The organism is uncultured Flavobacterium sp. (assembly GCF_951805225.1).
Lineage (GTDB): Bacteria > Bacteroidota > Bacteroidia > Flavobacteriales > Flavobacteriaceae > Flavobacterium.
In genome coordinates, this window is record NZ_OX638201.1 from 749728 (window position 1) to 807398 (window position 57671).

At 33.0% G+C, this 57671-nt stretch carries 48 protein-coding genes (2 of these 48 only partly in view); 38 read left to right on the forward strand and 10 right to left on the reverse strand.

All coding sequences use genetic code 11. The features are described 5' to 3' along the window. Positions 1–136, reverse strand: the 5' end (the start) of a protein-coding gene (locus tag WN975_RS03300; RefSeq protein ID WP_337965200.1) for an aldose 1-epimerase family protein. It extends 716 nt beyond the left edge of the window; only the first 136 of its 852 coding nucleotides appear in the window; it begins with the start codon at positions 134–136; its stop codon lies beyond the left edge, outside the window. A gap of 186 nt (positions 137–322) precedes the next feature. Between WN975_RS03300 and WN975_RS03305 the strand changes: the two genes are divergently transcribed. The 13 genes from WN975_RS03305 (at position 323) to argH (ending at position 15182) form a co-directional block, all read left to right on the forward strand. After that, the gene (locus tag WN975_RS03305) at positions 323–2590 is read left to right on the forward strand and encodes a M1 family metallopeptidase (protein WP_337965201.1); all 2268 of its coding nucleotides are present in this window, start codon (positions 323–325) and stop codon (positions 2588–2590) included. A 710-nt stretch (positions 2591–3300) separates the two neighbouring features. Next, positions 3301–3942 carry a GNAT family N-acetyltransferase gene (locus tag WN975_RS03310; protein WP_089350989.1) on the forward strand — a complete coding sequence of 214 codons (642 nt, stop codon included), beginning with the start codon at positions 3301–3303 and terminating at the stop codon, positions 3940–3942. Positions 3943–4006: 64 nt separating this feature from the next. Next, positions 4007–5200 (forward strand): argininosuccinate synthase domain-containing protein, encoded by a 1194-nt coding sequence (locus WN975_RS03315; RefSeq protein WP_089481624.1) that lies wholly within the window; start codon positions 4007–4009, stop codon positions 5198–5200. Between the two features lie 28 nt (positions 5201–5228). Further along, the gene (locus WN975_RS03320; RefSeq protein WP_337965202.1) at positions 5229–5633 is read left to right on the forward strand and encodes a hypothetical protein; all 405 of its coding nucleotides are present in this window, start codon (positions 5229–5231) and stop codon (positions 5631–5633) included. 43 nt (positions 5634–5676) lie between these two features. Next, complete coding sequence (gene argC, locus WN975_RS03325) at positions 5677–6654, forward strand: N-acetyl-gamma-glutamyl-phosphate reductase (RefSeq protein WP_337965203.1); 978 nt, start codon at positions 5677–5679, stop codon at positions 6652–6654. 80 nt (positions 6655–6734) lie between these two features. Beyond that, entirely contained in the window at positions 6735–7874 is a 1140-nt protein-coding gene (locus WN975_RS03330; RefSeq protein ID WP_337965204.1) for an aminotransferase class III-fold pyridoxal phosphate-dependent enzyme, read from the forward strand. A 113-nt stretch (positions 7875–7987) separates the two neighbouring features. Next, positions 7988–9181 carry a glutamate-5-semialdehyde dehydrogenase gene (locus WN975_RS03335; RefSeq protein ID WP_337965205.1) on the forward strand — a complete coding sequence of 398 codons (1194 nt, stop codon included), beginning with the start codon at positions 7988–7990 and terminating at the stop codon, positions 9179–9181. Between the two features lie 146 nt (positions 9182–9327). Next, a complete protein-coding gene (gene proB / locus WN975_RS03340) occupies positions 9328–10089 on the forward strand; it encodes a glutamate 5-kinase (RefSeq protein ID WP_337965206.1) in 762 nt (253 codons plus the stop codon). 109 nt (positions 10090–10198) lie between these two features. Continuing rightward, positions 10199–10588, forward strand: a complete 390-nt coding sequence (locus WN975_RS03345; protein WP_337965207.1) for a GxxExxY protein — start codon at positions 10199–10201, stop codon at positions 10586–10588. Positions 10589–10670: 82 nt separating this feature from the next. After that, entirely contained in the window at positions 10671–11621 is a 951-nt protein-coding gene (locus tag WN975_RS03350; RefSeq protein WP_337965208.1) for an N-acetylornithine carbamoyltransferase, read from the forward strand. A 100-nt stretch (positions 11622–11721) separates the two neighbouring features. Next, entirely contained in the window at positions 11722–12498 is a 777-nt protein-coding gene (gene argB / locus WN975_RS03355; protein ID WP_337965209.1) for an acetylglutamate kinase, read from the forward strand. 273 nt (positions 12499–12771) lie between these two features. Further along, positions 12772–13842: a M20 family metallo-hydrolase gene (locus WN975_RS03360; protein ID WP_337965210.1), complete on the forward strand. Its 1071-nt coding sequence runs from the start codon at positions 12772–12774 to the stop codon at positions 13840–13842. A 59-nt stretch (positions 13843–13901) separates the two neighbouring features. Next, entirely contained in the window at positions 13902–15182 is a 1281-nt protein-coding gene (gene argH / locus WN975_RS03365) for an argininosuccinate lyase (protein WP_337965211.1), read from the forward strand. A gap of 70 nt (positions 15183–15252) precedes the next feature. On the opposite strand, the gene WN975_RS03370 is transcribed toward argH, so the two are convergent. Beyond that, complete coding sequence (locus WN975_RS03370) at positions 15253–16566, reverse strand: T9SS type A sorting domain-containing protein (RefSeq protein ID WP_337965212.1); 1314 nt, start codon at positions 16564–16566, stop codon at positions 15253–15255. Between the two features lie 216 nt (positions 16567–16782). Here WN975_RS03370 and WN975_RS03375 point away from each other — a divergent pair, with 216 nt between their 5' ends. Both WN975_RS03375 and WN975_RS03380 read left to right on the forward strand, forming a co-directional pair. Then, positions 16783–17829, forward strand: a complete 1047-nt coding sequence (locus WN975_RS03375) for a DUF2157 domain-containing protein (protein ID WP_337965213.1) — start codon at positions 16783–16785, stop codon at positions 17827–17829. Then, complete coding sequence (locus WN975_RS03380) at positions 17826–18989, forward strand: hypothetical protein (RefSeq protein WP_337965214.1); 1164 nt, start codon at positions 17826–17828, stop codon at positions 18987–18989. The genes WN975_RS03375 and WN975_RS03380 overlap by 4 nt, the downstream gene beginning before the upstream one ends. Before the next feature lie 162 nt (positions 18990–19151). Here the strand turns inward: WN975_RS03380 and ytxJ are convergent, their stop codons facing one another. Beyond that, on the reverse strand, positions 19152–19541 hold the full coding sequence (ytxJ, locus tag WN975_RS03385; RefSeq protein ID WP_337965215.1) for a bacillithiol system redox-active protein YtxJ: 390 nt from the start codon (positions 19539–19541) through the stop codon (positions 19152–19154). Positions 19542–19748: 207 nt separating this feature from the next. On the opposite strand from ytxJ, the gene clpB reads away from it, so the two are divergent. From clpB to WN975_RS03415, 6 genes are all read left to right on the forward strand, one after another. After that, positions 19749–22352 (forward strand): ATP-dependent chaperone ClpB, encoded by a 2604-nt coding sequence (gene clpB, locus WN975_RS03390; RefSeq protein ID WP_337965216.1) that lies wholly within the window; start codon positions 19749–19751, stop codon positions 22350–22352. 459 nt (positions 22353–22811) lie between these two features. Continuing rightward, positions 22812–23702 (forward strand): DUF808 domain-containing protein, encoded by an 891-nt coding sequence (locus tag WN975_RS03395; RefSeq protein WP_337965217.1) that lies wholly within the window; start codon positions 22812–22814, stop codon positions 23700–23702. Positions 23703–24034: 332 nt separating this feature from the next. After that, on the forward strand, positions 24035–24445 hold the full coding sequence (locus WN975_RS03400; RefSeq protein ID WP_337965218.1) for a hypothetical protein: 411 nt from the start codon (positions 24035–24037) through the stop codon (positions 24443–24445). Positions 24446–24855: 410 nt separating this feature from the next. Further along, the gene (locus tag WN975_RS03405) at positions 24856–25239 is read left to right on the forward strand and encodes a DUF6169 family protein (RefSeq protein ID WP_337965219.1); all 384 of its coding nucleotides are present in this window, start codon (positions 24856–24858) and stop codon (positions 25237–25239) included. A gap of 30 nt (positions 25240–25269) precedes the next feature. Then, a complete protein-coding gene (locus WN975_RS03410; RefSeq protein ID WP_337965220.1) occupies positions 25270–25455 on the forward strand; it encodes a hypothetical protein in 186 nt (61 codons plus the stop codon). Positions 25456–25579: 124 nt separating this feature from the next. Beyond that, the gene (locus WN975_RS03415; protein ID WP_337965221.1) at positions 25580–26467 is read left to right on the forward strand and encodes a carbon-nitrogen hydrolase; all 888 of its coding nucleotides are present in this window, start codon (positions 25580–25582) and stop codon (positions 26465–26467) included. A gap of 125 nt (positions 26468–26592) precedes the next feature. Here WN975_RS03415 and WN975_RS03420 read toward each other — a convergent pair whose 3' ends face one another. Then, positions 26593–27858 (reverse strand): OmpA family protein, encoded by a 1266-nt coding sequence (locus WN975_RS03420; protein WP_337965222.1) that lies wholly within the window; start codon positions 27856–27858, stop codon positions 26593–26595. A 204-nt stretch (positions 27859–28062) separates the two neighbouring features. Next, positions 28063–29583 carry a choice-of-anchor I family protein gene (locus WN975_RS03425; protein ID WP_337965223.1) on the reverse strand — a complete coding sequence of 507 codons (1521 nt, stop codon included), beginning with the start codon at positions 29581–29583 and terminating at the stop codon, positions 28063–28065. A gap of 188 nt (positions 29584–29771) precedes the next feature. Here WN975_RS03425 and WN975_RS03430 point away from each other — a divergent pair, with 188 nt between their 5' ends. Then, complete coding sequence (locus WN975_RS03430) at positions 29772–30809, forward strand: agmatine deiminase family protein (protein WP_337965224.1); 1038 nt, start codon at positions 29772–29774, stop codon at positions 30807–30809. Positions 30810–31240: 431 nt separating this feature from the next. Here the strand turns inward: WN975_RS03430 and fahA are convergent, their stop codons facing one another. Then, positions 31241–32524, reverse strand: coding sequence for a fumarylacetoacetase (gene fahA, locus WN975_RS03435; protein ID WP_337965225.1), 1284 nt, complete (start codon positions 32522–32524; stop codon positions 31241–31243). 108 nt (positions 32525–32632) lie between these two features. Between fahA and glyA the strand changes: the two genes are divergently transcribed. From glyA to WN975_RS03460, 5 genes are all read left to right on the forward strand, one after another. After that, positions 32633–33907 (forward strand): serine hydroxymethyltransferase, encoded by a 1275-nt coding sequence (gene glyA, locus WN975_RS03440; protein WP_056251471.1) that lies wholly within the window; start codon positions 32633–32635, stop codon positions 33905–33907. 133 nt (positions 33908–34040) lie between these two features. Next, positions 34041–34634 carry a tRNA-(ms[2]io[6]A)-hydroxylase gene (locus WN975_RS03445; RefSeq protein ID WP_055097892.1) on the forward strand — a complete coding sequence of 198 codons (594 nt, stop codon included), beginning with the start codon at positions 34041–34043 and terminating at the stop codon, positions 34632–34634. Positions 34635–34929: 295 nt separating this feature from the next. Beyond that, the gene (locus WN975_RS03450) at positions 34930–35970 is read left to right on the forward strand and encodes a GMP reductase (protein WP_337965226.1); all 1041 of its coding nucleotides are present in this window, start codon (positions 34930–34932) and stop codon (positions 35968–35970) included. 22 nt (positions 35971–35992) lie between these two features. Further along, positions 35993–36490: a GNAT family N-acetyltransferase gene (locus WN975_RS03455; RefSeq protein WP_337965227.1), complete on the forward strand. Its 498-nt coding sequence runs from the start codon at positions 35993–35995 to the stop codon at positions 36488–36490. A gap of 32 nt (positions 36491–36522) precedes the next feature. After that, entirely contained in the window at positions 36523–37182 is a 660-nt protein-coding gene (locus WN975_RS03460; protein WP_337965228.1) for a hypothetical protein, read from the forward strand. A 74-nt stretch (positions 37183–37256) separates the two neighbouring features. On the opposite strand, the gene WN975_RS03465 is transcribed toward WN975_RS03460, so the two are convergent. Beyond that, positions 37257–37982, reverse strand: coding sequence for a DUF6090 family protein (locus tag WN975_RS03465; protein WP_337965229.1), 726 nt, complete (start codon positions 37980–37982; stop codon positions 37257–37259). A 220-nt stretch (positions 37983–38202) separates the two neighbouring features. On the opposite strand from WN975_RS03465, the gene WN975_RS03470 reads away from it, so the two are divergent. Then, entirely contained in the window at positions 38203–38634 is a 432-nt protein-coding gene (locus tag WN975_RS03470) for a hypothetical protein (RefSeq protein ID WP_337965230.1), read from the forward strand. A gap of 620 nt (positions 38635–39254) precedes the next feature. Here the strand turns inward: WN975_RS03470 and WN975_RS03475 are convergent. Continuing rightward, positions 39255–39833, reverse strand: a complete 579-nt coding sequence (locus WN975_RS03475; protein ID WP_337965231.1) for a pentapeptide repeat-containing protein — start codon at positions 39831–39833, stop codon at positions 39255–39257. Between the two features lie 303 nt (positions 39834–40136). On the opposite strand from WN975_RS03475, the gene aspA reads away from it, so the two are divergent. The 6 genes from aspA (at position 40137) to WN975_RS03505 (ending at position 47440) form a co-directional block, all read left to right on the forward strand. Next, complete coding sequence (gene aspA, locus WN975_RS03480; protein ID WP_337965232.1) at positions 40137–41546, forward strand: aspartate ammonia-lyase; 1410 nt, start codon at positions 40137–40139, stop codon at positions 41544–41546. Between the two features lie 616 nt (positions 41547–42162). Further along, on the forward strand, positions 42163–43431 hold the full coding sequence (locus WN975_RS03485) for a BamA/TamA family outer membrane protein (protein ID WP_337965233.1): 1269 nt from the start codon (positions 42163–42165) through the stop codon (positions 43429–43431). Between the two features lie 134 nt (positions 43432–43565). Continuing rightward, positions 43566–44240 (forward strand): response regulator transcription factor, encoded by a 675-nt coding sequence (locus WN975_RS03490; RefSeq protein ID WP_099711882.1) that lies wholly within the window; start codon positions 43566–43568, stop codon positions 44238–44240. A 1-nt stretch (position 44241) separates the two neighbouring features. Beyond that, positions 44242–45645 (forward strand): HAMP domain-containing sensor histidine kinase, encoded by a 1404-nt coding sequence (locus WN975_RS03495; protein WP_337965234.1) that lies wholly within the window; start codon positions 44242–44244, stop codon positions 45643–45645. A gap of 77 nt (positions 45646–45722) precedes the next feature. Next, the gene (locus WN975_RS03500) at positions 45723–46445 is read left to right on the forward strand and encodes a hypothetical protein (protein WP_337965235.1); all 723 of its coding nucleotides are present in this window, start codon (positions 45723–45725) and stop codon (positions 46443–46445) included. A gap of 47 nt (positions 46446–46492) precedes the next feature. Further along, complete coding sequence (locus tag WN975_RS03505) at positions 46493–47440, forward strand: bestrophin family ion channel (protein WP_337965236.1); 948 nt, start codon at positions 46493–46495, stop codon at positions 47438–47440. 335 nt (positions 47441–47775) lie between these two features. Here WN975_RS03505 and WN975_RS03510 read toward each other — a convergent pair whose 3' ends face one another. Continuing rightward, positions 47776–49194: a PLP-dependent aminotransferase family protein gene (locus tag WN975_RS03510; protein ID WP_337965237.1), complete on the reverse strand. Its 1419-nt coding sequence runs from the start codon at positions 49192–49194 to the stop codon at positions 47776–47778. 107 nt (positions 49195–49301) lie between these two features. On the opposite strand from WN975_RS03510, the gene WN975_RS03515 reads away from it, so the two are divergent. Continuing rightward, a complete protein-coding gene (locus tag WN975_RS03515) occupies positions 49302–50219 on the forward strand; it encodes an EamA family transporter (RefSeq protein ID WP_337965238.1) in 918 nt (305 codons plus the stop codon). A gap of 477 nt (positions 50220–50696) precedes the next feature. Next, complete coding sequence (locus WN975_RS03520; RefSeq protein WP_337965239.1) at positions 50697–52955, forward strand: acyl-CoA dehydrogenase; 2259 nt, start codon at positions 50697–50699, stop codon at positions 52953–52955. 161 nt (positions 52956–53116) lie between these two features. Here WN975_RS03520 and WN975_RS03525 read toward each other — a convergent pair whose 3' ends face one another. After that, a complete protein-coding gene (locus tag WN975_RS03525; RefSeq protein WP_337965240.1) occupies positions 53117–53461 on the reverse strand; it encodes a 5-carboxymethyl-2-hydroxymuconate Delta-isomerase in 345 nt (114 codons plus the stop codon). 215 nt (positions 53462–53676) lie between these two features. On the opposite strand from WN975_RS03525, the gene WN975_RS03530 reads away from it, so the two are divergent. Together WN975_RS03530 and WN975_RS03535 are read left to right on the forward strand one after the other, a co-directional pair. Further along, the gene (locus WN975_RS03530; protein ID WP_337965241.1) at positions 53677–55320 is read left to right on the forward strand and encodes a DUF6377 domain-containing protein; all 1644 of its coding nucleotides are present in this window, start codon (positions 53677–53679) and stop codon (positions 55318–55320) included. Positions 55321–55526: 206 nt separating this feature from the next. Then, a protein-coding gene (locus WN975_RS03535) for a glycoside hydrolase family 3 C-terminal domain-containing protein (protein WP_337965242.1) crosses the window boundary here: on the forward strand, positions 55527–57671 show its 5' portion. The gene runs 72 nt beyond the window's last position; 2145 of the gene's 2217 nt are visible here — the first part of the coding sequence; it begins with the start codon at positions 55527–55529; its stop codon lies off the right edge, out of view.

Sequence of the window (57671 nt, forward strand, 5' to 3'; positions counted from 1 at the left end):
GCGAGTGTTTTCCCCAGAAATCAGGATTACCTTCCCAGATAAATTCTTTATTCTGATTGTTTTTTAATGAAAATAATTCTGCTCCCGCATGTTTAATAGAAGCGCTTATCTGTGAATTTGAAATAGTTGTATTCAATTTTTTGTAGTTGAAGTGAATTAATTTTATAAGGAATGTAAATGTATTTGATAAATTTTATTTTTCTAAGAAAAAGCCTCAAAATATTTTTTTGATAAATTTTTGCTAAAATTAAATTTATCTTTTAGGTTTTCTCTGTAAATAGCTTTTTTTTTCATTAATTTGCTACATAAACAGCTAAAAAATATGAAAAAGCATTCCTTTAAAGGCCTTTTAACCATGGCTTTCTTTGTTGGAATTTCTTCTGTTTGGGCGCAACAAACGCCTGTCGGGACAGCAGTAAATCCAGTTAATAATTATAATTATCATGATGCGTTTGCACCAAATTTTTACACTAAAAATGGTACGCCAACGCGCTCTGCAAGCGGTCAGCCAGGAGTTGAGTATTGGCAAAACAGAGCTGATTATCAGATTACAGCAAAGCTAAACGGAACTACAAACGAAATTATTGGTACAGACGAAGTTACATATACTAATAATAGTCCGGATAAATTGTCATTTGTTTGGATGTATTTAGATCAAAACTTATTCAAAGGAGATTCAAGAGGAAATGCTGTTGTGCCTTTAACAGGAAGTCGTAACGGAGCTCAAGGTCAGGTTTTTGACGGAGGAAATAAGATAAAATCAGTAAAAGTAATTTCTGTTGGAAAGAAAAAGACAGAAGTTGATGCAAAATATGTAATTACAGATACCAGAATGCAAATTTTTCTTCCTGAAGAATTAGCTTCAAAAGGAGGTTCTGTAAAAATCAAAATCGAATTTTCGTTCATCGCTCCTTTTGAAGGATCTGACAGAATGGGAGTTTTAGAAACTAAAAACGGTAAAATTTTCACAATTGCACAATGGTACCCGCGTATGTGTGTGTATGATGATGTAAGAGGTTGGAATACTGCTCCTTATTTAGGTGCTTCTGAGTTTTACTTGGAATACGGAGATTTTGATGTAAAAATTACAACTCCTGCAAATCATTATGTTGTAGGTTCTGGAGAGCTATTAAATGGTGCAGAAGTATTGCCTGCTGAACAATTTAAACGTTACAAAGAAGCTTCTTTAAGCGATAAAACAGTTACGATTCGTTCTGCTTCTGAAGTTGCTGCAACTGCGACTACAAATGCAACGGCTGTAAAAACATGGCATTATCAAATAAAAAATGCACGTGATTTTTCTTGGGCATCATCTCCGGCTTTTATTTTAGATGGAGCCAAAATTAACTTACCAAGTGGTAAAAAAGCATTGGCATTATCAGCTTATCCTGTAGAAAGTGATGGACGTGACGGTTACGGTCGTTCAACTGAATACGTAAAAGCAGCGATTGAAAACTATTCTAAAAGATGGTTTGAATATCCTTATCCTGTAGCAACAAACGTAGCAGGAAATGAAGGTGGAATGGAATATCCTGGAATTGTTTTTTGCGGATGGGAATCTAAAGGAAAAGATTTATGGGGAGTTACAGATCACGAATTTGGACACATTTGGTTTCCTATGATTGTAGGTTCAAACGAGAGATTGTTTGCCTGGATGGATGAAGGTTTTAATACTTTTATAAATTCATTAAGTACTGCCGAATTTAACAAAGGTGAATATAACGATCCGCCATCAGATTTGCACAAAGAAGCGGAGCCTTTTACAAGACCTGATTTAGAAACTATCATGAGTTCTCCTGATAATATGAAGGAAGCAAATATTGGTATGTTATGTTATTTCAAGCCAAGTTCAGGATTAATAATCTTAAGAGAACAAATATTAGGAAAAGAGCGTTTTGATACCGCTTTCCGTACTTATGTAGAGCGTTGGGCTTACAAACATCCACAACCGGATGACTTTTTCAGATCTATGGAAAATGTTGCAGGTGAAGACTTAAGCTGGTTCTGGAGAAGCTGGTATGTTAACAACTGGCGTTTTGACCAAGGTATAAATTCAATTAAATATGTAAAAAACGATCCTTCAAAAGGAGTTGTAATTACAGTTGAAAATTTCGATAAAATGCCAATGCCAATCGTTGTAGATGTTAAAACAAAAAGTGGTAAAGTTTCAAGAGTTACTGTTCCTGTAGAAGTATGGCAACGTAACAATGTTTGGTCATTCAAACATGATTCAACCGAAGAAATTCAAAGCATAACACTTGATCCTGACCATGTTTTTCCTGATAATAATGAGGGAAATAACGTTTGGACAGCCGGAAAAAGTACAATAGAAAAAGATGTAATTTTAGACGGTTATTTAGGAGTATATTCAACAACTAAAGCACCGCTTAAAATTGAATTTACAGAAAAAAACAGCACATTAAATGCTGAGATTACAAACTATCCAAAGTTTTCTGTAACACCGGTAGAGAACGAAAAAGATACATTTGAATCAACTGGAGCTGGATTAAAATTTAAATTTAATGAAGCAAAAACAGGATTTGATATGATAATTTTAGGAAGCGGACAATCGATTCCGTTTACAAAATAAGAATTAGAAATATACAAACTAATATGTTTAAAACCCGATAGTTATTCTGTAACTATCGGGTTTTTGTTTTGTTTAAAGTTACTGTATAGTTGATGTTTTGTCATTTCGACGAAGGAGAAATCACACACGTAAATCGACAAAGATTGGCGAATTTGATTGCGAAGTTTCTAGTGTGATTTCTCCTTCGTCGAAATGACAGACTTTGAGAAAAACCTCTTTGGTAAAATTAAAATCAGCTTTTTATAATTTTAAAATAAAAAAAAGAAAACCTCAGAACCTCAGTATCTCAGAACCTTAGCGCCTTATAAAAAAATAACATTACATTAAAAAAATGTTAGAATTTTAATTTTTTGTTTTGAGAATTAAAAAATAGTGTACTTTTGCACCAATGAATAAAATAAGTTTACATATAACTTCTTTGTCACGGACAAACTCACCTGTAACTTCTCCCGAAGTACGGATACTATCTCTATAGTATTCACAGAGTTTTTCGCCGCGTATTTATTTATATTCATTTTTCATTTTGAAATCAAATAATTTGTCCATTGGACAAACATATCCTAAAAGTATATATTATTTTTTGAATTTTCTTAGTCAAGTTTTTGATTTTGAGGATGTTACTTTTTTTTTGTCTATTTTTATTGGATTGAATTCAGGATTTCAAACTAAACAATACGTTTTAATTTTTAACTCTAACTTCAACTATTGAAATGAAAATCTCTATTGTTGTTACTCAGGAAGAACACTTCAAATTCGCACAGGAAATTTGCGATACAATAGAATCATCTGCCTTATTAAGAGGTACAGGGATTGCTAAAAGAACTCCTGAATACATTCAGAAAAAAATGTCGAGCGGTGATGCAATGATTGCTTTAGCAGATGGAAAATTTGCAGGTTTTTGTTATATCGAAAGTTGGCAACACGGCAAGTTCGTGGCGCATTCTGGCTTAATTGTACATCCGGATTATAGAAGTTTGGGCTTGGCAAAAAAGATCAAATCAAAGGTTTTTGACTATTCTCTAAAAAGATATCCAGACGCTAAAATATTTGGAATTACGACCGGTTTGGCTGTAATGAAAATCAACTCTGATCTTGGTTACAAACCCGTGCCTTTCTCTGAACTTACAACAGATCCAAGTTTCTGGTCTGGCTGTAAAACCTGTACCAATTATGAAATTTTAAAAAGCAAAGAAAACAAAATGTGTCTTTGCACCGGAATGTTATACGACCCAAAAGAAAAACAAAAAGATCCGCCAAGACATCCTTTTAACGAAGCCGTTTTAAGCAGATTAAAGAAAATAAAACAAGCTTTATTCTTAAATAAACTATTGTCGTTTATCTTTTTAACCTAAGAATAAATTAAAAAAGAAATCTCAAACTTGCTACATACGAAAGTATTAGCCTAAATTATAAAAAATGAAAAAAGTTGTATTAGCTTATAGTGGAGGATTAGATACCTCGTATTGTTTGAAATATTTAAAAAATGAAAAAGGATACGAAGTTCACACCGTACTTGTAGATACAGGAGGATTTGATGCTGAAGAATTATCAGCAATTGAAAAAAGAGCTTACGAATTAGGAAGCGCACAACACGCCAACTTAACTATCATTGATAAATATTATGATAAAGCTATAAAATATTTGATTTTTGGAAACGTATTAAAAAACAATACATATCCATTATCAGTAAGTGCAGAACGTGTTTTCCAAGCAATTGAAGCTATAAAATATGCTAAAAAAGTTGGAGCAAGCGCAATTGCACACGGAAGTACAGGCGCAGGAAATGATCAGATTCGTTTTGATTTAATTTTCCAAACCATCGCTCCGGAAATTGAAATTATTACACCAATTAGAGATTTAAAACTTTCAAGACAAGAAGAAGTAGATTATTTGGCCCAAAACGGAGTACATTATTCTTGGGAAAAAGCACAATATTCTATCAATAAAGGACTTTGGGGAACAAGCGTTGGAGGAAAAGAAACTTTAACTTCAAGTCAACCGTTACCAAGTGAAGCATATCCGTCTCAATTGCAAAAAGAAGGAGAAGAAAAAGTGACTTTGCATTTTGAACAAGGAGAATTAGTAGCATTAAATGGTAAAAAAGATGCTCCGGAAAATAATATTGTAAAACTTGAAAAACTGGCAAATGCTTACGCAATTGGTAGAGATATTCACGTTGGAGATACAATTATAGGAATCAAAGGAAGAGTTGGTTTTGAAGCTGCGGCGCCATTAATCATTATTAAAGCGCACCATTTATTAGAGAAACATACACTTGGTAAATGGCAACAATACTGGAAAGAACAATTAGGAAACTGGTACGGAATGTTATTTCACGAAGGTCAGTTTTTAGATCCTGTAATGAGAAATATTGAAACTTTCTTGCAAGACACACAAAAAACAGTAAACGGAACCGTAACGGTTTCATTAAAACCATATCATTTTTCGCTTGACGGAATCGAATCTAAAAACGATTTGATGAACACAGGTTTTGGTCAATACGGAGAAATGAACAATGCATGGACATCTGACGATGCAAAAGGATTTATCAAAATTCTTGGAAATGCACAAAATATATTTTCATCAGTAAACCATTTAACTCATGATTAAGCGTGATGAATTATTCAAAAATAAATTTATGAAGACGAAAGTATTTTTTTTAATTCCATTACTTCTAATTTTTTTTGGATGTTCAAGTGATAATAATGATGTGACGGCTGAAAAAGAAAATCTGAAAGCTGTCTCTCATGAAGTTTTATTGTTCGAATATATACCTGAAACAGGTAATAATTCACATAGGCTTAGATATAATATAAAATATACGAACCCTAACAATGTTGCTATAAAAGGATTTTCTAACATTACGATGGATTATGATGGATTAATATTAACTCCTATCAAAAAACTTCCACCTTATATCGAAATTGATGCAAATTCTAGCTTTACAGAAAGTTTTGATGTTGAAGAGGCTTTTGATATTAATATAGGAAAGGTAAATTCAATAAAACTGGTATCTATTAAATTTACTATTGTTAAAAATTAAAAAAAAGAATAAGGGGTATTTTGAAATCTAAAAAACTAAAAGCATGATTAATGTTGGAATAATTGGTGGTTCGGGCTACACAGCTGGAGAACTTATCAGAATCTTGATGTATCATCCCAATGTAAACATCGATTTTGTTTACAGCACGACCAATTCTGGTAAACCGCTTTCTGTGGCGCACCACGATTTGATGGGAGATATTGAAATGAATTTTACTGATGTTGTAAATCCTGACGTAAATGTGGTTTTTTTATGTTTAGGTCACGGAAAATCTATTTCATTTTTGGAAGAAAACAAGTTTGCAAGTCATACCAAAATCATTGATTTAGGAAATGATTTTAGATTAACTAAAGATGCTAATTTCGAAGGAAAAGAATTCATTTATGGTTTACCCGAATTGAATAAAACTGAAATTAAAAAAGCAAATTTTATCGCAAATCCAGGTTGTTTTGCGACAGCGATTCAATTGGCTTTATTGCCTTTAGCAAAAAATAATCTATTAAAATCTGACGTTCATATTAATGCAACAACCGGAAGTACAGGCGCGGGCGTAAGTCTTGCTGAAACTTCACATTTTAGTTGGAGAAACAATAATATGTCGCATTATAAAGCTTTTGAACACCAACATTTGGGAGAAATCAACCAAAGCGTGAATCAATTGCAAGCGGATTATTCAGATGAATTAATTTTTGTTCCGAATAGAGGAGATTTTACAAGAGGAATTTTTGCAACATTATATACAACTTCCGAAGAAAGCTTAGAAGATTTAGTTGCCAAATACGAAGATTTCTATAAAAATGAACCTTTTGTAACCGTTACAACGACAAATATCAATATGAAACAAGTCGTTCAAACTAATAAATGTATTATCAGTTTATTGAAAAAAGGAAACCGGATTTTAATCACTTCAATCATTGACAATTTAATCAAAGGTGCTTCAGGACAAGCGATTCAAAACATGAATTTAATGTTCGGATTAGAAGAAACTACAGGTTTACATTTAAAACCAAGCGGATTTTAAATTGTTGTCAAAACGGTTAATCGTTTATTCGGTTAATCGATTAAACAAATGAACGGTTAAACAATTAAACAACAAGAAAAATGAATTTATTTAACGTATACCCACTTTATGATATAACTCCTGTAAAGGCGCTAGATTGCACAATTACAGATAATAACGGAGTGGAATATTTAGACTTATATAGCGGACATGGTGTAATTTCAATTGGCCATACGCAACCTGATTATGTTGCAAAACTAAAAAATCAATTAGATCATTTAGGATTTTATTCGAATGCAATTCAGAATCCTTTGCAGGTAGAATTAGCTCAGAAATTAGGTAAACTTTCCGGTTTAGAAGATTACGAATTATTTTTATGCAGTTCTGGAGCTGAAGCAAACGAAAATGCATTAAAATTAGCTTCTTTCCATAACGGAAAATCAAGAGTTGTAGCTTTTGATAATTCTTTCCACGGAAGAACTTCTGCAGCTGTTGCCGTTACAGATAACAAAAAAATTGTAGCGCCAATTAATGCACAACAAGTCGTTACTTTTTTACCTTTAAACCAAATCGAATTAGTTGAAGCAGAACTTGAAAAAGGAGATGTTACAGCAGTAATTATCGAAGGAATTCAAGGAGTTGGAGGTTTAGATCAAGGAACAACAGAATTTTTTCAGGCTTTAGAAAAAACATGTAAAAAACACGATGTTGTTTTAATTTTAGACGAAGTACAATCAGGATACGGAAGAAGCGGAAAATTTTTCGCATTCCAACATCACGGAATTAACGCTGATATTATTTCAGTTGCAAAAGGAATGGGGAACGGATTTCCGGTTGGAGCGATTTTAATTTCTCCAAAATTTGAAGCAAGTTTCGGATTATTAGGAACAACTTTCGGCGGAAGCCATTTATCTTGTGCAGCCGGAATTGCGGTTCTTGACGTAATTGAAAAACTGGATTTACAGAAAAATGTAAATGAAGTTTATGAATATTTCTTAGAAAAAATTAAAGAAGTTCCCGGAATCAAACAAGTAAAAGGAAAAGGATTAATGCTTGGAGTAGAATTTGATTTTGACGTTGCAGCTTTAAGAAAAAAGCTTATCATCGAAAAACACATTTTTACAGGAAGTGCAAACAACAAAAATCTGCTAAGAATTTTACCGCCATTAACAGTAAAAAAAGCTGATATTGATACGTTTGTAAAAGCTTTAAAAGAAAGTTTGGAAGAATTAAAAAACTAATACTCTCAAAGTTAAACCCGACAGGTTTTTAAAACCTGTCGGGTTTAAAACACAAAGTTTGACTTTGAAAACAACCAAAAAACAACCAAAAAACAACCAACCAACTATAAAAAATGAATCCATTATCAATTGAAAAACGCAATCTGGTTTTGCGCTCTATGGCAAAACTGGTCGAGCAGAAGCGGAGTCAGATTATCTTAACCAATCAGGAAGATTTATTGGCATACGACGGCTCAGATTTAGCGATGGAAGAACGCCTAAAAGTAGATGATAAAAAAGTCGACGAGATGATTTTGTCTTTGAATCAACTAGCTTCTCAGGAAGATCCGGTTGGAGTAGAACGTTTTCATTTTGTTCATGATAATGGAATAAAAGTCATTAATAAAACTGCGGCTTTTGGTACGATTTTAATCATTTATGAATCTCGTCCCGATGTTACAATCGAAGCGGGAGGAATTGCCTTTAAATCCGGAAATAAGATTTTATTAAAAGGAGGAAAAGAAGCTTTAAAATCGAACTTGAAAATTGTTGATTTATGGCATCAGGCTTTAGCAGAAAACGGAATTTCGAAAGATTGGGTAGAATATTTGAATTATAATCGAACAGAAACTCAGGCTTTCTTAGAAAAACCAACTCAAAAAGTAGATTTAATTGTTCCGAGAGGAGGAGAAAAACTAATTGAGTTTGTAAAAGCCCACGCCACTTGTCCCGTAATTGTAAGCGGACGCGGAAACAATTTTGTTTACGTTCATGAAAAAGCAGATACAGATTTGGCTTTAAAAATAATTTTGAATGCTAAGACCTCTAAAATCTCGGCTTGTAATGCAGTTGACAAGGTTTTAATAGATTCTAAATTACCAAATTTTGAAGGTTTTACAGCTATTTTAATTGAGACTTTAAAAGAATCTAATGTAGAAGTAATCGTTGATGAATCTTTAAAAAGCTTTGAAGACACAGAAACACTTCAAAACGAAGATATTTGGTACGAAGAGTTTTTAGATTATAAAATCGTAATTGGAACCATTGATTCTGAAGAAAATGCAATTGAAAAAATCAATAAATATTGTGGCGGACATTCGGCAGTAATTATTACAAGAGATGACAAAGCAGCGCAAGAATTTATGGATGCCGTTGATACAGCAGCCGTTTATCAAAATGCCTCAACCCGTTTCACAGACGGAGGACAATTTGGTTTAGGCGGAGAATTAGCGATAAGCACAGATAAATTGCATCAAAGAGGACCAATTGGACTTCAACATCTCGTAACCAATAAATGGTACGTTTACGGAGAAGGACAAATTAGGTAATTGAGATAATTAGATAATGTGTCAATTAGATAATTAGAATTTAATTGTAGACAAAGCTTTGCGAACTTACCGTTTGTAAACACAAACAGAATAAAAAACCTTGCGGACTTTGCGGTTAAAAAAAAACTGCGGTTAAAACGACAACAATGGGAAAAAAGCGGATTTTATTAAAAATAGGAAGTAATACTTTAACCAAAGAAACCAATCATATTTCGCGGGGAAAGATCGAAGATATAGGTATGCAAATTGCCGCTTTAAACAAAGATTACGAATTTGTAATCGTAAGTTCCGGAGCCATTGCAGCCGCCAAACAATTTGTAAAACTCGAAAGTAAAGGAAAAGAAATTGCATTAAAACAAGCTTTAGCTTCAATTGGACAGCCACATTTAATGCGGATTTTCCATGAGAATTTTAGCGATTTAGGATTATTGACATCACAATGTTTATTGTCTTATTCAGATTTTGAAAAAGAACAATCCAAAGTAAATATTGTCAATACGATAAACGTTTTGGTCGAGAACAATTACATTCCGATAATCAATGAAAATGATACCGTTGCCACGGATGAGATTCGGTTTGGAGATAATGATAAATTAGCTGCTTTAACCGCTGTTCTTTTAAATGTTGATATTCTGATTATTGCCACTAACACAAACGGAATTTATACTAAAGATTCCATTCACGATGAAAATCCTGAAACGATTCAATTAGTAAAAGATCTGAAAGTATTAGAAAAAGAAATCGGCGAATCAAAATCATCACACGGAACAGGCGGAATGCAATCAAAAATTGAAGCTGCCGGAATCGCAAAAGCTGCCAACATCGAAACCTGGATCGTCAACGGATTAAATGATAATTTTATTTTAAAAGCATTAGAAGGCGAAATTTCTTTTACTAAAATCGTTTAATTATAACGCGGATAATACGGATTCGCTAAAGCGAAGACGCGGATAAAAACGGATTTTTGTATTTATCTTTAATTTTTAAGTAGTATATTTCATTCAAATTTTTAAAGTTATGGAATTATTACATGAAGAATTGACCGATATCATTATTAAAACTTTTTATGAAGTATATAATGAATTAGGATATGGATTTTTAGAAAGAGTTTATTTAAACTCACTTTATCTGGAATTAAAAAGTATAGGTTTAAATGTTGAAGCCCAAAGGAAAATAGAAGTTTATTATAAAGGAATCGAAGTTGGAGAATACTATTCAGATTTAGTTGTTGAAAATTTAGTTATTCTCGAATTAAAAGCAGCAGAAAGTATTAGTCCTGCTTTTGAAAACCAAATATTAAATTATTTAAGAGGTACAAACTGCGAAGTAGGATTGCTGTTGAATTTTGGAAAGAAACCGGAATTTAGACGGAAAGTTTTCGAAAATAGTAGAAAAGTAAGAAAGTAAAAAAAGAATCAGTTTTTATCCGCGTTTTCGCTTTAGCGAATCAGTTTAATCCGCGTCTAAATACACAATACAATAAAAAGACATGAATTATATTTCAATAAAAGATATAGACTCATTATCAAAATGGGTAAAAAGCGCATTAAAAATCAAAAAGAATCCGCTTAAAAATCAAGAATTAGGAAAAAATAAAACCTTAGGAATGTTATTTTTCAACCCGAGTTTAAGAACGCGTTTGAGTACTCAAAAAGCCGCTATAAACTTAGGAATGAACGTTATGGTAATGAATTTTACCAACGAAGGCTGGACATTAGAATTCGAAGATGGAGCAATTATGAATTCAGGCGCTTCGGAACACATTAAAGAAGCAGCGGAAGTAGTTTCTCAATATTGTGATATTATCGCCATTCGTGCTTTTGCAGGTTTAGTTGATAAAGAAAAAGATTATGCCGAAACAGTAATCTCAGGATTCTTGAAACACGCAACTGTACCAATCGTAAACATGGAAAGCGCGGTTCGTCATCCAATGCAATCTTTGGCAGACGCCATTACAATGGAAGAATACAAAACAAAACACAAACCAAAAGTAGTTTTGTCTTGGGCGCCGCATCCAAAAGCATTACCACAAGCCGTTGCCAATTCATTCGTAGAAATGATGCAAATGCAAAAAGATATGGATTTTGTAATCACACATCCTGAAGGTTACGAGCTAAGTCCCGAAATCACGAAAGATTGTAAAATCGAATACGATCAAAACAAAGCTTTCGAAAATGCCGATTTCGTTTACGTAAAAAACTGGAGTAACTTCAACGATTACGGAAAAGTAACCAACATAGATCCAAATTGGACTGTTACAGCAGAAAAAATGGCATTAACCAATAACGGAAAATTCATGCATTGTCTTCCAGTTCGTCGTAACGTAATTGTAAGTGATGAAGTAATCGATAGCGAAAATTCAATCGTAATTCAGCAAGCGAATAACAGAACTTATTCGGCACAATTAGTTTTACAAAAGATTCTTAAGAAGTTAAAATAAAGGTACAAAGGCACAAAGTTGCAAAGGTTCAGAGGTTTTTTACGTGCTGAATCTAAACTTTGTCCCTTTGTTCCTCTGAACCTTTGAACCTTTGAACCTCATGAAAAAAGTTACTTTAATAAAAATTGGTGGAAACATTATCGACAATCCAACCGAATTAGAACAATTCTTAACCGATTTTTCTAAAATCGAAGGACATAAAGTTTTAGTTCATGGCGGAGGAAAATCGGCTACAAAAATGGCACAAAGTATAGGTTTGGTTCCGCAAATGATCGACGGACGCCGAATCACCGATGCGCCAATGCTCGATGTTGTCGTGATGATTTACGCCGGACAAATCAACAAACATATTGTAGCGCAATTACAAGCCAAAGACAATAATGCAATTGGTTTTTCGGGAGCTGACGGAAATTTGATTCAGTCAGTAAAACGAAATCATCCAACAATAGATTACGGATTTGTAGGGGACGTAAAACAGGTTAATACCAAGTTATTGGCAACTTTATTAGAAACAGGAATTGTTCCTGTTTTCTGCGCCATCACACACGATAAAAACGGACAATTATTAAACACAAATGCTGATACAATTGCAAGCGAATTATCAATTGCATTGTCTGAAGTTTTTGACGTTACGCTTACTTATTGTTTTGAAAAACAAGGAGTTTTGCAAGATTCAGAAGATGATTCGTCTGTAATAACAGAAATCAACGAAGAGTTATACAATAAACTAAAAGAAGAAAAAGTAATCCATTCCGGAATGATTCCAAAGCTGGACAATTGCTTCAACAGTTTATCAAGAGGCGTTCAGAAAATTAAAATTGGACATCATAAAATGCTTCAAAATCCAGACGTTTTACATACCACGATTACATTATAAAAGATGTTGTTATGAATTGACTCTAATTTTTTCTTTTAAAAGAGAAAATAATTTTAGCCGTACATTAAAAAGTTTATTTTGATTTTAAATCTTTAACAAAAAGATAATTTATGAAAATTGGTGTAATTAGTAGCAAAAAAGCACAACTGCGCAGTACTTTTAAATTTTAATTTAAGAAATTTGCGCCAATTAATTTTCTGGCTAAGATTTAGTAAAGTCATTGCTTAAAAACTTAGAACCTCAGAATCTTAGTCCCTCAGAACCTATTAAAAAATGAAAAATATAGAAACGCTTACTCAGGAAGCAATTAGTTTATTAAAAAGTCTTATCGAAACGCCTTCATTTTCAAGTGAAGAAGATCAAACAGCACTTTTAATAGAAAATTGGTTCAATCAAAACGAAATTCCTTTTAAAAGAGAAAATAACAATGTGTGGGCTTTCAATAAATATTTCGACGAAAACAAACCGACACTTTTACTGAATTCACATCACGATACCGTAAAACCAAACCAAGCTTACACAAACGATCCGTTTAAAGCCATTGAAAAAGACGGCAAATTATTCGGTTTAGGAAGCAATGATGCCGGAGGATGTCTGGTTTCGTTATTGGCAACTTTTGTGCATTTTTATGAGAATCAAAATCTGTCTCATAACATAGTAATCGTAGCTTCGGCAGAAGAAGAAAGCAGCGGAAAAAATGGTTTAAACAGCGTTTTACAGCATTTGCCAGAATTAGATTGCGCAATTGTTGGTGAACCAACTTTAATGCAATTAGCTGTTGCAGAGAAAGGTTTGTTAGTTCTTGACGTAAAAGTAAAAGGAACCGCAAGTCACGCTGCACATCAAAACGATGATAATTCAATTTACAAATCAATTCCTGTAATGGAATGGTTTAAAAACTATAAATTCGATAAAATCTCTGATGTTTTAGGTCCTGTAAAAATGACCGTAACACAAATCAGTGCCGGAAAACAGCATAATGTTGTGCCGTCAGAATGTGATTTAGTCGTTGATATTCGTGTAACAGATCGTTATACAAATACTGAAATTCTGGATGTAGTAAAAGCAAACGTAAATGCCGAAGTTACGCCAAGATCAATGCATTTAAACGCATCATCAATTCCGGTTGAGCATGGTTTGGTGCAAGCCGGAATCGCTTTAGGAAGAACAACTTACGGATCGCCAACACTTTCAGATCAATCTGTTTTGAGTTGTCAGTCTTTAAAACTTGGTCCAGGCGAAACTTTGCGTTCACATTCAGCAGACGAATTTATTTTTATCAATGAAATCGAAGAAGGAATCGACTTGTATATCAAAATACTAACTGATTTCTTTAAATTATAATTGAATCGAATTAAACCCGACAGTTTTTAAAACCTGTCGGGTTTCTAAAAATATCACCTATGAAACTTTGGGAAAAAGGAATACCAACAGACAAACAAATCGAGCATTTCACAGTAGGAAACGATCGTGAACTAGATTTGGTTCTTGCAAAATACGATGCTTTAGGTTCTATTGCACATGCAAAAATGTTGGGTCAAATTGGTTTATTAACTGAAGAAGAAACAACTTCTTTAGTTGATGCCTTAAACGAAATCATTGCTGACGTTGAAAAAGGAAACTTCGAAATCGAAGACAGTTTTGAAGACGTACATTCCAAAATAGAATATTTATTGACCGTAAAATTAGGCGATGCCGGAAAGAAAATCCATACGGCGCGTTCTCGTAACGATCAGGTTTTAGTTGATGTTCATTTATATTTGAAAGACGAATTAAAAGCCTTAAAAGAACAAGTAAAAACGTTGTTCGATTTGTTAATGGAATCGGCAGAAAAACACCAAAATGTTTTATTGCCAGGATATACACATTTGCAAATCGCTATGCCATCTTCATTCGGAATGTGGTTTTCTGCTTACGCCGAAAGTTTTATTGACGATGTTACAATGTTAAATGCAGCTTCAAAAATTGTAGATCAGAACCCATTAGGATCTGCTGCAGGTTACGGAAGTTCGTTCCCAATCAACAGAACATTTACAACGCAGGAATTAGGATTTGAAACTTTGAAATTCAATGCTGTTGCAGCACAAATGAGCCGCGGAAAAGCAGAGAAAACTGTTGCATTTGCAATGGCAAGTGTTGCAGGAACTTTATCAAAATTCGCCATGGACGTTTGTTTGTACATGAGCCAAAATTTTGATTTTATTGGTCTTCCGGCGCATCTTACAACAGGTTCTAGTATTATGCCACACAAGAAAAATCCAGATGTATTTGAATTAATCAGAGGAAAATGCAACAAGATTCAGGCACTTCCATACGAAATAACTTTAATTACTAATAATCTACCAAGCGGTTATCACAGAGATTTACAGCTTTTGAAAGAAGGATTATTTCCTGCGCTTCAAAATCTAAAAGCATGTTTGGATATTGCGATTTTCTCGGTAAAAGATATTACAGTAAAAGACAACATTTTAAAAGATAAAAAATACGATTATTTGTTTACAGTAGATACTTTAAACGAAATGGTTGTTGCAGGAATGCCTTTTAGAGATGCATACAAAGCTGTTGCAGAACAATTGGAAGCAGGAACTTATCAATCGCCAAAAGAAACAAAACACACGCACGAAGGCAGTATCAATAATTTATGTCTGGACGCTATTAAAGATAAAATGAAAGCAGCTTTTTAAGCAAATTTACTTTTGTTTCTAAATAAAAAACCGATTTGTATCAGATACAAATCGGTTTTTTATTTTGGAATTATTTTTTTACAACCTTAAATGTTTTAATTCTGTTTTCAATCTGAATTTTGCAGATATAAGTTCCTTCAGCAAGATTTCCGACATTTAATTCTAAATTTTCGTCAGATGAAATGTTTTTTGAATTGGAGTAGACTTTAGAACCATTTGAAGAAAATATACTAATAAAAGCGGTTCCGTTTTCACTGTTAGAAAATTTGATATTTAATAAACTATCAATAAGCGTTGGATAATATTTAAGATCCAGGTCAATTGCTTTATCGCTAATTCCTAAAAAAGTGCAAGCCGAGCTTATTTTTCCATCAGCATTAACCTGAAGAGTTGCACCTGCGCCACATGAAGTATTCGATAAATAGTTAGCAACTTCTGTAGCCGGAAAACTGGAATATGCATATGAAGGTTTGTTAACAGCATCTCCATAAGCTTCCGGTGCTTTAAGACAGTCCGAAAAAGTAACTCCAACCGTTCCTCCATCAGTGCTGATGTAATTTTTGAATACAGTACCAATTTTAGAAAAATCGGTGCCTTCAACATAACAAGTTGTATTGTTATTTCCTCCGCCTAAACCAATTCCTAATGAGCCAGATACAGACGTATTATAATAACAATTTAGAATATGAAGTTCGGCATTTCTTCCACGTGGCATACGCTCTCTACAACCTTCGGCCCAATAACAGTTTTTAAAAGTAATGCTATAATGACCGTCAGAAGGAGCATCGGTTTTTGAAGAACCTACCAAATCTGAAAATCTATGATCATCTGCGCCACCGGAACCACCGGCTTTAGGAGCTTTTAGATAAGTAAATTTACACCAGGAAATAGTAACATTATCGGCTGCTCCTTTATTGTCGAAATTACCATCCATTCCGTCTTGAAATTCACAATGATCTACCCAAATATTCGTAGCTTCTGATGTAAAATTATCATGGCCATCAACATCATAAGCTCCCGGACCTTCAAAAATCAGGTTTCTTATAATAATATTATTTGATCCGGGTTTTAAATTAAGAATTCCGGATCCGGCAGCAGTTTGATCTGTATTTATTAATCTTGCTCCGGGTAATCCAATAATCGTTTTATCATTAACGAGTAAACTGGTATAACTGAAGTTTATAGTTCCAGAGATCAGGATTACTTGTTTAGTAGTCAATTTAAGTTTTGCTACTAAATCAGAATAATTAGAAACAGTTACAGGAGTTGAAGTTCCGCCACCGGTTGCTGAGGCACCAAATCCTTCAGGTGCAGTCATGTAATAATTTTGTGAAGAAACTGATAAGCTCAGTAAAAATAGTACCAGAAGTAGATTTCTTTTCATTTTTAAGTTAATTAATTTTTAGTTTAATAAAAGTAGATTTGGGGTCTATTGTAATCGATTGTTCGAAATTAATTAATAAAGTTTAATTTTAAATGTTTAAAATACATTTTTTGGATTTTGGTAAATTATCTTTAAAAATTACGGGTATTAATTTTATATTTTTAATTTTTTTCATTCATCTCAAGCAAGTTTTTATTTACAAATTAAAATTTATCGATGATAAAAAACACTATTTTTGATTTGCACTTTTATAAAGTAACTATGAATAAGTTTGACGACCAAGCCACTAAAGCGCTTTTGGATAGAAATCTAATAACGGAGAATCAGTATCAGGAAATAAGTTCCTATCGTAATCTGAATATTTTTTCGCTAAACGCCGAATTAAAGTTTTTTCTCTATTTATCGGTCTTGTTATTTACATCAGGAATCGGAATTTTGATTTATGAAAACATCGATAGTATTGGTCATATCGCCATACTTTCGTTATTATTAATTGTCATTGTGGTTTGTTTTTATTACTGTTTTAAAAACGCAAAAGGCTTCCAGAAATCCGAAACTACTTTTGAACATCCTGTTTTGGAATATTTAGTTTTATTGGCTAATATTCTGACTTGTATTTTTATAGGTTATTTGCAATTTCAGTATAAACCTTTCGGAACACATTACGGATTAGCAACTTTAATTCCAACGGTTGTCAGTTTCTTTTGTGCTTATTATTTCGATAATAAAAGTGTTTTAACTATCGCAATTACTGGTTTGGCTGCTTATGTTGGACTTTCGGTAACGCCTCAGGATTTATTAAATAATACAAATTTTTATGCAGATCCAACTTTAAGTTATTCTGCAATAATACTTGGAGTTTTACTTATTTTATGGACAGTTTACAGCACAAGGATTCAGTTAAAAACTCATTTTACGATTATTTATCTAACATTTGCTTTGCACATTATAAGCATTGCGTCGATCAATAGTTTAGTCGATTATTACAGCGAAGGCATTTGGTTGATTTTTGCTTTTATTCTGGCGGGTTCATCGTATTATTTTTATAAAGTAAGTCATAATCTTAAGGCGATTTCGTTATATGTTTTTATGATTGTCTATGCTTATATAGGCTTTAATATTTTCTTATTCCGAGTTTTTGAGCATATTGATTTTTCAGAAATTTGGGAGTTATTTATTTTAATTCTTCCGGTTTATTTCATTGGCTCAATAGTCGTATTTATTAAACTTATTAAAAACTTCAATAAAGAAATTGCAAAATGATAGTATACGAGAAACAATTTTTAGATGATTTGGCTTTGCTTGAAGAAGCGAATTCTTTAAAAGAAGCTGGTTTTATAAGTAAAGAACAAAGAGATTTAATCAAAAAAGAACTTCCGGATTTTAAGGGAAATAGTAATATTTTGGTTCGATTAGGATTCTTTTTGTTGGGAGCGTTTTTGTATTTATCGATATGTGGCGCAATTTCGTTATTAGGTCTTATTGGTGAACAATCCTTTTTCAATGTTTGTTGTTATATTTTTGCTATTGTTGGTTTTGTTGGTGCAGAATTGTTAGCCAATCAAAAATATTATGGACACGGTTTAGAAGATGCTTTTTGTTTGGGAGCACTTTTAAATGTTGGTTTTGCTATTGCTATCACTACAGAAGGATACGAATTAATAATTGCCATATTTGTTGCAATTGCTTCTTTCGTAGTGTATAGAAGATATTTACATCTATTGTCTTTACTTGTTTTTTGTTTAGCTTCTTCGGCTATTTTATTTTATGGCTTATTTGAATTTGGTTCTGTCGGAAAAACTATTTTGCCATTTGTCGCAATGATAGTTTCTGCTGCATTTTACTTTTTAACTAAAAAAGGAATTAATAATCTCAAGGAAAGGTATTACTATAATGGGCTTTTGCTTGCTAATAGTTTCTGCTTAGTATTGTTTTATCTTTCTTGTAATTATCTCGTAGTTAGAGAACTTTCTGTAATGCTTTTAGGAAATGAAATACTTCCCGGAAAGGATATTCCGTTTGCCATATTCTTTTATACATTCACTTTTATCGTTCCGATTGTTTATTTGGCGCAAGCCTTAAAAACAAAAGACAGAATCATGCTTTGGATTAGTTTTCTGGCAATTGGATTTTCAATTTACACAATCAGATTCTATTATTCGGTTTTACCAATAGAAGTAGCGTTGACTTTAGGCGGATTGGTTTTGTTTGCAATCGCTTATTTTTCTATTAGAAATTTAAAAAGTAAAGAAAGTGGTTTGACTTTTAAACCGGACAGAATCAATAGTTCGAATGCATTTCTAAATGCTGAAGCTTTAATCGTCGCTTCAACAGTTGGTTTAAAACCAGAAGTAAAATCAGAATCCCCAATGGAATTTGGAGGTGGAGGTTTTAGTGGAGGTGGTTCAGAAGGAACTTTCTAGTTAATTGTTAATTGTTGATGATTGATTATTAATTATAAAAATAGAAAAGTGAGATGTAAATGAATTTACATCTCACTTTTTATATTAAAAGCGTTTATAATTAAGAGCTTAGCTTTATTTTTCTTAATAGCTTAATGGTAAAAAGAAAAAACTTTAATGTTTTTAAACTTTTTCTTTCAAAGCAATTGCATCAATATCGCTGTGCGAAACATCGTAAACAGCCTTTCCGTTTTTGATTAGAATAAGTTGTGGAGATTCGTGATAAACATTGAATCTGTTAGCAATCTCATTAGAGACATCACGATGCGCAATTAAATCTAAAAAGTAAGCATCTACAGTTTCATTCAAATCAAATTCACGTTCGAATTGTTTCAAAGCCATTCGACTAATACTGCATCTTGTACTGTGTTTGAAAATTACAACAGGCTTTTCATTAGATAAAGCTTCAATTTCTGATAATTGAGCTAAATCATTTAATTCTGTCCAGTTTACATTGCTTTTTGGAGAATCTGTATTCTCTGAATTTCCGAAGATTGAATTTAAAAAACTCATATTTTGGCGTGTTTTATGACTTTTTGACGTTAAAAATGGTTTAAAAACTGATTTTTAGCGACATTTTGTCTGTATTTTTAGTATGGAATATATTTTGAAAGATCTGAAGCAAAGTTATATCATTTAAAGTTAAAAATTTAATCCAATAAATTGTAATTTTAATGGTATCGAAATTTATAAGTAAAATCAATCATAAATCACATACATATGAACATAAATAAATTTACAATTAAGTCGCAGGAAGCCATTCAGCTATCACAGCAATTGGCCCAACGCAACGGACAGCAACAGATAGAAAACGAACACATTTTTAAAGCTATTTTTGAAGTAGATGAAAATGTAGCGCCGTTTATTTTGAAAAAGCTGAATGTTAATGTTCCGTTGTTTTTACAAATATTAGACAGTACAATTCAGAGTTTTCCTAAAGTTTCAGGAGGAGATATTATGCTTTCCAGAGACGCAAACAAAATGCTGAATGAAGCTGAGATTATTGCTCAGAAAATGAACGATGAATATGTTTCTATCGAACATTTAATTTTGGCAATTTTCGATTCAAAAAGTAAAGTTTCACAAATTTTAAAAGATCAGGGAGTTACAGGAAAAGGGCTTAAAGCTGCTATCGAAGAACTTCGTAAAGGAGAAAGAGTAACATCGGCTTCAGCTGAAGAAACTTATAATTCCTTAAATAAATACGCTAAAAACTTAAATGAATTAGCACGTACCGGAAAACTAGATCCAGTTATTGGTCGTGACGAAGAAATCCGTCGTGTACTTCAGATTTTAACGCGTAGAACAAAAAACAATCCAATGTTAGTGGGAGAACCGGGAGTTGGTAAAACAGCAATTGCCGAAGGTTTAGCTCATAGAATTGTTGATGGCGATGTGCCTGAAAACTTAAAAGATAAAATCGTTTTCTCACTTGATATGGGAGCACTTATTGCGGGTGCAAAGTTCAAAGGAGAATTTGAAGAACGTTTAAAATCAGTTGTAAAAGAAGTTACAGCTGCCGAAGGTGATATTGTTCTTTTTATTGATGAGATTCATACACTTGTTGGTGCAGGTGGAGGTGAAGGCGCAATGGATGCGGCAAATATCCTGAAACCGGCTTTGGCTCGTGGTGAATTGAGAGCGATTGGAGCAACGACTTTAGATGAATATCAAAAATATTTTGAGAAAGATAAAGCCTTAGAGCGTCGTTTCCAGAAAGTTTTAATTGATGAACCGGATACAGAAAGTGCAATTTCTATTTTACGTGGAATCAAAGAAAAGTATGAAACGCATCATAAAGTTCAGATAAAAGATGAGGCAATTATTGCAGCAGTTGAGCTTTCGCAACGTTATATTACGAATCGTTTTTTACCGGATAAAGCCATCGATTTGATGGACGAAGCAGCTTCGAAACTGCGTATGGAAATCAATTCAAAACCTGAAGAGTTGGATGTTTTGGATCGTAAAATCATGCAGTTAGAAATTGAGATCGAAGCCATTAAACGTGAAAAAGAAGAAAGTAAACTGAAAATCCTTCGCATGGATTTGGCGAATCTTAAAGAAGAACGCAACGAAATCTATGCTAAATGGAAATCTGAAAAAGATGTTGTTGACGGAATTCAGGCTGTAAAATTAGAAATTGAAGATTTTAAATACGAAGCAGAACGCGCAGAACGTGACGGAGATTATGGAAAAGTAGCTGAAATTCGTTACGGAAAAATAAAAGAAGCGCAAGAACGTCTGGACGTTTTACAGAAACAATTGCAAGAATATCAATCCGGTAATTCTTTGATTAAAGAAGAAGTAACGCGTGAAGATATTGCAGAAGTTGTAGCAAAATGGACCGGAATTCCAGTGATGAAAATGCTTCAGACAGAAAGAGAAAAACTTTTGCATCTTGAAGACGAATTACACAAACGTGTAGTAGGGCAGGAAGAAGCAATTGAAGCTGTGAGTGATGCCGTTCGTAGAAGTCGTGCAGGTTTGCAGGATTTGAAAAAACCAGTTGGAACTTTCTTGTTTTTAGGAACAACGGGAGTTGGTAAAACGGAGCTTGCAAAAGCTTTGGCAGAATATCTTTTTGATGACGAAAATGCAATGACGCGTATCGACATGAGTGAATATCAGGAACGTCACAGTGTGAGCCGTTTGGTTGGTGCGCCTCCAGGATATGTTGGTTATGACGAAGGTGGTCAATTGACTGAAGCTGTGCGTAGAAAACCGTATTCTGTAATTTTATTAGACGAGATCGAAAAAGCGCATCCGGATACATTCAATATTTTATTGCAAGTTTTGGACGAAGGACGTTTGACAGACAACAAAGGTCGTTTGGCCGATTTCAAGAATACAATTATCATCATGACATCCAATATGGGAAGTCAGATTATACAAGAGAAATTTGAGAATTTTAAAGGAAGTATCGAATCTGTAACTGAATCTGCAAAAGTAGAAGTTTTGGGATTATTGAAACAAACTGTACGTCCGGAATTTATAAACCGTATCGACGAGATTGTGATGTTTACGCCTTTAACGGTCGATAATATCTCTAGAATTGTGAGTTTACAACTTAAGAGCGTTACAAAAATGTTAGCCTTACAAGGTATTACAATGGATGCTACACCAGAAGCGATCAAGTATTTATCAGGCAAAGGTTATGATCCGCAATTTGGTGCAAGACCTGTAAAACGTGTGGTTCAAAGAGAAGTTTTGAATCAATTGTCGAAAGAGATTTTGGCAGGAAACATCACTACAGACAGCATAATTTTGATTGATGCTTTTGATGGACAATTGGTTTTTAGAAACCAAACTCATATAGAGAAATAATTTAATGTTTAGACGTGATATATGCGTCTTTATAATCTAATAAAAACACCATTCGTTGCGGCGAATGGTGTTTTTTTATGCTTAAAAGCGATCTAAAAATCGGAAATAATATAACTTTTTTTAAAAGTAATATAAAATAATCCCAAATAAAGTCTTGACCTTTACAATACTGATTTAACGATCAATCAAAAGAAATATAACCTTAATTACAAAACGATGAACAATATTTTTAGAGGATTAATAGCAGGTTACGGCGCCAAGAAATTAGGCGGAGGATGTTTTGGAACTATTTTAGTTTTCATAATTATTTGGGTGCTTTTAGGACAATGCAGTTAATTTTTAGTTAGAAAAATCAACAAAAAAGCCTTAGATTAGCATTAATAAATAACCAAACTAACGAATTATACTGAATACTAAAAGTCAGTTAATTACGAAGTTTTTTAAAATTAAAAAAGTATAATGGCATCAGGTTTTTTCGTACTATTAGACGATATCGCAGCAATTATGGATGATGTTGCAGTAATGAGTAAAGTTGCAGCAAAAAAAACAGCAGGTATTTTGGGAGATGATTTAGCAGTAAATGCTGAAAAAGCTTCAGGATTTGCCTCATCCAGAGAACTTCCGGTATTATGGGCAATCAGCAAAGGTTCACTTCTTAATAAAGTAATCATTTTGCCGATCGCGTTTTTATTAAGTGCATTTTTCCCTATTGCAATCATTGTAATCTTAGTACTTGGTGGACTTTTTCTGGCTTATGAAGGAGCAGAAAAAATCTACGAATTTGTATTCCCACACGAACACGAAAAGTCAGAAGGAATTACTGATGAAGTTTTAACTGAAGAACAAATTCTCGAGGCTGAAAAAGGAAAAGTAAAATCAGCAATCGTAACTGATTTTATCCTTTCTGTAGAAATCGTAATTATCGCCCTTGGAACCGTAATTGGCAAACCAATTGCGCAACAAATCGTAGTAGTTTCAATAATTGCCGTAATTGCAACAATTGGAGTTTATGGAATCGTTGCACTTATCGTGAGAATGGACGAAGCTGGATTTAAACTAATCCAAATCAGCAAAAAAGATAAAAGTGTATTAAAATTTATCGGAAACATATTGGTTAAAGCGCTTCCATTAGTGATTAAAAGTTTGACCGTTATTGGTACAATCGCATTGCTTTTGGTTGCTGGTGGAATATTCGTGCATTACATTCCGTTTTTCCATCATTACGTTCCGCAATTGCCGTTACCTTCAATTATAAAAGAATTTGTGATTGGTCTTGCTTTAGGACTTGTGGTTTTGGCAATCGTAAATCTTATCAAAAAGATACTTCCAAAGAAAGCTTCAGCAGAGTAAGCTCATTATAAATTATCAAGAAACACCATTCGAAAGAGTGGTGTTTTTTTTTGGAGCAAAATAATCAGTTACAAAAGACCACTGGTCCCGTCATCCACTATATCTTTTTTTCCGTAAAAAAGCGAAAAAAAAGGATGCCGTTTCTACCGGGGCTATACGAGAATTTTTATTTTTCATAAGAAATAACTGTAGTTGCGTAAAATTTTTTAAACAAATAATCTTTTGATTTACAATGGTTTAATTGTTTCTGTTGTTTTTTTAACATTTGGGCAAAGCAACCAAAGCAACCTATCTGCATCTTCATAGTAATTAACAATTAATTATAATTTTATATGAAAAATTTTAAACTTAAATCAGTTTTAGTAGTATTATTTTTAGGAATGGCATTTACTTCATGCAGTAACGACGATGACAAGACTCCACCGGCACCAACTACAAAAATTTCTTTTGCATCTGCAGTTACAGGACCAACAACAGGAAAAGTAAATGACGAACTAAGCTTTGAGGTAACTTATACTCCTGAAACTGCTTGTGGTGTATTTAGCAAATTTACAGAAGTGTCAATTGGTGCAGTAAAAGGATTTGGAGTTGAAGTTAAATATCCAGCAGAAGTTTGTACATTACAAACTCCACAACCTCAAAAAGCGGTTTACAAATTTAAAGCAACTGCAAAAGGAACTTTCGAATTTAAATTCCAAAAATCAGCAACTGAATTCATAACTCAAAAAGTAGTTATAGATTAATTCTTTTTTAGTCGATAAATTTTTAGGTTAGAAACCATTTTACAGATATTTAAATTTTTTAAATTGATGTAAGATGGTTTTTTTTATTTGAAGATAATTGTAAGAATTATAGTTTTTTATATTTTATAATTTAATTGATATGAAATAGATATGAGTTTTTATTCTTACATTTGCATTATAATTCAAAAACAGCCATGCAAAAAACTATAATCATAAAACCAAATGCTAAAACAGTTTCTGTTTTGAAGAAATTGGTAGATTTAAAAGAAGAACATCGTAAAGAAGTTATATCAAGATTAAAAAAGTAAAGTTATTTCTTTATGTATCAATATATTTTAAAAGAGGGTCGTGACCCTCTTTTTTATTTTAGTACAAAATATGGTTTAAGATATTTTGTAACCTTTCGGAAAATGAATTTTGATAATGTCTTTTTTGAAAATTTATATTCTGTAGATTTTGGAGAAACCAATAATCAGAAATTTTTTAATGATCCCGAAATAGAAATAACAATTACAGCTATTATAAATGATTTTCTACATAAAAATCCTGAGCTAATATTATATTATGTTTGTGATAGTGTCGATCTTAAACAAGATTTTAGAAAAAAACTATTTGATAAATGGTACGCAAAAACGGAAAGAGATGAGTTTTCTAAAATTAATTTTCAATATCCAATTCCAGAGGAAAATATGAATTATCATTTAGGGTTTATTTTCAAAACTGAATTTCATGAACTTGAAGACATTCTTGAAAAAGTAAATTTAAAATTAGAGGAATTTGCAAATTTAAAATAAGTTCAACTTCTCTTTTAAAAACACATACACATGAAAGAAGCCAATCATAAACATAATAATCAATTTTTGAATAGTGATATTGCGGGTTTTACAATTACGGGAATACCAATAGATATTGCGACTTATAAAAAAGACATTGTTCGTGCTGAAAATCAAATTAAAAATGGAGAAATAATTTCGGATGAAGATTTAGTGAGAGAATCGGAAGATTGGTAATTTTTAATTTTTTATTAGAAAAACGATTATGTGGAGTTTGGTAATAAAACTTCAGAAGCTCCTGAGGAAACGTGTTTTGAAATCCTTCTAAAAATTACTATTTTTGCACTCTAAATTTTATGTCATGCCGAAAAGAAAATATAAAATCGCCGTTATTCAGTTAAATCTAAATGATGTTGCCGAAAATAATCTAAAAAAATGTATTAGTTGGGTAAAAGATGCTGCCAATAAAGGTGCAGAAGTTATCTTACTTCCAGAATTATATAGCAGTCATTATTTTTGTCAAAGTGAAGATGTAGATAATTTTGCTTTAGCAGAACCACTTTACAGTACTTCGTTTGTTGCTTTTAGTGCTTTGGCAAAAGAATTAGGAGTAGTAATTATTGTTCCTTTTTTCGAAAAAAGAATGGCTGGAATCTATCACAATAGTGCATACATTATTGATACTGATGGAACAGAAGCTGGTTTATACCGTAAAATGCATATTCCGGATGATCCACATTTCTACGAAAAATTCTACTTTACTCCGGGAGATTTAGGATTTCAGGCAATTGAAACTAAAAAAGGAAAAATTGGAACTTTAATTTGTTGGGATCAATGGTATCCTGAAGCAGCTCGTATTACGGCTTTAAAAGGTGCCGAAGTATTGTTTTATCCAACAGCAATTGGTTGGCATCCAAAAGAAAAAGAACAATACGGAGAAAACCAATATGGCGCGTGGATGAACGTTATGAAAGGTCACGCTGTTGCAAATGGAGTTTTTGTTGCCGCTGCAAACAGAATTGGTTTAGAAAAATATATTGAAGGAACAGAAGGAATTCAGTTTTGGGGAGCTTCGTTTATTGCAGGTCCGCAAGGTGAAATTTTAGCTCAGGCTTCTCACGATCAGGAAGAAATTCTAATTGCTGAAGTTGATTTGGATTTACAAGAAAATGTGCGTCAAAATTGGCCATTTTTCAGAGACAGAAGAATCGATGCTTTTGGAGATATTACAAAAAGAGCAATAGACTAATTAAGTCAATTTATAGATACAAAAAGGACGAAGTTAATATTTCGTCCTTTTTTATTTTTCTTAAAAGCAAAAAAAATCCGCTTCAGAATATTCCGAAGCGGATTTTTAACAATATATAATTAAGATTATTTTACTTGGAAAGTAACTCTTCTCACGATTTGACGCGCTTCTTTAGAATTTTTATTCACAGAAGTGTCTTCACCATTCGCAATTACATTCAATCTTGAAGCATCAATTCCAGCATTTGTTGCTACTTTTTTCACAGCTTCAGCTCTTTTTCTTGATAATTCAGTATTGTAACTAGAATTTCCAATTTCGTCAGCATAACCAATAATATCTGCAGTTTTACCAGGATTATTTTTCAAGTATTTCACTAAGAAATCAACACCGGATAACGAAGCATTCGTTGGTTTTGAAGAATTAAAATCAAAATAAACATTTACATACCCGCCGTTAATCAATTCTTCAACAGTATTGTTTGTCGCGCCTTCGCCGCTTTTTTTAGCATAAGTTTTATCTAAGTAACTTTCTAATTCATCCGGAACCCCATTTTGATTCGTATCAATAGATTGTCCTTTTGTATTAACAGCAACTCCAGAAATAGTATTTGGTTCTAAATCATACAAATCAGCAACACCATCTTTGTCAGTATCAATTAGATTTGTTTCAATTGTAGTAACTCTGTCTTCCAATTTATTTAATCTTTCATTCTCTTCTGAATACCAATCAGCATGTTTTTCATTTTTACCTAAGTAGAAAGTCAAACCAACAGAAGCGTTTAATAATACACCTTCTAATGAAGTATTAGTAGGAACTCCATGTCCGTCAAAGTTATGGTTTTGTCTTCCGTTAATAATTCCCGTTAAATCTCCGGTTAAAGCCACTCTATTGCTTAATCTAACTTGTCCTGTTAATCCCATGATTCCGTGAGCCATGTAGTCTTTTCCGTCAAAACCGTCGTCGTTACTCAATTGCGAAACACCAAAACCACCATGCGCTAATAAACCAAAAGTGTTCGTCCATGTTTCAAAGTTCAACGCTCTACCAAGGTTAACAACCCCTTGTAAACTTGCTCTGTAGTATTTGCTATCGAACTCAGGCGTGTCATTGCGTTCCTGAAGTTGATCATAACCAACATCCAATTTCAATCCAAATTTTGGATTAAACATATATCTCACACCTAAATCTGTGTGAAAAAGACCAAGGGTTTCGCTAGAATAACCAGGAGTCATTGCTCTAACGGGTTTGTTTACACCACCATTTAATTCGATAGACCATCTATTGTAGGCAGGAGCGTCAATTGAAGGTTGATTTGAGGTAGTAGCCATATTTTGTGCATTTGCTGCAAAGGATAGTAATACGAGGGATACGGAAGCTAATTTCTTTTTCATGATATCTAATATTTAATTCGGTTTTTATTTTAAACTCATGACAAAATTATGCGACACATTTTAGAATGCGTTCTATAGGCTCTTACATAATTCCCATCTTTTGGCTTTTAATTATGTAAATAAGTTAAAATAAGCACAATAAAAGACGAAAAAAAAAGGATAAAACTAATGTTTTACCCTTTTTTGTAATTATGAATGTGAAAATTATTTTAAATCCGGCTGAAAAATTTTGATTGTTCCGTCGCCTTCACTGCTAACCACTAATAAACTTCTTTTCGTTGGACTTTTAGAAGCCGGAATAAAAAGAATTCCTTCCGGAGCATCACCAGTTTTTACAGTTTGTAAATATTGTGGAGAAGCAGGACTTGTTACATCATAAGTCATAAAAGCGTCCGATCTTTCTAAACCAACAAACAGAATATTTTGAGTTCCCATTTTAACGGCAACTACAGCTTCTGGCTCAGAACCTTTATCATCACTACGTTTGTCATCATAAGTTCCTAATTCCTGAGTCTTTTTGTCTACATCATTTTTACTGTCAAAAACAATTTTACCAGTATTTCCATTCCAAATAGAAAAAGAACGAGCACCAAAAGCTACTAATTCATCTAGATCTCCATCACCGTCAGAATCTCCCATATCAGTAATAAGATTAAGTCTTCCTAAGTTTGGCTCTAGTTTTAAAGTTGCAGCATCAGGAAAAACAGTAGCGTCTAACTTCATGTCTTTCATTCTTTTAATATCTGAATATGCAGTATATTCTCTTGCGTCACCTTCGTTAGCAGTAACAAAATATGGAGTATCATTTGCAGTAAAATGGCTAATTCCGTCAGGCATATACATACCTTTAACTTTCCACGGATTAAAAGCTATTTTATCATCTTTATCACTTACATCAATCGCATTAGCAGCAGTATTGAAATCTTTAAAGCCTAAAGGGTAAATTGCAGTAATAGTTTTAGAAGTCAAATCTACTTTTGCAACACCATTATTTTCTTGCAAAGTAACCCAAGCAGTTTTAGAATCATCAGAAATAGTTACATATTCAGGTTCGATATCCTGAGCAAAACTCTTTGCATATTTTGAAATTCTGAAACCATCTTTTTGTAAAGTTGTTGCCTGAGCGCTAAAAGATTCAAAATTTAAAGTCGTAACGGCATAACCATTTGCAACTTCAATTATAGAAATACTTCCGTTTGGATCTTGCAAATAATCTGTACTTGGTTCTCCTTCATTAGCAGTCATTATAAATTTTCCGTCAGGCGAAAAAGTAATCATATCAGGTAATGCGCCAACTGTAATTTGTTTGATAAGGCTTAAATCACTGGTATTAAAAACAACAACTTTTCCGTTTCCTTGTTTGTTAACCGTTGATTCTAAAGCTACAGCAAGTTTTCCGTCAAAAACAGAAACACTATTTGAAGCGCCTTCATATGGAGTTAAATCTATTTTACCAATTTTAGTTGGTTTCGTAGGATCAGATAAATCAATTACATCGATTTGGTTCGTTCCACTATTATTTACTGTAAAAAGTTTTTTTGTTTTTTCGTCATAAGCAGAGATTTCTGCAGCTCCTTCGCCACCAATTGTAATAGAACCGATTTCTTTAAAAGTTGCAGGATTTTCGTTGCTTCCAATTTCTGGTTCGTTTTTTGAATTTTCATCATTATTACAACTTACCATAATAGATAAAGCTGCTAGTAATGTGATGCTTAGTTTTTTCATTTAGTGTTTTTTTTAGTTTTGCCAAATTTAATTAGCAGAACTCCGTCCTATATTAAGCCTTCATTATTTAATCTTTAACTTAATTTTTATCAGATATTTTGGCATAAATCCAATTTGATTTCATTGGACTATTTTATAATCCTCCCGAATGCTTATCTTTGTACACTTTTAAATTTTAGAACCTCTTTATGTCAAATAATAGAAGATTTCCAGCAGAATGGGAGAAACAACAAGGAATCGTATTGTGTTTTCCACATAATGGTAACGACTGGCCAGGAAAATACGAAGCAGTTCAATGGGCTTTTGTAGAATTTATTAAAAAAGTAGCCACTTTTGAAACTGTTTTTTTGGTCGTAGCCGATGAAAAATTAAAAGAAAAAGTTGCCGAAATGCTTGAAAGAGCGCGTATAAATATTGTAAATGTTTCTTTTATTATTCATAAAACCAACAGAAGCTGGATGCGTGATTCCGGGCCAATTATTGTAAAAAATGGTTCGAAAAGAGAAGCTTTAAACTTCAATTTTAACGGTTGGGCAAAATATAAAAACTATCAGTTAGATAAATTTGTTCCGGGTAAAATAGCTGATTTTATCGATGTTCCTTTAACACAAGTAATGTACAAAGGAAAACCGGTTATCGTTGAAGGCGGTGCAATTGATGTAAACGGAAGAGGAACTTTATTAACTTCTGAAGAATGTTTGATGCATCCTTCAATTCAGGTTCGAAATAAAAACTTTACAAAAGAAGATTACGAAGCTGTTTTTAAAGAATACTTGGGAGTTACAAACGTAATCTGGCTTGGAGACGGAATAGAAGGAGATGATACACACGGTCACATCGATGATTTATGCCGATTTGTAAACGAAGATACGATTGTAACAATTGTAGAAACAGATAAAAACGACTCAAATTACAAACCATTGCAAGATAATTTGAAGCGTTTACAAAATGCAAAACTTGAAGACGGAAAATCTCCAATAATTGTTGCATTACCAATGCCAAAACGTGTAGATTTTGAAGATTTAAGATTACCGGCAAGTTATGCGAACTTCTTAATTTTGAATAATTGTGTTTTAGTGCCAACTTTTAACGATAGCAATGACAGAGTTGCGCTAAATATATTATCAGAGTGTTTCCCTGACAGAGAAGTAATCGGAATTAGTTGTATCGATTTTATCTGGGGATTCGGAACTTTACATTGTTTAAGCCAACAGATTCCTGCTTAATATTAGCCACGGATTATACAGATTAAACGGATTTTCGCAGGTTTTTATTTTTAATCTCGCAAAGGCGCAAAGTTTTTTTTAATAATAATTTTTTGAATAGCCTCCAGCTTTAGCTGGAGGTTAAAGTAAAGCCAATATATAAAGGGCTTTAGCCAAATTCTTATTTCGGCTAAAGCCTTTTTCAATTAGCATATAATAACTCCAGCTAAAGCTGGAGGCAATTCAAATAAAACTTTGCGACTCTGCGTCTTTGCGAGATTCAAAAACTCAAAATAAATCTGCTTAATCTGCAAAATCTGCGAGAGAAACAAACACAAAACGAGAAAAAATCATTTTAATCCACTTAATCTGTGGCAAAAAGACATAAAAAAACCTTGGCGATAACCAAGGTTTTATATACTCTATATCTCTTCAGATATTTTATCTTCTCTTCAAGCTCTCACAAATGGAGCTAATAATTGGCTTGAAACTTCTCCAAAACCAATACGAACTTCATTGCTTTCGCAGAAACCTCTAATAATAACAGTATCATTATCTTCGATAAATTTACGTTCGCTGCCATCTTTTAACTTAATAGGGTTTTTTCCGCCCCAAGTCAATTCTAACATAGAACCAAAACTATTAGGAGTTGGACCAGAAATTGTTCCTGAACCCATCATGTCACCAGAATTTACACGACATCCGTTTGAAGTATGATGCGCCAATTGCTGTGCCATTGACCAATACAAATATTTGAAATTCGATTTAGAAACAATAGTTTCCTCTTGATTTTCCGGTTGTATTGAAACTTCTAAATGAATATCGAATGCTTTTTTTCCTTTTGTTTGTAAATAAGGAAGCGGCGTTGGATCTTGTTTAGGACCTTTAGTTCTAAAAGGTTCCAAAGCATCCATTGTTACAATCCAAGGAGAAATTGATGTTGCGAAGTTTTTGGCTAAGAATGGTCCAAGAGGCACATATTCCCATTTCTGAATATCACGCGCGCTCCAGTCATTCAATAAAACCATTCCGAAAATATAATCTTCGGCTTCATAAGTAGGGATATTTTCTCCCATTACGTTTACATCAGTAGTAATAAAAGCAGTTTCAAGTTCAAAATCTACTAAACGTGAAGCACCAAAAACGGGTAATTTTTCCCCATTTGGTAAAGTTTGCCCCATTGGTCTGTGAACCGGAATTCCAGATGGAACAATTGTAGAGCTTCTACCGTGATATCCTACCGGAATATGTAGCCAGTTTGGTAATAAAGCATTTTCTGGGTCGCGAAACATTTTTCCTACATTAGTCGCGTGCTCTTTACTAGAGTAAAAATCAGTGTAATCACCAATTAAAACAGGCAATTGCATCTCGACATCGTCAATTTTAAAAATAACAATATCGCGATCTTTTGTTGAATCTCTTAGTTGTGGATTGTTTTCGTCGAATATATCAGCGATACGATTTCGAACGAGACGCCATGTTTTTTTTCCGTCAGAAATAAAATCATTTAGCGTGTCCTGCATGAACATATCATCGGTTAAATCTATTCCTTCAAAATAGCTTAATTGTTGTAAAGCCCCTAAATCTATGGCATAATCGCCAATTCGCGTTCCTACTGTAACGACATTTTCTTTAGTAAGAAATACACCGAAAGGAATATTTTGAATAGGGAAGTCACTATTTTCTGGTACTTCTAACCATGATTTTCTTTTGGTATCGTTGGCGGTTATTGGCATGTGAATGTTAATTATTTGTTGAAAAATTCTATGTCAAATATATCATAATCTAACAGTTTGACAAACGTTTTTTTGTATTTTTGCAGGAAATTAACGAAAAACGAAAAAATGCAACGCGACGAACAAATTTTTGACCTTATACTAGAGGAACAAGACAGACAAATTCACGGATTAGAACTTATCGCTTCAGAGAATTTTGTAAGTGATGAGGTAATGGAAGCAGCTGGTTCTGTTTTAACTAATAAATATGCAGAAGGATATCCTGGCAAAAGATACTACGGCGGTTGCGAAGTAGTTGACGTTATTGAGCAAATTGCAATTGACAGAGCTAAAGAATTATTTGGAGCTGAATATGCAAACGTACAGCCTCACTCAGGATCTCAGGCAAACACTGCAGTTTACCACGCATGTTTAAATCCTGGTGATACTATTTTAGGTTTTGATTTATCTCACGGTGGTCACTTAACTCACGGATCTCCGGTTAACTTTTCAGGTCGTTTATACAAACCTGTTTTTTACGGTGTAGATGCTGAAACTGGTCGTTTGGACTATGATAAAATTCAGGAAATTGCTACTAAAGAGCAACCAAAATTAATCATCGCAGGAGCTTCGGCTTATTCTCGTGATATGGATTTTGAGCGTTTCAGAGTAATTGCTGACAGCGTAGGAGCAATCTTATTTGCTGATATTTCTCACCCTGCAGGTCTTATTGCAAAAGGATTGATGAATGACCCAATTCCACATTGTCATATTGTTTCTACAACAACTCACAAAACATTACGTGGACCACGTGGAGGTTTGATTTTAATGGGGAAAGATTTCGAAAATCCACAAGGATTAAAAACTCCAAAAGGAGAAATCAGAATGATGTCTTCATTATTAGATCTTGCTGTTTTCCCTGGAAATCAAGGTGGACCATTAATGCACATTATCGCTGCTAAAGCTGTTGCTTTTGGTGAAGCTCTTAAAGATGAGTTCTTTACATATGCAATGCAATTGCAAAAAAATGCAAATGCAATGGCAGATGCTTTTGTAAAAAGAGGATACAAAATTATTTCTGGCGGAACTGATAACCACATGATGCTTATTGACTTAAGAAATAAAAACATTTCTGGTAAAGAAGCAGAAAATGCATTAGTAAAAGCAGAAATCACAGTAAATAAAAACATGGTTCCATTTGATGATAAATCACCATTTGTAACTTCTGGAATTCGTGTTGGAACAGCTGCAATCACAACTCGTGGTTTAGTTGAAGAAGATATGGAAACTATCGTAGCGCTAATCGATAAAGTACTTGCTGACCACACAAATGAAGCAGTTATCGAAGAAGTAGCAAACGAAGTAAACGAAATGATGAGCGAAAGACCAATTTTCGTATATTAAAAATCAGTCATAAAGTCTTAAAGTCGAAGGTTGAAAGTCTTGAAATGGAATGTAAAATTCTATTTTAGTTTTGATCTTCGACTTTTTTTTGACTTTACAACTTTCGACTTTACAACTTTAAGACTTATAAGAAATGGGCGTATTAAGATTACAATTACCAACAGACCCAAGATGGGTAAATATTGTAGAAAAAAATATTGAAGAAATCTTGACAGATCACGCTTGGTGCGAGCAAAAAGCAGCAACAAACGCAATAACGATTATTACGAATAATTCAGAACATCAGGATTTGGTCAAAGATTTATTGGCTTTAGCCAAAGAAGAAATTGATCATTTTGAGCAAGTTCATAATATCATTATCAAAAGAGGATTAAAACTAGGACGCGAGCGCAAAGACGATTATGTAAATGAACTTTATTTATATATGAAGAAAAGCGGAGACGGAAGCAGAGTTTCAGGTTTAGTAGAAAGATTATTATTCTCGGCAATGATTGAAGCAAGAAGCTGCGAGCGTTTCAAAGTTTTATCAGAAAATATCCAAGACGAAGAATTAGCAGTTTTCTACAGAGAATTAATGGAAAGCGAAGCAGGGCATTACACAACATTCATTACATACGCCAGAAAATACGGAGTAGGAATCGACGTAGAAAAACGCTGGAGAGAATGGCTTGCCTACGAAGAATCAATAATCACAAACTACGGAAAAGGCGAAACAATTCACGGATAGTTTTTTTGTTTCAGGTTTTTGTCTGTTTCAGGTTTCACGTTTGTCACGTTGAGCGAAGTCGAAACGCGTTCCAACAAGAACATCTTCAATAAAAAAAATCCGTTTTAAATCCGCGTCTTCGCGATAGCGAATCCGCATCATCCGCGTCAAAAATTAAACGCAAAGTTTCACAATCAACAATCAACAATCAATAATTAAGTTTGATTGTTGATAAATGAATAATTAGTTTTCTATTGATCTTAAAAACGTCATTTTCAAAATTTATATCTTTGAGAGTAACAGAAAATTTAAAACCATGAGAATAGAAACTGATCTGAAATTAGGGTTTAAAGATGTGATGATTAGACCAAAAAGATCAACGCTCAAAAGTAGATCCGAAGTCTCACTAGAACGAAATTTTAAATTTTTGCACAGTACCACAATCTGGACAGGAATTCCAATTATGGCAGCCAATATGGATACTGTAGGAACTTTTGAAATGGCAGAAGTTCTCGCTAAAGAAAAACTTTTTACGGCCATTCACAAACATTATTCACTAGAAGAATGGAATAACTTCTTGCAAAAAGTAACACAGGATTTCTACAATTATATTGCAATAAGCACCGGAACCGGAAAAGAAGATTTCGAAAAAATCGGTCAAATTATAACCGCAAATCCGTTGCTTAAATTTATTTGTATAGATGTAGCCAATGGATATTCAGAGCATTTTGTGCAGTTTTTAAAGCAAACCCGAAAACAATATCCTGACAAAGTTATTATTGCCGGAAATGTTGTGACTGGCGAAATGGTCGAAGAATTATTATTGGCTGGAGCCGATATTGTAAAAGTCGGAATTGGGCCGGGTTCGGTTTGTACAACTCGGGTAAAAACAGGAGTTGGATATCCGCAGCTTTCAGCTATTATCGAATGTGCCGATGCCGCTCACGGTTTAGGCGGACACATAATCAGCGATGGCGGTTGCAGCACTCCGGGAGATGTAGCAAAAGCTTTTGGTGCAGGTTCAGATTTTGTAATGTTAGGCGGAATGCTTGCCGGACATACAGAAAGCGGAGGTGAATTGATTGAAATAAACGGCGAAAAATTCAAACAGTTTTACGGAATGAGTTCTACAACAGCAATGGATAAACATGTTGGCGGTGTTGCAGAATATAGAGCAAGCGAAGGAAAAACGGTTCAGGTACCTTTCAAAGGAAAAGTCATAAATACAATATTGGATATTTTGGGAGGTTTAAGAAGCACTTGTACGTATGTAGGCGCTTCAAGATTGAAAGAATTAACCAAACGCACCACTTTTATAAGAGTAAGCGAACAGGAAAATCAAATATTTACTAAATAATAAACAGCATTTAAAATACAATATGATCACAATTTTAGAAGCAGCTATAGGCGACATAAAGCAAATTCAGACTATAGTACATATTACATGGCCAATTACTTATGGTGAAATTTTATCAAAAGAACAATTGGATTATATGTTGGATCTTTTTTATTCTGATGAAGCTTTAACGGAGCAATACAATAAAAGAGAGCAATTATTTTATATGATTTACGAAGGTGAAACTAATATAGGTTTCATCGGGATTGAACATAATTATAACGGAGAAGCAATAACAAAAATTCATAAAATCTATCTTTTGCCGGAAACCCAAGGAAAAGGAATTGGTAAAAAAGTTATTGATGAAATCGGGAAATTAGCTTCAGAAAATGATTCAACCGCTTTATCTTTAAATGTAAATCGCTTTAATTCGGCATTAGGATTCTACAAGAAAATAGGTTTTGAAGTTATCGATGAAGTAAACATTGAAATCGGAAAAGGTTATTTGATGGAAGATTATGTGATGAAGAAACCATTGTAATTAGATTGTATAAACTATTAATTATCCAAAAAATGAACTTTATTAAAAGCCTTTTAAATAAGACAAAAAGCTACGAATTTATATGGGATGAAAATGGGAAACATCAATTAGGTGGTGATTTACCAACTGAATTTGTAATACCAGAGAACGAGTTTAAGTCAAATTTTCAATATTTAGGATTCATAGATAATAAGGATGAAGTATTTAATTGGTTGCCTTTTAAACTAAATTTAATTTGTCCGATATATTTAGATATTGAGCTGGTATTTCTTGATTATGAAAATCCAAATGAACCAAAACTAATTTATCCAAAAAACACATCAGAAATAGGAAGTGCTTATAGAACTTTAGACTTAAATTCGAAAGTAGTCTATGAAGCTCAAAAGTTTTCTCTAAGTGAATTTGATGGTGTTACTGAAGATAATGAATTTGATATTAAGGGAATTGCGGGAAAACCACATTGGGATCAAGAACAAAATATTCCAGTTTGTCCGAAAACAAATAAGAAAATGAAATTTGTTTGTCAATTAACAAGTTGGAATGATGTGCCAACAAAATACACAAATGTAGTAGCGGAAGATAAGTATGAACAAAAATTATTTTCGAAAATGAATTTTTGGGAGGATGGAAATCTATATATTTTTATTGAACCAGACGCAAAAACGGTTTGTTATTTTATACAGAATACTTAACAAAGTACAATAAAAAAGACCTGATTTCTTAGTTAATTGAAATCAGGTCTTTTTTGTATTTAGTTTCTTCTGTATTACTTCTTTAAATCATATTCCTCATCAATTTGTTTAATGATAGTTTCTCCGGATTTAATCAAATTATTGTATCGTTCGTAAATCTGATTCCACGGAATTAAATTCTTTGATAATTCTTTTCCTTTTGGAGTGCTTAAAACTCTCCAATTATCTTCAATACTTTCAGGATTAGTAAGATTGTCTTCAAGATAACGCTCTAATTTATTTTGGTTTGACATCCAGCCAGACTCAGACGAATTTACTTCTGAAAGTGTTTGTTGGTAGAATTTCAGAATATTTAAGGAAAGAGAATCATTCTCAATATTCCCAATTCTTCCTGAAGAGACAAAACCGTTAAATCTGTAAATATTAGGTCTTAAATAAACATTCATATTAATAAGAGGAAGTTGCTTTTTTAAGCTATCCTTATCAAAAGGTTTGTTTTTATCCAATTTACTTAGAGAAGTATATAGTTTTCCAAATTCCTGATATTGTTTGATAATAGTTTTACTGTCATTAACATCACTTTGAATATCAGACTTTAATCCAAGTAAAAACTTTTTAACCTGATCTTGCTCGTGTCTGTGTTCGCTCCATCCGTGAAGCCAAATCGATAAGGAAACTGCAAAAACGATAATGAAAATCTCTAAACCAATTTCTTTTACTTTTTCTACAAAACTATGTTTTTTGCTTGTTGCTACTTCATGCATTTTTTTGGTATGTTTAATTACTTCTAATTCTGCCATTTTGTTTGTAAATTGGATTTTATGGTTGCAAAAATATGTTAAATGAAGTTAAAAACTTAAGTCTTTTTGAATTTATTTTGCAAAATAGTAGTCGTAAAAACTGATTATATATTTTAAATAGTGTGGAGAGTTTTGTCAGAATTTTTGATTTAAATAAAATTGATAATTTAATTTCACATCAATATTAATTTATCTTTGTTAAGTATAATATAATAAAGCAATGAGATATATCGTAATAGTATTTTTGTTTATAATTTCAATTTATAGTTGTGAAAGCTCGGCACAATCAATAAATATTCCCGATCAGATTAAAGTTTCAAACATTGAAAATAAAGTAAATGTAAAAGGCACAAAAATATTAATAAATGAATCTAAAGATTATATATATTATAATGAGTTAAAAAGATTTCAAAAAGATCCTAAAAATTATTTTCAAGTTATTGAAATTCCAAACCAGGACTATCATAAAGCTGTTACTAAAATAAGTAATAAAATTGATGAGCTGGAAAAACAAGGCGGAAGAACAAGAATAAAGAAAGAATTAAAATTAGGACTTTATGATGCTTATTTTGTTCTTGCTCCTCAAAATAATGATTCAGAGCAAATAATTCTTGCCTTTGGAGATACTTCTTTTTCAGTTTTAGTTATGTGAGTTTTTCCAAATGATGAAAAAGAAAGGAAGGAAATAACAGATTTAGTTTTAAGTACATATTATGATAAGAATATAAAAGTAAATATTAATGATAATTTACTTTATGATGTTGATTTAAAAAAATCAGAATTTGAATTATTAGATGTCATGGGTAATTTTGGGACATATACTATTGGTAAAGAGAAATTAGTTGGTAATGGGATCTACATAAACAATTTTTTAATTGGAGTTTTACCTAATAATCTTAATGATTTTGATTTGAAAACTTACAGTGATAAATTGATATATAAATATGGAAATAATATTTATAAATAGAAAAATGTTAAAATAAAGGTGATCTCTGAAAAAAAATATAAAGAAGGCGCAGATGAAATTATAAAGGTAGAAATGTCTGGAATTTTCGAAGGAAAAGAACTAAAAATGTATCAGTATATAAAACAAACACCAAAAGGTATAATTCAATTTTTAGGAACCGACATATCAAAAAAATATACTCATTTTAATGAGTACAAAAAAATCGCCGAAAGTATAAAATTAAAGTAGCTATTATTGCCGAGTAATTTTCTAATAAGAAAGATATAGTAAATCATCTAAGCCAATTTTATATTGGCTTTTTTTATTTAACTCACAATAATATCATGCTTAAACAGCAATCCTTTCAACTCTTTCAAAGCAAAAACAGCTTTCTTCAATTTAGTTTTTGAAGGATCAATAGTATAATTGTAACTCGTTTTAAAATCGGCTTTATTGGCGATGGCTTTGTCAAACTCTGATCTGTATAAATCGCAATTATCAAACAGAACACTTGTAAGATCAGTTGCCATAAAATCTACAGCAATCAAGCTGCAATTGGTAAATGTGGTGCCTTTTATTTTTAAAGTATAAAACTTTGAAAAATCCAGAATGCAATCGTGAAAGTGAATTTCAAAAATAAGTTTATCACACATAGCAAAATTCACTTCTTTAATTTCGCAACGGTTAAAAGTTGCCGTTCTAAAAGCAACATAATTAATTTTTGATTCATTAAAAATGCAATCATTAAAAACGCAATCAATAAAAGTAACCGCTAAAAAAGTACAGGCAGAAAAATTACAATTATTAAAAACACAACATTCAAAATCCTTAAAATTAAGATCGTCTTTACCATAAGTTTTGGTATTGTATTCTTTATCAAGGAAATATTCGGACTCTTTTTTCAATGCTGTTTTTTAATCTTAATTAGAGTCCGAAAGATACTAATTTTAAGCATTATTCTAAAAGCGTTTTTTTTAGAAAAACAGAGCTGAAAATCAATTCAATGTTTTTCAGAGCGTTGTATTTTTGTAATAATGACATTCATAATGATTTAAGATTTTGTGATCATTTGAATATTGGTTTTTTATATATTTAATTAAATAACTGAAAATTCTATGATTTTTTTAAGATTCAATATTTTATTGTAGTTCTAATTTGATGTAGCTTTACGCTGATTTTTAAAGTAAAAACGAAACAATTTATATCATATGGGATCAACAAGAAAAGAGCATGATTTTTTAGGAGAATTAGACATTCCGGATCATCTGTATTATGGTATCCAAACTTTTAGAGCTGTAGAAAATTTTAATATTACAGGAATTCCAATTTCAAAAGAGCCCTTATTTATCAAAGCTTTAGGTTATGTAAAAAAAGCCGCAGCTCTTGCCAATAAAGATTGTGGCGCACTTGACGCAAAAATTGCCGAAGCGATTTGCTACGGAAGCGATCAGGTAATTGCAGGTAAATTTGATCAGGAATTTGTAAGCGATTTAATTCAGGGCGGAGCGGGAACATCTGTAAATATGAATGCAAATGAGGTAATCGCAAACATAGGTTTAGAATATCTTGGACATAAAAAAGGAGAATATAATTTTCTACATCCCAATAATCATGTAAACTGTTCACAATCTACAAATGATGCTTATCCATCAGCGTTTAGAATTGCTCTTTATTTAAAAATGGAAAGCTTCATTAAAACTTTAGAAGGTTTAGAAGTAGCTTTTGCAGCAAAAGGCGAAGAGTTTAAAAGCGTCCTGAAAATGGGAAGAACGCAATTGCAAGACGCCGTTCCAATGACTTTAGGACAAGAATTCAAATCGTACGCAACTACAATTGACGAAGACGTTAGAAGATTAAAAGAAGCTCAAAGTTTGGTTTTAGAAATCAATATGGGAGCAACAGCAATAGGCACAAGAGTAAATGCGCCAGAAGGATATCCGGAAATCTGCGTGAATTATTTGGCCAAAGAAGTTGGAATTCCGTTGACACTTTCACCAGATTTAATCGAAGCAACAGTAGATACCGGAGCTTACGTTCAAATTATGGGAACACTTAAAAGAACGGCGGTAAAAATTTCTAAAATCTGCAATGATTTAAGATTGTTGAGTTCAGGACCAAGAACAGGTTTTAACGAAATCAATTTACCGGCACGTCAGCCTGGATCTTCGATTATGCCGGGCAAAGTAAATCCTGTGATTCCAGAAGTTGTAAATCAGACTTGTTTTTATGTAATTGGGCAGGATTTAACGGTTACAATGGCAGCAGAAGCGGGACAATTACAACTAAATGTAATGGAACCGGTTATTGCTTTTGCAATGTTTACATCGCTGGATTATCTTTCGAATGCAATTCAAACTTTAATCGATAAATGTATCGTTGGAATTACTGCAAATGTTGATCATTGTTATAATATGGTGATGAATAGCATTGGAATCGTGACGCAACTTAATCCAATTTTGGGTTACGAAGAAAGCGCAAGTATTGCCGGAGAAGCTTTAAAAATGAATAAAAGCGTTCATGAAATTGTTGTGATCGAAAGAAAATTAATTACTCAGGAAAAATGGGATGAAATTTATTCTTTGGATAATTTAATTCATCCAAAATTTATCACAAAGTAAGTTTTGATATAAAAAATATAATAACAAGCCGTCAGTAAATTGACGGCTTTTTTTATTAATAATGTTGTTTTTATGGCACGCGGATGGGACTGATTCGCTATCGCGAAAACGCGGATTTATACGGATTTTGTTCGCATTTTTGTCATTTCGATTTCTATCTTTTTCAGGAGCTAATCCCGACACTTCGGGACTATCGGGGCTAGGTCAATCATTTTCATAAGAATATTTTCGTATAGTTTGTCATTTCGACGGAGGAGAAATCTTCGCAAGTAACTCCGCAACGAGAATCTAATCTTTGTCGAGCTTCTCGTGGAGATTTCTCCTCCGTCGAAATGACAAAAATGCATGTAAAACCAGCGTAAATCTGCGTTTTCGCGATAGCGAATCCCCGTCATCCGCGTGCCATAAAAATCAAAGTCACCAATCTTCGTCGATTTACGTGTGTGATTTCTCCCTTCGCTCGAAATGACAAAAACTTTGTGATTTTACACCTTCAACTATATTTGAAATAATTACTTATCTCATTATTCTTAATAAGAATTGTTGTGTAAAATATTGAAAATTAGCTATATATTTACATAAGGATTGAATGTTATTTAGAAAATGAAATTTTAAAATGATAAAATCTTTAAAAAATATTTACTTCCATTATCAATATAAAATCTTAGGGTTACTCTTTTTTATTTCATTTCATTCGATCGCACAAACCGAAACCACTAATCCGGAAATTTGCCCTCCAAAAACAATATTAGAAATCTTCAAAAAGAAAGATTCTGCTTATGTTGTTAAACCCACAAAAAACGATTTTTTCTTAATAATTCCTGCTATTGGTTCTCAGCCTGCAACGGGATTCTTTTTTGGAGCCGTTGCGCAATATACCTTTAAAGGAAAACAAGAAGCAGACAAATATTCAATCGCCAATTTAGGCATAACTTATACAACCAAAAAACAATGGCTTGTAAATGTCAAGAACAATATATTACTAAGAAATAATAGGATTTTTTTAAGCGGAGATTACAGATTGTATATTTTTTCGCAGCCCAATTACGGATTAGGAACAGATATAATTCCGCATCACAGCAAAAAAGCAGGATTTAGTATCGATTCTATTGCAGAACCTATGGATTATAATTATTTCAAGTTTCATCAAACCGTTTCGTTTGAAGTTGCTAAGAATTTTTATGTTGGTGGCGGAATAAATTTGGATTGGTATTCGAATATAGAAGATGAAGATTTAGATGTCGAAAACGGACAATTTACATATCATTATAACTATAGTCAAAAATATGGATTCAATAATTTAGAGTACTTTTTGAGTGGAATGAGCCTTAATTTAGTTCACGATTCAAGAGACAATCAGGTAAATTCGACACATGGATGGTTTGCTAATATCAATTATCGCTTTAATCCGGTTTTGTTTCATAACCAGGAATATAGTAATGTTTTATACGCAGAATATAGAGGGTTTTTTCCTCTTTCGAGCAAGAACAAAGGATATATTTTAGGAGTCTGGACCTATGGACAATTTGTAACCAGAGGAAAAGTTCCGTATTTGAATTTGCCCGCAATTGGTTGGGATCAGCGAAGCAGGAGCGGAGAAGGATACACACAAGGATTGTTTAGAGGAAACGGATTGGTTTATCTTTCTACAGAATTCAGATTTCCAATTACTTGCAATCAAATATTTAGCGGAGTCGTTTTTACCAATTTTGTAACCGCAAGCAATAGCGACACAAATACAGCGCTTTTTAGTTCTATTCAGCCTGCTGCGGGCGTTGGTTTGCGTATTTTAATTGATAAAAAAACTAGAACCAATCTTATTGTTGATTATGCGTGGGGAAATAATTCTAAAGGATTTTATCTAAATGCCGGAGAAACTTTTTGAGATATAGACTATTGTTGACACTTTTTTTTAAGACACAAAAGTTGCACGCTTCACAATTAAATCATAATTATTAAAATATTCTGAGGCTTATTTTAAACTCAATTCTTATTTTTGTTAACCATACACAAATTAAGATGAAATTACTTATAGTCGAAGATGAACCAAATCTTTTGTCGATTTTACGAAAAGGTTTTGCCGAAAACAACAATGAAGTAAGCGTTGCTCTTGATGGTAAAACAGCTCTTGAAATGATTCATAATTACAATTTTGATGTTGTAATTCTCGACGTAATGTTACCGGATATCAACGGAATCGAAATTTGTAGAAGATTGCGTGCCAGCAAGAATTTTGTTCCCGTTTTGCTTTTAACAGCGCTTGGAACTTCAGAGAATATCGTAACGGGATTAAATGCCGGTGCCGATGATTATTTGGTAAAACCATTTAAATTTGGAGAACTTGATGCAAGAGTAAATGCCTTAAACAGAAGAGCAAATCAGGATACCGAAAAAGTTGATACTATTGTAATCAGCGATTTAGAAATAAACGGAAAAGCCAAATCTGTAAAAAGAGACGGAGAATCGATTATTTTAACCGCAAAAGAGTTCAAATTACTGTATTATTTGGCTAAAAACACGGGTAGAATTGTGTCTCGCGATCAGATTTTGGACAATGTTTGGGATATTAATTTTGACATGAATACCAATGTTGTCGACGTTTATATTACGTATTTAAGAAAGAAAATAGATAAGCCTTATTCGACTAAACTTATTCATACCATGAAAGGTTTAGGTTATATTTTAAAGCCATAAAATGGATGTAAGAAAAAAAATAACTTTTACATATGTAGCACTTTCGACCTTTAGTACACTATTATTGTGTATCATCGTTTTTGTTTTGTTTCGCGAAAATAATCGCTATCATTTCTTAAAACGACTGGAAGACAGAGCTAAAATTGTGGCTTCAATTCATTTTCAAAAAGATCCTGAAAAAATAAAGTATTACAAAAATCTGAAGAAAAACGGATTAGAGGAACTTATTGAGGAAGAAGAATTTGTGTTGAAAATAAACAGCGCCAATAGTTTTGATTATAATACAAAACTGAATCTTCCGAATGAGTTTTATACCAATATTCTAAAAACCGGTGAAGATTATTATGAAGTAAATAATAAGTATTATTTAGGACAAGTTTTTACAGAGAATAATCAGCGATATATTGTAATTGTAGGCGCGCGTGATCGTCGAGGTCCAACAACGACAATTTATATCGTAAAAATTATGCTTTTTGGAGGAATAGGATTTGTGTTTCTGGCCTTCTTTTTAGGGCGTTTTCTAGCCAAACGTGTTATTAATCCTGTTGCAAGAATTACCAGAGAAGTTAATAGAATTAGTGCTTCAAACTTACACAACAGATTACCGGAAGTCAAAAACTCAGACGAAATATCAGATCTTACAGAGACTTTTAATGATATGTTGGATCGTTTGGAAACCTCTTTTGAGATTCAGGCGAATTTTATCAATAATGCTTCTCATGAATTAAAAACGCCAATAACAACGATTATCGCCGAGTCGGAAATTATGCTTTTGAAAGAAAGAGAAGTTCCGGAATACATTCAATCTTTAGAGAATATTTACAATCAGGCTTCGAGATTAGGAAACTTAACCGAAAGTTTGCTAAAACTTACTCAAACGGGTTATGATGGAAAGAAACAAGTCTTGGATATTGCGAGAATTGACGAATTATTAATGGATGTAAAATCGGATTTGGATAAAATTTATCCGGATAATCGCGTGAGTATCAAGCTTAATTTTGCACCAAAAGATTCTAATTTGTTTTTAATTCCTTGTAATAAACCGCTTCTGGAATTGGCGATAAACAATATTATTACGAACGGAGTTAAATATTCGGATAATAATGAAGTTTTCGTTACGCTTTCTGCTAATCAGGAATGGATCAAAATTTCGATCAATGATATCGGAATCGGAATTCCGCCAGAAGATATTCCGCATTTGTATGAACCTTTCTTTCGAGGAAAAATTGCTGCCAAATATATCGGTTATGGTTTAGGACTTCCTTTGGCTTCAAAAATTATCCGCATGCATGACGGTGAAATTCAGGTACAATCAGAACAAAATAAAGGTACAATTGTTACGATTGTCTTCAATAAATTAAACATCAAGAAAAACAACATTAAAAATTCTAATGTTGAATCTTAGGAAAATCTAATATTAGATTAAGACCCTTCTAATTTGCGTGGAGTTATTTTGTATGTATAAACTAAAAGATTATACATATGAAAAATTTTCTTATACCAACCACTTTAAAAGATGATACTATTTGTGCTGTAAAATCTGCAGTTAACCAAGCAAAAGAATCAAACTGTGAAATCATTTTAATGATGGTTTCTGAAACTCCGGACGCTTTTTCGTCTTCGCATTTTTTACGCGAAATGAGAACTGGACTTACTACAAGTCAGGAAGAAGTTCTGGAAACTTGCAGATATATTATTGAGCACACGCCAAACTGCAAAATTAAAGTACACAATCAATACGGACTTTCGTCACCAATTTTTAAACGCATAATCGAGGTTTTCTCTGTAAAATTGGTAATTCTGACACATTCTTATAAACAAGAAACAAAACGTATTCATCAATATTTGATTCAATTAGCCGGAAACCAAAAATGTCCAATTTTACATTTAGGACTTGAACAGGCTAAAAACGATTTCAATAAAGCACTTTATATCGAAAACGGAAATGCAAATATGCACGTTAAGGATGTTCAACAATTTCTGAATGAAAATTTCTCTTATGAAATTGTAAGTCAAACAGCCAATTTTGATGATAATTACGAAAATTTCGCCCCTTATTTATCCGAAGCAATTTCTAAATACGACATCGACTTGTTAGTAGAAACACGCAAAGGCGAGAAAATCAAATTTAAGAAAACAAAAAAAGAAAATATTAATGAAAAACTCGGACTTCCGGTGCTTTCATTATACGAAGAGTTGGTTTAAAACTGAATCTTCTTTTAAAATATAGTTTTAATTAAAAAACGGAAAATATGTTATTAAAGAAAAGAATACCAATGCGATATGTACTGGGAAAAATCAAGTTAGAGTTAGCCTTGGTTATGACTTATACGATTTTGTTTGAAATTTTTCACCATTATTTCATCAACGTAGCAGTCGAAATTCCAATCGCGGTTCCAACAATGGTAGGTACAATTATCTCTTTATTATTAGCTTTCAAATCAAATCAGGCATATGACAGATGGTGGGAAGCAAGGATTATTTGGGGTTCAATTGTAAACGAATCCAGAACTTTGGTAAGACAAATGCTGACTTTTTATAAAGACCCTGATTTTTCTGTAGAAGCAAATGAGTTTAAAGAGAATTTCACGAAGAGACAAATTGCGTGGTGTTATAGTCTTGGGCAAGCTTTACGAAATAAAGACGCCATAAAACCTATCAAAGAATTTGTTAGCGAGGAAGAATTGAATTTTGTAAAAAATCACCAAAATATTCCAAATGCGATATTGTTGCTTCATGCAAGAGATTTAAGAATTGCCAAAAAAGACAAACGTCTTAATATGTATCAGCAAGTAGAAATTGACGGTACTTTGACAAGATTATGTGACGCAATGGGAAAATGTGAGCGTATTAAAAACACGATTTTTCCAACGACTTATAGCTTGTATATCAGAATGACATTGTATTTATTCATTCTTTTATTGCCTTTTGGTTTGATTAGTTTGTTGAGCTGGTTTGCAGTTCCGTTGATTACAATGATTGGAGGAACTTTCTTTTTGATCGAAAGAATGGCAATTCATTTGCAAGATCCTTTCGAAAACAGACCAACAGATACGCCAGTTACAGCGATTTCGAATACAATTGAAAAAAACTTAATGCAAATGCTAAACGAGTTTCAAAGCGAATTTGATATCATCAAAGAATTTAATCTGAAACCAGAGCCTAAAAAAGCGGAAAACGACGCTTACTTCGTTTTATAAATTAATATTGGTTTTAATTTGTTAGTGAGACAACATCTTTATAGGTGTTGTCTTTTGTTTTTTATAATGTTTTGGGGTTATTTTGACGAAATTGAATGCCGTTAAATTAAGCTCGCAAAGTTTTGTCATTTCGACGGAGGAGAAATCACACGCGTAACTCGACAAAGATTGACGATTTTCTTTGCAGAATTTCTAGTGCGATTTCTCCTCCGTCGAAATGACAATATTGTGTTTCACGCAGTTTATAGCAGATTTATTTTGAGATAATAATCTGCATAAATCGGTTTAAATCCTTTTAAAATCTGCGTGCAAAAAATCCAAAGTTATAATGAACGTTATTTCCCCGCTAATCTTCCCAGCGTTTGTATTGATTGACGCAATTCATTTGTCCACGGCAAACCAAAACTCAATCGCATGCAATTAGAAAACTGATCTTGCAAAGAGAAAATCCTTCCGGGCGCAATACTAATATTATGTTTCATTGCCAAATGATAAAATCCCGCCGTATCAAAGCTTTTATCAAGTTCAAGCCAAAGAAAAAATCCACCTTGAGGCTGACTTACTTTTGTTCCAGTCGGGAAAGATTCCAAAACTGTATTGATATAATTATTACAATTCTGATTCAGGATTGTGCGTATTTTTCTAAGATGGTTTTCATAACGCCCGTTTTTAAGAAAATCTCCCACAACCTGATGCGTAATAGTAGGCGAGGAGAGCGTGTGATATATTTTGTTTCTTAATATCTCCTTTTTAAATTTCCCCGGCGAAACCCACCCCACACGATATCCCGGAGCCAGAGTTTTAGAAACCGAACTACAGCAAAGTACGATTCCGCTTTCGTCATACGTTTTACAATTCGTTGGTCGGCTTGAGCCAAAGTACAAATCGCCGTGAATATCATCTTCGATTAAAGGAATATTGTAAAATTCCATTAATCTGACAACTTCGATTTTATGCTCATTTGGCATCATACTTCCAGACGGATTACTAAAATTGCTCATCAATAAACAAAGCTTCACTTTCTTAGACGAAAGCGCTTTTTTCAACGCATCAAGTTCAATTCCCGTTGTCATATTTGTAGGCAATTCCATGATGTACAAACCAAGCGATTTAGCCAATTGTAAAATCCCGAAATACGCCGGACTTTCAGTAATAATAGTATCTCCCGGTTTAGTCAGCGTCATCAAACAATGCGAAATTGCGCTCGTGCATCCCGGCATTGTTATAATATCTTCCTCCGTTAGAGACCCGCCCCAAGTAAATGACCATCGGGCAATTTCTCGCCTTAAATTCGGATTACCTTTTACCTCCTCATAACTCGTTCCACTATTTGGGAGTTGTCGCATTGCCTGAACCATTCCTTTGTTTAATTTGGCGATTGGCAGCAATTCATTAGACGGAAATCCCAGCGAAAGCATTGTAATATTCTGATCCGTCATATTACCATAAACCTGATCGATTAAATCTTGTCTGTCAACGTTTTGACATCTCAAAATTGGGCTGCTTGGCGAAGGTTCAGTAATTATTCTGGCCGAAGTATTACTTACATAATAACCAGATTGCGGTCTTGATTCGATCAAAGAACGGCTTTCGACTTCATAATAAGCCTTACTAACCGTGCTCATGCTGTAACCGGTTTCGGCACAAACTTCGCGTATTGACGGCAATTTGTCGCCAACATTTAAAACACCGGATTTAATCTGTTTTTCGATTCTGTCAGCAAACTGAAGATATAAGTAATTTGAATTTTTCATCGTAAAATAAAAACTGTTATGGTGCAATTTACAAAAACTGTATCTGTATTGCTATTTTATTTTTTAGAAATTTGTTTTATCAGAAAATCACTTAAAAAAAGCTTTCCGTGAAAACAACAAAATACTACATAGCAGCGATTACATGTTTTGTAATCTGGGGATTTTTTAGTTTGGTTTTAAAACCAATACACGATTATGCCTCTTTAGATATTTTATTTTATCGTGTCTTTAGTTGTAGTATTCTAATGTTGCTGATTGCTTTTACATTCAGACGAAAAAAAGTCAAAGAAGCCATCGAAACCTTCAAAGGATTTACGAAAGCAGAGAAGAAGAAAACTGTTTTACTAAACATCGGCGGAAGCGTTTTTCTAATGGCAAACTGGTTCACATTCATTTATGTAATGAATCATGTTAGCGTAAAAGCAACTTCTTTGGCGTATTTAGTTTGCCCAATTTTAACGACATTATTAGCGTATTTTATTTTGCATGAAAAACTAAGCAAAACGCAATGGATGGCTGTAGGATTAAGCATTTCAGGATGTTTACTTTTATCGTATGCCAACATTATGGATATGTTTTTTAGCATCATAATCGGTTTTACATATGCATCATATTTAGTAAGTCAGCGTATTAATAAAGGTTTTGATAAATTTATAGTTTTAACGTTCCATATTACAATGGCAGCTTTATTTTTAGTGCCATTTTATCCGGCTTATAGCGGTCCGGTTCCAACAGAATTTAAGTTTTATTTCTGTATCGAAACCATCGCAATTTTGTTTACAATCTTTCCATTGTTCCTTAATTTATACGCTCTTTCGGGAATTAATTCATCAACAGTTGGAATGCTTTTAAATATTAATCCAATGATTGCTTTTCTATTAGCAATGTTCTTATATAAAGAACAATTTGGACCAATACAGATTCTGGCATACGGAATCGTTTTTCTTGCAGTATTAGTTTTTAATTCACATCACATTTTTGCTATTAAGCAAAGAATATTACAATATCCAAAGGCTCTAAAATAACGAAAGGTTGTTTATATTTTTTATTGGTTTAGAAGTTAAATTACCAGAACCTTTAGGATATTCAAAGCAGGAATGATTAATTTTATTCCTGTTTTTTTATATTTTTTTGCCACGAATTTCACGAATTTTCGCGAATTAGAAATTGCTTTTCTAATGCATTTTAATCGCCAGATTAAAGGGAAAATTCGTGTTCATTCGTGAAATTCGTGGCAACATTTTTTTCTTTTTAATTAAAATTACCAGAATCTTAACAGGATATGTAAACAGGATTGAGTATTTTCAGTCCTGTTTTTTATGCATTTAAATGTGTAAAAAATTATGCCACCGTTTAAAGGGATTTAACAGATTTTTTTAGCCACGAATTCACGAATTTTTTTAATCTATTAACGCAATCATTCGTGAATTCGTGGCTATCTTTCGCAACAAAAATTAATCCTTTTAATTGGTGGCAAAAATACAAACTGAAGAACTATTTATATGAAAAATACCAAGCTCCAAGCCTTTACTCCGTTGTTTTATTTAGTGTGGTCAGATGATTTGCTGACTCAAAAAGAGTTTACCACAATTCAGAAATTTATCAATGATTTATCGTGGCTTTCGCCCGAAGAAAAACAACAACTTCTTTCGAAAGTAGATATTTCAAATCCGCCTTCGCGAAATGAACTCTCTCAATGGAAATTGGATATTGAAAAAAGCATTCAGAATAAAACAGACATAAAATCACTTTTTGATATTGCAGAAGCAGTTTCAGAAAAAGACGTAGATATTTCGGATCTGAAATCCAGTTTTATAAAACTAGAAAATGATTTGGGAGTTTTGGGAGAAGAAGCAATTCAGAATTTCAAAACTAAAGCAGGTTCTTTTACTGCAAATTCCCAAACTAATAGTGATTTTGATATTCAGAAAATAACAGAACTTCTGGACGGAAAAGAAGCTGCGATTATTAAAAAAGTCAAATCGATTATTTCAAAACCTGAATTTGCTTACGAAACTTCAACAGATATAAATGTCTACCGACAAACGGTTTACAATTGGTGTAAAATCCTGGCAGAAGAAAATTTGGGAAATATGGCATATCCAAAACAATATGGCGGAGGAGAAAATATAGCCGATTATTTTGCGATTATGGAAACCTTGAGTTACCACGATTTAAGTTTAGTGATAAAATTTGGTGTTCAGTTTGGACTTTGGGGAATGAGCGTTCAATCTTTAGGAACCGAGAAACATTATGCCAAATACTTAAAAGATATTGGGACGTTAAAAATTCCGGGTTGTTTTGCGATGACCGAAACACATCACGGTTCAAACGTAAAAGGTTTAGAAACCACAGCAACTTACAATCATAGCGATCAGACATTTGTAATTCACACGCCAAACAAGAACGCACAAAAAGAATATATTGGAAATGCTGCGGTTCACGGACAAATGGCAACTGTTTTTGCGAAATTAATTATTGACGATCATGATTATGGCGTGAATGCATTTGTGGTTCCGCTTCGTGATACAAACGGAAATACTTTAAAAGGAGTTACGATTGGCGATTGTGGTCATAAAATGGGTTTAAACGGCGTAGATAACGGAACCATAAGTTTTGATAATGTTGTGATTCCGAAAGAAAATATGCTTGATCGTTTTGCTTCTGTTAATGATAAAGGCGAATTCGAAAGTCCGATTCCAAGTGACAATCGACGTTTTTTTACCATGTTAGGCACTTTGGTTGGAGGACGAATTGGAATTCCGCGTTCAGCTTTGGCTGCAGCCAAATCAGGATTGACGATTGCCATTCGCTACAGCGATCAAAGAAGACAGTTTGGACCGGAAGGAGGTTCAGAAGTTCCGATTTTAAATTACAGAATGCACCAACGTCGTTTGATTCCGCCTTTGGCTAAAACTTATGCCGTTCATTTTGCTTTACAATATCTTACGAATCGTTTTCTAAACAGAACCGAAGCAGAAATGCAGGAAATCGAAGCTCTCGCAGCGGGAATGAAATCATATTCGACGTGGAGTACAAGAGATATTCTGCAAGAATGTCGCGAAGCTTGCGGCGGAAAAGGATATTTATCTGAAAATAGAATTGATGCGCTTAAAAATGACACCGAAATTTATACCACTTTTGAAGGTGATAATACCGTTTTGATGCAATTGGTAGCTAAAAACCGTTTGTCTGAATTTAGAAAATCATTTGGTGAAATGGGTGCTGCTGGAATTATCAATTATGTATTTGAAAATGCAAAAACGGCAATTACAGAGAAAAACCCAATTGCAACACGTAGAACAGATGATGAACATTTACTTGACGGAGAGTTTCATTTGCAAGCATTTATTCATCGTGAAAAAGCGATACTAGCTTCGGCAGCAAGACGTATCAAAAAATTGGTTGATGGCGGTTTAGAACCTTATGATGCTTTTAATGTTGTTCAGCATCAAATGATTGATGTTGCTCAGGCTTATCTTGAAAGGGTAGTTTTGGAACAATTTCAATTGGCAATAAAAACAGTCGAAGATCAAAAGACAAAAGAAATATTGATAAAACTGAATCATTTATACGCGCTTTCGCAATTAGAAAAAAACAAAGCTTGGTATCTTGAAGACGGATATATGGAAGCGGTAAAAACTAAAGCAATCCGTAAAATCGTTAATCAGCTTTGTTGGGATATTCGACCAGATGCAGTTTCGTTAGTAAATGCATTTGATATTCCTGAGAGTTGTTTGGCGGCACCAATTGCGGTTTAGTTTTTTTTAAATTTTAAACCATATAAGTGATATAAGTTCATTTAAAAGTTGCAACGATCTTTGTCAAAGTTTGAAACTTTGACAAAGGTTTTCGTAGTCTTGTCATATCAAAACTATTAATGATATAATTATTTTTATATCACTAATAAATAAAATTATAACTACAGCATATTTTTATTAAAATAACTCGCTTTTTCGAAGTCGCTAATATTAATTGAAATAATTGGAACTTCGGGAATAATGGCATTTAGTTTTGATACAATTGCGTTTGATAAATTGACCTTTTGATCTGTATTTCGGCCTTCCATAATGTATGCGAAAACGTGAATAAAATCTTCTAAGGAATTTCCATTATTATAATATGCAAAAGGATTAATACGAACCTTGATTTCAGAAGCAGGAAAAAGGCCTGTCGATAATGCCGAATTATAAACTTCCTGCATGATATCGTCTGCAGATTTTATTCGGATAACATTTTCAGAGCAATCAATAACAAAGTGTGGCATAAGTGTTTATTGTTTAGATTAGATAAAAGAATAGTCTAAACAAAATTATAAAAACATTCTCACGATTGCCTGAAAAATGCTTTTTTATAATGGTTCTCATTTCAAAATTTTGTTATGTTTTTTAATATTTTATAAAATGATCAGACTTTATAAATATTTTAATTTTATACCATGACTTTATTATATTTGTAAGTCTCATAATATCTTTATTTAGCTTGAAAAAATATTTTCTATTTCTGTTAATCGTTCTTGTCAATCTGCCTGTTTATTCATTGGATAGTACAGATGCTATTTTAGCACAGTTAAACAATGCTTTAAAAAACAAGGAACGTTATGTTCAGTTAAAAGAAGAGCGTATTTTGAACTTCAAGAAAATCAAATCTGATAATTTAACTAAGGAACAAGAGTACAATTACAATAAGACATTATATACAGAATATTTAAAATTCAATTCAGATTCGGCGATTCATTATGTCAAGAAAAATCTGAAACTTGCTAATGAACTTCAAAATAAAGAGCTGGAAGATCTGGCAAATCTTGAATTAGCAACACTTTATTCTTCGTCAGGAAAATATCGGGAATCAGAAGCGATTCTGAAAGCGATCAATAAAAACCAATTGTCAAAAAAAGTACTTCCGGAATATTATGAATCTTATCGGGAGTTTTATGAGCATTATGTAGCCAATAGTTACGAGAAAAAGTACATCACTCAAATTGCAATGTACCGTGATTCTTTATTGGCGGTATTAAATCCTCAGACGCTTAAGTATAAAATCAATCTGATTCAGCGTCATATTCATCATATGCAATTTGGCATTGCCCAGAAAAAATTGATGCGTTTATTAGAAACCGCAAATCAAGACGATACACAATATGCAATGATTGGATATCTTTTGGGAAGTATTTATGAATCTACACATCAATTAGAATTACGAAAAAAATACTACGCACTTTCGGCACTTTCAGATATTAAACACGCTATAAAAGACAATGCATCTTTGCAGGAATTGGCGCTCGTTTTTTATGAAATTGGCGATGTAGATATGGCTTACAAACTAACACAATCTGCTATTGCGGACGCTTTGTTTTGTAATGTACAGTTTCGAACGCTTCAAATGTCTGAAGTTTATTCGATTATAAATACCGCTTATTTAGAAAGAGAAGCCAAAAGAAAAATGCAATTGCAAATGTATCTTTTGTGCATTAGTATTTTAACGGCATTTTTGATTGTGGCGATTATTTATGTTTACAAACAAATGAAAAAAGTGTCCCGAATTCGTGGAGAGCTTTTTATTACAAGTCAAAAACTTGCCGAATTAAATCAGGATATTACTCAAACTAATAATCAGTTGCAGGAACGTAATGCACAATTATCAGAATCGAATCATATTAAGGAAGAGTATATTGCGCATTTCTTTAATTTGTGTTCGACTTATATTAATAAACTGGAGAATTACCGCATCATTTTAAACAAGAAAGCTACGGCAAAACAATTTGATGAGATTTATAAAATTCTAAAATCAACAACTTTAGTTGATAATGAATTGGAAGAATTGTACAAGAATTTTGACATTATCTTCCTGAATTTATATCCAACTTTTGTAAAAGATTTTAATGCTTTGCTAATTAGTGAAGAACAGATTGTTTTAAAACAAGGAGAATTGCTAAATACAGAGCTTCGTATTTTTGCTTTAATCCGACTTGGAATTACAGACAGTGTCAAAATTGCGGCATTTTTGAGATACTCTTTAAGCACAATTTACAATTATCGCACGAGAGCAAGAAATAAAGCGGCAGTTTCAAGAAATGATTTCGAAGAAATGGTCATGAAAATTGGCTTAATTACCTTAAAAATCTAATTATTTTTTTTAAAACCACTACTTTTTTTGCTTATTATTTTTTATTAAACAATTGATAATAAGTTATTTGGGTTTTTATTTCACTACTTTTTTTCGTTTAAAAATTCAACACGAACTATAACGTTTTAGCTTTACAATATTATTAAAGGTGTTTACGAGAACAGCAACCTTTACTAATAATTAAATGCTTTAATAAATTAATAGTTATGTTTAAAAACGTTAAAACAATTGTTGTTTTACTTTTGCTAGGCTCTTTCGGTGTAAATGCACAGAATAAAGTTCCGGTTTATCTAGATGATAAAAAGTCAATTAATGAACGTGTAGAAGATGCGCTTTCTAAAATGACAACCGATGAAAAAATCGCCATGATTCATGCGCAATCAAAATTTAGTTCACCTGGTGTACCACGTTTGGGAATTCCTGAAAACTGGATGACTGATGGTCCACACGGAATTCGAACGGAAGTTAAATGGGACGAATGGGATCAGGCTGGTTGGACAAATGATTCTTGTATTGCATTTCCGGCTTTAACAGCACTTTCTGCAACTTGGAATAAAGAATTGTCTTCTTTATACGGAAAATCAATTGGCGAAGAAGCAAGATATCGTAATAAAAATGTATTGTTAGGACCTGGAGTTAATATCTACAGAAGCCCATTAAACGGTCGTAACTTCGAATATATGGGAGAGGATCCTTTCCTAACTTCAAAAATGGTGGTTCCTTATATTAAAGGAGTACAATCAAATGGAGTTGCAGCTTGTGTAAAACATTTCGCTTTAAACAATCAGGAAACTGGTCGTAACTCTGTAAACGTAATTGTTGATGATCGTGCTTTGTACGAGATTTATTTACCAGCTTTTAAAGCTGCTGTGCAAGAAGGTGATGCGTGGGCAATTATGGGAGCATATAATAGATATAAAGGACAACATTGTTGCCATAATGAGTATTTATTGAATGATATTCTTCGCGGAGAATGGGGCTTCAAAGGTGTTGTAGTTTCAGATTGGGGAGGAGTTCATGATACAAAACAAGCGATTCACAATGGTTTGGATATGGAATTTGGTTCTTGGACAAACGGGCTTTCTTGGGGAACAAGCAATGCTTATGACAACTATTATTTAGCAAAACCATATTCGACTATGATTGCTAAAGGTGAAATTGGAACTAAAGAATTAGACGAAAAAGTACGTCGTATTTTACGTTTATCGTTCTTGACTACAATGGATAGAAACAGACCTTTTGGATCTTTTGGAACGGCTGAACATGCTCAGGCAGGTTTAAAAATTGCTGAAGAAGGAATTGTATTGCTTCAAAACAAAAACAATATTTTGCCAATTGATCTTTCTAAAACTAAGAAAATTGCAGTTATTGGAGAAAATGCTATTAAAATGATGACAGTTGGTGGAGGAAGTTCTTCGCTTAAAGCAAGATACGAAATTACTCCGCTTGAAGGTTTAAAGAAAAGAATTGGAAATCAAGCTGAAATCGTTTACGCTCGTGGTTATGTTGGAGATCCAACAAGTAACTATAATGGAGTAGTGGCAAAAGTAAGTTTAGAAGACAAACGTTCTCCTGCTGAATTGACTGCAGAAGCTTTAAAAGTAGCTAAAGATGCTGATATTGTTCTTTTTATTGGAGGAACAAACAAAAGCGATAAACAAGACGCTGAAGGATTTGATCGTGAGCAATTAGGACTTTCATATGGTCAGGATCAGTTGATTAATGAATTGACTAAAGTAAATAAAAATATAGTTTTTGTAAATATCTCAGGAAACGCTGTGGCTATGCCGTGGGTTAAGGAAGTTCCGGGCATTGTACAAGGTTGGTTTTTAGGTACAGAAGCTGGAAATGCTTTGGCTGCTGTTTTGGTTGGTGATGTTAACCCTTCCGGGAAATTATCTTTTACTTTTCCTGTAAAATTATCTGATAACGGAGCACACGCATTAGGAGATTTTCCTGGTGGAGATGAGGTAACTTACAAAGAAAGCATTTTTGTTGGATACCGTTGGGCAGATAAACAAAAAGCAAAACCATTATTCTCTTTTGGACACGGTTTAAGCTACACTACTTTTGAATACGGAAAAGTAACAGCAGATAAAAAACAAATGTCGGCTGGAGATCAGATTACGTTCTCTGTGAAAGTTAAAAACACTGGAAAACGTGAAGGTTCTGAGGTTGCTCAGCTTTACATAAGTGATTTAAAATCATCATTGCCACGTCCGATAAAAGAATTAAAGGGTTTTGAGAAAATTTCGCTTAAAGCGGGAGAAGAAAAAACAATAACTTTTACAATTGACAAAACAGCTTTAAGCTTTTTTGATGATAAAAAACACGACTGGGTTGCTGAACCT

What these genes read in the sequence shown, in the direction of transcription:
- WN975_RS03345 (WP_337965207.1), top strand. Translation starts at nt 10,199, where the DNA reads ATGGAATTATTACATGAAGAATTGACCGATATCATTATTAAAACTTTT.
- WN975_RS03415 (WP_337965221.1), top strand. Translation starts at nt 25,580, where the DNA reads ATGCCGAAAAGAAAATATAAAATCGCCGTTATTCAGTTAAATCTAAAT.
- argB (WP_337965209.1), top strand. Translation starts at nt 11,722, where the DNA reads ATGAAAAAAGTTACTTTAATAAAAATTGGTGGAAACATTATCGACAAT.
- proB (WP_337965206.1), top strand. Translation starts at nt 9,328, where the DNA reads ATGGGAAAAAAGCGGATTTTATTAAAAATAGGAAGTAATACTTTAACC.
- WN975_RS03470 (WP_337965230.1), top strand. Translation starts at nt 38,203, where the DNA reads ATGAGATATATCGTAATAGTATTTTTGTTTATAATTTCAATTTATAGT.
- WN975_RS03380 (WP_337965214.1), top strand. Translation starts at nt 17,826, where the DNA reads ATGATAGTATACGAGAAACAATTTTTAGATGATTTGGCTTTGCTTGAA.
- WN975_RS03350 (WP_337965208.1), top strand. Translation starts at nt 10,671, where the DNA reads ATGAATTATATTTCAATAAAAGATATAGACTCATTATCAAAATGGGTA.
- WN975_RS03330 (WP_337965204.1), top strand. Translation starts at nt 6,735, where the DNA reads ATGAATTTATTTAACGTATACCCACTTTATGATATAACTCCTGTAAAG.
- WN975_RS03455 (WP_337965227.1), top strand. Translation starts at nt 35,993, where the DNA reads ATGATCACAATTTTAGAAGCAGCTATAGGCGACATAAAGCAAATTCAG.
- WN975_RS03500 (WP_337965235.1), top strand. Translation starts at nt 45,723, where the DNA reads ATGAAAAATTTTCTTATACCAACCACTTTAAAAGATGATACTATTTGT.
- WN975_RS03335 (WP_337965205.1), top strand. Translation starts at nt 7,988, where the DNA reads ATGAATCCATTATCAATTGAAAAACGCAATCTGGTTTTGCGCTCTATG.
- glyA (WP_056251471.1), top strand. Translation starts at nt 32,633, where the DNA reads ATGCAACGCGACGAACAAATTTTTGACCTTATACTAGAGGAACAAGAC.
- WN975_RS03495 (WP_337965234.1), top strand. Translation starts at nt 44,242, where the DNA reads ATGGATGTAAGAAAAAAAATAACTTTTACATATGTAGCACTTTCGACC.
- WN975_RS03425 (WP_337965223.1), bottom strand. Translation starts at nt 29,583, where the DNA reads ATGAAAAAACTAAGCATCACATTACTAGCAGCTTTATCTATTATGGTA.
- WN975_RS03395 (WP_337965217.1), top strand. Translation starts at nt 22,812, where the DNA reads ATGGCATCAGGTTTTTTCGTACTATTAGACGATATCGCAGCAATTATG.
- clpB (WP_337965216.1), top strand. Translation starts at nt 19,749, where the DNA reads ATGAACATAAATAAATTTACAATTAAGTCGCAGGAAGCCATTCAGCTA.
- WN975_RS03405 (WP_337965219.1), top strand. Translation starts at nt 24,856, where the DNA reads ATGAATTTTGATAATGTCTTTTTTGAAAATTTATATTCTGTAGATTTT.
- WN975_RS03320 (WP_337965202.1), top strand. Translation starts at nt 5,229, where the DNA reads ATGAAGACGAAAGTATTTTTTTTAATTCCATTACTTCTAATTTTTTTT.
- argH (WP_337965211.1), top strand. Translation starts at nt 13,902, where the DNA reads ATGAAACTTTGGGAAAAAGGAATACCAACAGACAAACAAATCGAGCAT.
- WN975_RS03430 (WP_337965224.1), top strand. Translation starts at nt 29,772, where the DNA reads ATGTCAAATAATAGAAGATTTCCAGCAGAATGGGAGAAACAACAAGGA.
- WN975_RS03370 (WP_337965212.1), bottom strand. Translation starts at nt 16,566, where the DNA reads ATGAAAAGAAATCTACTTCTGGTACTATTTTTACTGAGCTTATCAGTT.
- WN975_RS03305 (WP_337965201.1), top strand. Translation starts at nt 323, where the DNA reads ATGAAAAAGCATTCCTTTAAAGGCCTTTTAACCATGGCTTTCTTTGTT.
- WN975_RS03450 (WP_337965226.1), top strand. Translation starts at nt 34,930, where the DNA reads ATGAGAATAGAAACTGATCTGAAATTAGGGTTTAAAGATGTGATGATT.
- WN975_RS03460 (WP_337965228.1), top strand. Translation starts at nt 36,523, where the DNA reads ATGAACTTTATTAAAAGCCTTTTAAATAAGACAAAAAGCTACGAATTT.
- WN975_RS03465 (WP_337965229.1), bottom strand. Translation starts at nt 37,982, where the DNA reads ATGGCAGAATTAGAAGTAATTAAACATACCAAAAAAATGCATGAAGTA.
- WN975_RS03490 (WP_099711882.1), top strand. Translation starts at nt 43,566, where the DNA reads ATGAAATTACTTATAGTCGAAGATGAACCAAATCTTTTGTCGATTTTA.
- WN975_RS03520 (WP_337965239.1), top strand. Translation starts at nt 50,697, where the DNA reads ATGAAAAATACCAAGCTCCAAGCCTTTACTCCGTTGTTTTATTTAGTG.
- WN975_RS03420 (WP_337965222.1), bottom strand. Translation starts at nt 27,858, where the DNA reads ATGAAAAAGAAATTAGCTTCCGTATCCCTCGTATTACTATCCTTTGCA.
- WN975_RS03510 (WP_337965237.1), bottom strand. Translation starts at nt 49,194, where the DNA reads ATGAAAAATTCAAATTACTTATATCTTCAGTTTGCTGACAGAATCGAA.
- WN975_RS03485 (WP_337965233.1), top strand. Translation starts at nt 42,163, where the DNA reads ATGATAAAATCTTTAAAAAATATTTACTTCCATTATCAATATAAAATC.
- WN975_RS03310 (WP_089350989.1), top strand. Translation starts at nt 3,301, where the DNA reads ATGAAAATCTCTATTGTTGTTACTCAGGAAGAACACTTCAAATTCGCA.
- fahA (WP_337965225.1), bottom strand. Translation starts at nt 32,524, where the DNA reads ATGCCAATAACCGCCAACGATACCAAAAGAAAATCATGGTTAGAAGTA.
- WN975_RS03315 (WP_089481624.1), top strand. Translation starts at nt 4,007, where the DNA reads ATGAAAAAAGTTGTATTAGCTTATAGTGGAGGATTAGATACCTCGTAT.
- WN975_RS03375 (WP_337965213.1), top strand. Translation starts at nt 16,783, where the DNA reads ATGATAAAAAACACTATTTTTGATTTGCACTTTTATAAAGTAACTATG.
- argC (WP_337965203.1), top strand. Translation starts at nt 5,677, where the DNA reads ATGATTAATGTTGGAATAATTGGTGGTTCGGGCTACACAGCTGGAGAA.
- WN975_RS03445 (WP_055097892.1), top strand. Translation starts at nt 34,041, where the DNA reads ATGGGCGTATTAAGATTACAATTACCAACAGACCCAAGATGGGTAAAT.
- WN975_RS03400 (WP_337965218.1), top strand. Translation starts at nt 24,035, where the DNA reads ATGAAAAATTTTAAACTTAAATCAGTTTTAGTAGTATTATTTTTAGGA.
- WN975_RS03505 (WP_337965236.1), top strand. Translation starts at nt 46,493, where the DNA reads ATGTTATTAAAGAAAAGAATACCAATGCGATATGTACTGGGAAAAATC.
- WN975_RS03410 (WP_337965220.1), top strand. Translation starts at nt 25,270, where the DNA reads ATGAAAGAAGCCAATCATAAACATAATAATCAATTTTTGAATAGTGAT.
- ytxJ (WP_337965215.1), bottom strand. Translation starts at nt 19,541, where the DNA reads ATGAGTTTTTTAAATTCAATCTTCGGAAATTCAGAGAATACAGATTCT.
- WN975_RS03360 (WP_337965210.1), top strand. Translation starts at nt 12,772, where the DNA reads ATGAAAAATATAGAAACGCTTACTCAGGAAGCAATTAGTTTATTAAAA.
- aspA (WP_337965232.1), top strand. Translation starts at nt 40,137, where the DNA reads ATGGGATCAACAAGAAAAGAGCATGATTTTTTAGGAGAATTAGACATT.
- WN975_RS03525 (WP_337965240.1), bottom strand. Translation starts at nt 53,461, where the DNA reads ATGCCACACTTTGTTATTGATTGCTCTGAAAATGTTATCCGAATAAAA.